This is a genomic window from Pseudoxanthomonas japonensis (assembly GCF_010093445.1).
Classification (GTDB): Bacteria; Pseudomonadota; Gammaproteobacteria; order Xanthomonadales; family Xanthomonadaceae; genus Pseudoxanthomonas_A; species Pseudoxanthomonas_A japonensis.
This window is the reverse complement of the sequence record NZ_PDWW01000003.1, coordinates 169,871-225,249: the sequence shown is the minus strand read 5'-3', so window position 1 is coordinate 225,249 and position 55,379 is coordinate 169,871. Positions and strand designations below refer to the sequence as shown.

Sequence of the window (55,379 nt, the reverse complement as noted above, 5' to 3'; positions counted from 1 at the left end):
CCGCGTGCGCAGCGAGCACGCCAAGGCGGTGGCGCCTGCCGGACTGGCCTACGCGCCTTCGGCACCGCCGCCCCCGCCCGCTCCCGCCATGATGGTGGAGTACCGCGCCGCCCATGCGCTGTCGGTGCCGCAGGCCACGTCCGTGAACACCGAGAAGTACGCCGACCGAGACGACAATCCGGTGCGCCGCACGCTGGACGAGCCGGTCTCGACGTTCTCCGTCGACGTGGACACCGGCAGCTACAGCAACGTGCGCCGCATGCTGCGCGACGGCCAGCGCCCACCCGCCGATGCGGTGCGCGCGGAGGAATTCATCAACTACTTCCGCTATGGTCATGCCGGGCCGACCGACCGCAGCCAGCCGTTCGCGGTGACCACCGAGCTCGCGCCGGCACCGTGGAACGCCAAGCGCCAGCTGCTGATGGTCGGCATCAAGGGCTACGACGTGCCGAAAGCGACACTGCCCCCGGCCAATCTCGTATTCCTGCTCGATACCTCCGGCTCGATGGAGTCTCCCGACAAGCTGCCGCTGCTGAAGCAGTCGTTCGCCCAGCTCGTCAAGCAGCTACGCGCACAGGACCGCGTCAGCATCGTCGTCTACGCCGGTTCCGCAGGCCTCGTGTTGCCGCCCACGCCGGGCGACCGGCATGATGAAATCCTCGCCGCACTGGACCGTCTGCAGGCAGGCGGCAGCACCAATGGCGGCGACGGCATCCGGCTGGCGTACGCGATGGCGAAGCAGGCCTTCGTCAAGGACGGCGTGAACCGCGTGATCCTGGCCACCGATGGCGATTTCAACGTGGGCACGGTCAGCCAGGATGCGCTTGAGACGATGGTCGCCGACAAGCGCAGATCGGGCATCGCGCTGACCACGCTCGGCTTCGGTACCGGCAACTACAACGACGCGCTGGCCGAGAAGCTGGCGGATGTCGGCGACGGCAACCATGCCTACATCGATACGCTGCAGGAAGGCCGCAAGGTGCTGGTGGATGAAATGCAGTCCACGCTGCTGACCATCGCCCGCGACGTGAAGATCCAGGTGGAGTTCAATCCCGCCGTGGTGTCGGAGTACCGCCTGATCGGCTACGAGAACCGCGTACTGGCCAACGAGGACTTTGCCAACGACAAGGTCGATGCCGGCGACATCGGCGCAGGCCACGAAGTCACCGCGCTCTACGAGATCACGCCCGTCGGCAGCGGTGTGGATCGCTTGCCCGCCCTGCGCTACGGGGGCAAGCAGGTCGCGGCCGGTGCGTCGACGACCGAAGTGGCGCACGTACGCCTGCGCTACAAGCTGCCCGACCAGGACAGCAGCCGCCTGATCGAAACGCCGATCGCGCGCACATCGCTGACCACGCAACCCAGCGATGCGTTCCGGTTCGCCAGCGCCGTGGCGGCGTATGCCGACCTGCTGCGTGGTGGCCAGCGCGTCGATGGCTGGACCTGGAACGACGTGGCGCGCACCGCACGTACAGCGAAGGGACGCGACCCGTATGGCCTGAAAGCCGAATTCGTCGGCATGGTCGACCAGGCGCACCGGTTGGTGGCAGTGAAGGACGACGCACCTGCCATCGCGGGCGAATGACCGGAACCATGGGGCGGCATGGATGCCGCCCCCATGTCGATCACGTCGTCAGGCGGCGTCGGTAATGCCGACCTTCTCGAGGTTCGCCGCAGGCCGTCCCAGCAGATAACCCTGGCCAAGATGGCAGCCCAGTTCCAGCAAGGCCTGGCGCTGCTCCTCGGTCTCCACGCCCTCGGCGATCGTCTCGATGCCCAGCGTGCTGGCCAGCGCCAGGATGGCGCGCACCAGCGCCAGGCTTTCCGGACGCGCCTCGTTGCCCAGGCCGGACACGAAACTGCGATCGATCTTCAGCACCGAGATCGGGAACCGGTGCAGGTAGGACAGCGCGGAGAAGCCGGTGCCGAAATCGTCCAGCTGCGCGAGGATGCCGTGCTGGCGCAGCGTGCGCAGGATGCGCAGCGTCCGCGGCGCGTCATCGAGCAGCGCGACCTCGGTGATCTCCAGCCGCAGGCGCGAAGGATCCGCGCCCTGCGCCTCGAACATCGCCAGCAGGCGGTCGCCGAAGTCCGGCGAACGGAAATGCCGTGGCGAGACATTGACCGAGATGTAGCCTTCGACGCCGCGCGCGATCTGCCGCACCACCTGTTCGTACAGCAGCCAATCGACCTGCTCGATCAGGCCGCTGTTCTCGCCCAGGCCGATGAACTCCGCCGGCAGCAGCAGGCCGCGCCGCTCGTGCCGCCAGCGCAGCAGCGCCTCGTGGCCGATGACGCGGCCATCGTCCATGCGGCGGATAGGCTGGTAGAACGGCAGGAAGTCGCGGTGGTTGATCGCCCGGCGCAGGTCGGCTTCGAGATCCAGGCTCTGCACCGCCGCCTCGCGCATGGCCTCGTCGAACAGGGCGCAGCGGTCGCGCCCCTGTTCCTTGGCGCGGTACATCGCCGCATCGGCGTCGCGCAGCAGCTCCTCGCCGTTGCGGTAACGCGGGTGCCACACCGCGATGCCGAGACTGGCGGAAGGAAACAGTTCGCGCCCGGCCACCCACATAGGCAGGCCGAGCACGGCGAGCAGCCGCTGGGCGAAATCGCGCACGTTCTCCACGCCATCGGCGTATTCGACCAGCAGCGCGAACTCGTCGCCGCCCAGGCGCGACACCACGTCCTCGTCGCGCACGCTCATGGTGATGCGGCGCGCCACTTCCACGAGCAGTTCGTCGCCGGCGGCATGGCCCATGCTGTCGTTGACCAGCTTGAAGCGATCCAGGTCGAGGAACAGCACGGCGAATGCCTGCCCATCGCCATGCCGCGCGCGCTCGATCGCCGCCGAGAGGCGATCCAGCAGGTGCGGACGGTTGGGAAGGCCGGTCAGCGCATCGTGCGTGGCCTGGTGGGTCAGCTGCTGCTCCACGCGCAGGCGCTCGCCGATCTGCGAGCGCAGCTGGTGGTTCGCCTCGGCCAGCTCGCGCGTGCGCTCGTCGACCCGGCGCTCGAGTTCGGCATGCGCACTGCGCAGACGTTCCTGCGCCCGCTGCCGGTCCAAGCCGTTGCCGATGTGGTGGGCGACGAAGGTCAGCAGGTTCTGGTCGTGCGAGGTGAACTTCACCTCTTCCGTATAGCTCTGCACCACCACCGCACCGACCACGTCCTCGCCGCGGAACAGCGGCACACCCAGCCAGCTGTAGGCCGGCGGGCCGTGCTGCTGGACCTTGCCGGCCTCGGCCAGCTGGCCGATCACCTCGCGGTCGGCCAGCAGCGGACGCCCCGTGGCGATGACGTACTCCGTCAGGCCATTGGTCATGCGCCGCGTCTTGCGCATCGGATCGCGTTCGTCGATGGAATACGGGAAGTTCAGGTCCCTGCCATCGTCCGAGACCAGCGCGATGTAGAAATTGCGCGCGTTGATCAGCTCGTCGACCACGGTGTGCACGTCCGCGTAGAAACGCTCCAGGCTGTCCGAGGTGATGGCCAGGTCGGTGATGCGGAACAGCGCGCGCTGCAGTTTCTCGGCGCGCTTGCGTTCCATGATCTCGGCCTGCAGTTCGCGGTTGGCGCGCTGCAGCTCGTGGGTGCGCACCGCCACGCGGTGTTCCAGCTCGACATGCGCATGCTTGCGGTCGAGCGCGGTGAGGATGTGCTGGGCCACGTAGCCCAGCAGCGCGCGGTCCTCGTCGGCATAGCTGGCGGGTGCGTCGTAGCTCTGCACGACGATGGCGCCGCAGACATGGTCGTCGCGGCGCATCGGCACGCCCAGCCAGTCCAGGCTGTCCGGGCCGTGCGAGGGATCGCGCACCACGCCCAGTTTCTGCCGGATCACCGCCGACGGTCCGCGCAGCGGCTGGCCATGGCGCAGCAGCGCGAAGGTCATGCTGTTGACCATTTCCTCTTCGCCGAACTCCCGCTCGGGCTCGGCGATGTAGGGGTCGCGCTGGTCGGCGAAGTAGAGGAACCGCACGGTGCGGCGCTGGTCGTCGTACAGGACGATGTAGCAGTTCTCCGCGTACATCAGCGAGTTCACCACCGCGTGGATGCGGCGGAGCATCTCCGGCATCTCGAGGTCGGCGCCTGCGAGGTCGGCGATCTCGTACAGCGCCTGCTGCAGGCGCTTGGACTTCTCCAGCGACACCACCCGCGCCTGCGCCCGCGAGGCATCCAGCGAGGTCACCAGCAGCGTGCGCGCCAGCAGTACCCAGGAGGCTTCTTGCGCCTCTGCCAATGGACCCGGCAGCGCCAGCGCCAGGGCGACACGGGCGTTGCCGTCGGCGTTGTCCCACGCGTATGCGCGCGAATCGGGGCCGTCGTGTTCGACAACGGTCTCGGCGAGTGCGTGCTCGGCGCGTCGCCGCAACGCAACGGATGCGCCCTGGGTCGCGCCGCTGCCGTTGCCCAGGGCCCAGTCGCGCCAGCAGACGGCCAGTTCCGCACCGGCCGGCAACAAGCCGCACAGGACCTGCGCGATCCGTTCCGCCGGGGAGGCGTCTTCGCTGGCCGGGTTGTCGGCGCTGATCGATGGCGTAGGCATGGTCGTGATCCGACCCAGTCGGAAGGCGGTATCCGGAAGTCCCCCGCGGCGAGCATACCGCCTGCCACCCCCTGAACGGAAACCGCCGGCACAACCCCGCCAAGGGGGCTCGGCCGTTTGCCATGCACGTGCCCGCTCTCCCCGCTCCCGCCGATGTCTCCACGTCCGTCCTGCCCGCGCACGGCAGGTCCAGGATGAACACGGCGGTCCCCCGACAGGCCGCCAGCTTCACGGACACGCGGGGACCGCTTACGCTGGTGGCGGTGAACGACCTTGCCGAACCCGCCGACGAGACCCTGATGCTGGCCTACGCCGCGGGCGACGCGTCGGCGTTCGAACAGCTTTACGCCCGCCACCGCGGCCCGCTGTACCGGTTCCTGCTGCGGCACCTGCGCGATGCGGCGCTGGCCGACGAGTTCTTCCAGGACACCTGGCAGCGCGTGATCAGCGCGCGCCAGGGCTGGAAACCGGAAGCGGCGTTCGGGACCTGGCTGTACCGGATCGCGCACAATCGCCTGAACGACCATTGGCGCGCATCGAAGCATCGCCCCGCGGCACCGGCGGACGCGGACGAACGCATGGCACGCGTCCCCGACCCGGAGACGCCGGAGCGGCAGCTGTCCGAGTTCGAGCAGCGGCGGCGGTTGCAGCTGGCCATGGATGAATTGCCGCCAGAGCAGCGCGAAGTGCTGCAGCTGCGGCTGGAGCAGGAACTGACCCTGGAGGAGATCGGCGAGATCACCGGCGTGGGCCGGGAAACCGTGAAATCGCGCCTGCGGTATGCGATGGACCGGTTGCGGACGAGGTTGAACGAATGAGCATGCCCCACGAGCCCCTGACCCCCGAAGAGCGCGCCCTCGCGCAGTCGTTCGCGCGCCTGGGCCCGCATGGCGGCCCCTCGCCCGAACTGGACGCCCGCATCCTGGGTGCGGCGCGGGCGGCGGTGCAGGCGGCGCCGGCGACAGGCGGACACGTGCCTCCCTCGCGTCGTCGCTGGCCGCTCGGCATGGGCGTGGCGGCCTCGGTGCTGCTCGCGGCCGGCATCGCCTGGCAGCTTCGCCCGGTTCATGAAGTCCCGGTCGCCAGCGAAGTGCCGATGGCGGCCGAGCGCTCGGTCGGCGTGGCGTCCGAAGACCCCGAAGTCGCTGCCGCGGATGCCGCCGCACCGGTCGCCGACATGCCCGCCCCTCCCGCCATCGTGGCGCAGGAGGTCGCGCCTTCGATGCCCGCCAAGGTGCTGCCGCCTTCGCCTGTCGGACGCGCCGCGACGGCATCGGGACCGGCGCGCCAGAACGCAGAAGCCGCCGCGCGCCAGGAGCCCGCGCCGAAGCGCGGCCCGTTGGCCTTGATCCCCGCCCCCATCCTGCCTGCACCACCGGCACCGGACGCGGCGCCACAGGCATTCCCTGCGGACGCCGATGGCTCTTTGCGCGCGCCGCAAGGTGTCGTTGCCACGACCGCACCGGAAGCTGACCTGCAAGAGCGCACGCTGTATCGCGCCGCCGCCCAGCAGGAACAGGAGCAACGCGCCCGCTTCGACGATCCGCGACAGGACGCCTCTGCCAAGACCGGAGAGAACACGACCCTCGACGCCATTGCCGTGACCGGCAGCCGGGTGAAGTCGCGGGACCGTCAGGCGAGAACGAAAGAAGTCGTGTCGGCGCCGGCGCCGACGCCCGCCGCCGCACCTCCTCCCCCTCCGCCTCCGGCTGCCAGCGCAGGGAGCGCCCAGCCCAGTGCAGCCCGCAACGCCCTTCGCCGTACCGATCTGCAGGTGCCGGTCGACGCCGACACGCGGCTGCCGCCGGACGAGTGGCTGGATCGCATCCGGCTGCGCCGGGACCTGGGCGACGACGCCAACGCACTGCGCAGCCTGCAGTTGTTCGTGCAGGAGCATCCGTTCCAGCGCGTGCCGGAAGACTTGCGCCCGCTCCTCGGCAATCCGTGAGCGACACCCTCGCCGCACGCGCCTCGCAACTGCTGGAGGTGAAGCACAGCCGTTTCCTCGCGCAGGCGTCGCCGGTCGACAGCGCCGACGACGCACTCGCCTTCCTGCGCGAGATCGGCGATCCGGCCGCGACCCACAACTGCTGGGCGTACCGGATCGGGCAGGAGTACCGGTCCAGCGACGACGGCGAGCCTGCCGGTACGGCCGGCCGGCCGATCCTCGCGGCGATCGATGGCCAAGGGTTCGACCGGGTGATGGTAGTGGTGACCCGCTGGTATGGCGGCATCAAGCTCGGCGCTGGCGGCCTGGTGCGGGCGTATGGCGGCGCGGCGGCGGAGTGCCTGCGGCTGGCGCCGCGGGAGCCCCTCGTCGCCTGGGCGACCGTCGAACTGACCTGCCCGTTCGACGACCTGGGCCATGTGCATGCGGCGCTGGCGGTCCACAGCGCGGCGAAGCAGGACGAGGATTTCGACGAGCATGGCGCGCGCCTGCGCGTGCAATTGCCTGCGGATCGCGTCGATGCCTTGAAATCACAGCTGCGCGACGCCACCCGTAACCGGGTGCGCTTCCTCGGACCGGCCTGATCGTCCGGTCGACGGCAGGTGTTTGTGGAAGGGACTTCGGGACGACGCGGCACGCTGGCCTGGTCAGCACTGAAGTCCCTTCCACAACCGCTTTGAAGACGGATCCTCTATGAGTACCCCTGCCGAGTCAGTGGACGACGCTGTCGCCAAACCCAAGCCCAAGCTGGGCACCCTGCGTGCGCTGTGGCCGTTCGTGCGCCAGCATGGCGGCCTGTTCACCGCGTGGCTTCTGGCGCTTGCGCTGGCATCGGCTGCGACGCTGACGTTCCCGGTGTCCTTCAAACAAATGATCGACCACGGCTTCGACAGTGGCGGCAACATCGATCGCGTGTTCCTCGGGGTGTTTGTGGTGGTTCTGGTGCTGGCGATCGCCAGCGCCGCGCGCTTCTATTTCGTGTCTCTGCTGGGAGAACGCGTCGTCGCGGACTTGCGCAAGCAGCTCTACGGCCACCTGCTCGCGCTGGATGCCGAATTCCACGACCGCACGCGCAGTGGTGAACTGGTTTCCCGCCTCTCGGCCGACAGCGAACTGCTGCGAAGCGTCGTGGGCAGCAGCATGTCGGTCGCACTGCGCAGCACAATCACCGTGATCGGCAGCATCGTGATGCTCTTCATCACCAGTCCCAAGCTCGCCGCCTATGCACTCGTCGGCATTCCGTTGGCCGTCGCGCCGATCCTGTTGGGTGCACGCAGGCTCGAGAAAGCCTCGCGCGCAAGCCAGGACCGGGTCGCCGATGCGAACACCCTAGCCAGCGAGACCCTGGGCTCGGTGCGGACCGTCCAGGCGCATGCACGCGAACCCTTCGAGTTTGGTCGCTTCAACGACGCTGTCGCGCTCTCTGTAGAAACGGCACGAAAGCGCATCCGGGCACAGTCGTTGGTCACCGCCACGGTCATCACACTGGTGTTCGGCGCGGTGGTGCTCGTCCTGTGGTCCGGTGCGCACGACGTGATCGCAGGCCGGGTCAGCAAGGGCGAACTCGGCCAGTTCGTGTTCTATGCCCTGATCGGCGGTGGCTCCGTCGGCGCCCTGGCCGAAGTCTGGAACGAACTGCAGCGCGCTGCCGGCGGCATGGGCCGCATCGCCGAACTGCTGGGCGAAACCCCGGCGATCCGCGCGCCCGCCACGCCGCGCACGCTGCCCGCGCCGGTGAAGGGCGAGATCCGCTTCGACAATGTGTCGTTCCACTACCCGTCCCGCCCCGACCTGCCCGCGCTCGACGATTTCGACCTGACCGTGCATCCAGGCGAAACCGTCGCCCTGGTCGGCCCGTCCGGCGCCGGCAAGAGCACCGTGTTCTCGATGCTGCTGCGCTTCCACGACGCGCAGACCGGCAGCGTGCAGGTGGACGGCGTGGACCTGCGCGAGCTGGCGCCGGCGGACCTGCGCGAACACATCGCGCTGGTGCCGCAGCAGCCGACCATCTTCGCTGCCAGCGCCGCCGAGAACATCCGCTACGGCAAGCTCGATGCCACGGATGCCGAACTGCAGGCCGCCGCCGAAGCCGCCGAGGCCGACGATTTCATCCGCGAACTTCCGGGCGGCTTCGACAGCCAACTCGGCGAACGCGGCGCGCGCCTGTCCGGCGGCCAGCAGCAACGCATCGCCATCGCACGCGCCCTGCTCAAGGACGCGCCGATCCTGCTGCTGGACGAAGCCACCAGCGCCCTCGACGCGCAGAGCGAGCGCGCCGTGCAGAATGCGCTGGAGCGTCTGATGGACGGCCGCACCACGCTGGTCATCGCACACCGCCTGGCGACCGTGCAGAAAGCGGATCGTATCGTCGTGATGGACCGGGGCCGCATCGTCGCCCAAGGCACGCATGCCGAACTGCTGGCGCAAGACGGCCTGTATGCGGAACTGGCGCGCCTGCAGTTCCTGGACTGACGACGGTGACGGCCACGCACCGCGTGGTCTAGGATGCGCCCGTCTCCCGGCCGGAAGCCGCGCATGATCCCCGAATCGTTGCCGCCGTTGCTGCGCGGCTTGGGCACCGCCCTGATCCTGGCGACCAGTGCGCTGGTCGTGGTCGTCGAGCGCAGGCCCGATGACGATGCCGCGTCACGGGCCGCGATGACGCAACTGGCGGTCAAAGCCGAAGAAGCCCGCCATCCTGGCGAGACCGGCGCCAATGCACTCGCCACCGAGGTACGCCTGCTGCGCCTGCAACTGCAGGGCAACGACCTGGCGGACGATGTATTCGAGAACCCCTGGTTCCAGTGGCTGGGCCTGCTCGGCACCGCGCTGATCTCGGCCTCGTTCTTCGCCGAGTGGCGCCTGAAGCACGACGTGGCGCGCGCGGCGAAGGCCGCGGCGCCGGACACTCCCTGACTGACGGCTTACGCCATCGCGTCGGACTGCACCAGCGCCGGCACGCGGCGCGGGCGGCTGGGAAAGGCATGCCGCACGATGCGCCAGCACACCTGACCGAACTGGGTCAGCAGCGTCCCGGTGTTGTAGTGCTGGCCGTAGCGCGCGCAGATGGCACGCACTTCCTTGGCCATCTCGGCGTAACGGTTGGCCGGCACGTCGGGGAAGAAATGGTGTTCGATCTGGTGGCTCAGGTTGCCCGACAGCACGTTCATCAGGAACCCGCCGCGCAGGTTGGACGAACCGCGCAACTGGCGCAGGTACCAGTGGCCGCGCGATTCGTTCTTGATGCATTCCTTCGGGAACGTCTCCGCGTTGGCGGTGAAGTGGCCGCAGAAGATGATCACGTAGGTCCACACGTTGCGCAGGCCGTTGGCGACCATGTTGCCGAGCAGCACCGGCAGGAAGAACGGGCCGGCCAGCGCGGGATAGATCACGTAGTCCTTCGCCAGTTGCCTGCCCATCTTGCGCACCACCGGCGCGGATTTGCGGCGCAGCTGCGTGTTGGTCATCTTGCCGCTCCACCAGCGGCCCAGCTTCAGGTCCTGGATGGCGATGCCCCACTGGAACAGCAGCGCGAACACCACCGCGACGAACGGCTGCACCAGGTAGAACGGGCGCCACTTCTGCTCGGGGAAGATGCGCAGCAGCCCGTAGCCGATGTCGTCGTCCAGCCCACGCACGTTGGTGTAGGTGTGGTGGCGGAAGTTGTGCGTGTGCCGCCAGTTGTCGCTGGTGGCGACGATGTCCCAGTCGTAGGTCTTGCCGTTGAGCTGCGGGTCGCCCAAGAAGTCGTACTGGCCGTGGATGACGTTGTGGCCCAGCTCCATGTTGTCCAGGATCTTGCCCAGGCCCAGCGAGAAGGCGCCCAGCGCCCACAGCACCCAGAACAGCCAGCCCACCGCGCTGTCGGCCAGCCACAGACCCCCGGCGACGGCGGCGGCGAACAGCAGCGCGCGACCGATCAGGTTGGTGTAGCGCACGGCCTTCACCACATTGCGGATGTAGCGCGCGTCGCGGACGCCCAGCGTCGCCACGGTGCGCGCACGCAGCGCGTCCAGTTCCTCGCCGAACTGGTCCAGTTCGGCGACGGTGAGCTTGCGGTTGCGGGAAGAGGCCATCAGAGGTCCAGCTCGAGGTCGGTGGCGGCGCTGTGGATGCACAGCTTCAACGCCTGGGTGGGTTCGTGGATCAGTTCGCCGCTGGGCAGGTGGCGCGTGCTGCCGGCGGACTTGCCGCAGGCGCAGGTGTTGCAGATGCCCATGCGGCAGCCGGACGGCGGTTTCAGTCCGTGCTGCTCCAGGGCCACCAGCAGGGATTCGCCGCGCGGCACCCGCAGCGTGCGCCCGCTGCGTTGCAGGCGGATGTCGACTTCACCCTCGTCCACCACCGTCACTGGCGGCGCGGTGAAGGCTTCGGCCTGGAACGAGGCCACCTTCGCTGCAAGCAGGCCGCGTGCGGCTTCAACGAAACCACCCGGACCGCAGGCCATCACCTGCTGCGCGGACAGATCGCCCGCATGTGTAGCGAGCAGGGCGTCGTCGATGCGGCCTTCGGCCTCATCGGCGAACGACGCGGTATCGCGCGTCAACAGCAATCGCAGGCGGAAGCGCGGATGTTCGGCGGCCAGCGCACGCAATTCGTCGAGGAAGCACGCTTCCTCGCGGCGACGCACCCAGTACATCAGCGTCACGTCGGACGGCATGCCCTGCCCGGCCAGCTCGCGTACCAGCGCCATCAGTGGAGTGATGCCACTGCCCGCCGCAAGCAACAGAAAGGCGCCCGGGGACGACGCAGGCAGCGTCATCCCGCCGAAGGCCTGGCCCAGTTCGACGATGTCGCCGATGCGGGCGCCCTGGCACAGGTGCCGGCTGACCCGGCCACCTTCGATCGCCTTGACGGTGACCGGCAGCAGCCCGTCCGCGCGCGGCGGTGCGGTCAGGCTGTAACTGCGGGTCACGCGGACACCGTCGATGTCGACGCCCAGGTTCACGTGCTGGCCGGCGCGATGGCCGCCCCAGTGGCGGTTGGGCTTGAACAGCAGGGTCACGGCGTCGGCCGAGGCGACCTCGCGCGCGACCAGACGGGCCAGCGGGCGCTCCCAGGTCCAGGTGCGATGGAAACGGGTGGCCCAGAAATCGAAGACATCCGGCTTCACCAACGGCCGGATCAGGCGTTTCAGGGGACCGGGCCGGCGGGGGATCGGACGGATCTGAGCGTTCATGGCCGCACTATACCGTCGTGAAGACGCTTGTGTATACACTTGTATATTAATTTACGGGGCTATGATGCCCCCTACCACCCCGTATGCCCGGCCCCTTCGCGTGATTCCCAACCCGCAACCGCAGCTCCAGGACGACCACGGCCCCGGCCGCAAGGCGTCCATTTCGCGCGAAGACCTGATGGCGGCCGCCCTGAAGCTGGTCGGCCCCCACCGCAGCGTCTCCACCCTGAGCCTGCGCGAAGTGGCGCGGGAAGCTGGCATTGCACCGAACAGCTTCTACCGCCAGTTCCGCGACATGGACGAACTGGCGGTGGCGCTGATCGACCTGGCCGGCCGCTCGCTGCGCAAGATCATCGGCGAGGCGCGGCACCGCGCCACCAGCAGCGACCGCAGCGTCGTGCGCGGCTCGGTGGAAGCGTTCATGGAGCAGCTGCGCGCCGACGACAAGCTGCTGCACGTGCTGCTGCGCGAGGGCAATGTCGGCTCGGACGCCTTCAAGCACGCGGTGGAGCGCGAACTGCAGTTCTTCGAGGAAGAGCTGTGCATCGACCTGATCCGCCTGGCCGCGCGCGACAACGCGCCGCTGTACGAACCCGCGCTGGTCTCCAAGGCGATCACCCGCCTGGTCTTCGCCATGGGCGCCACCGCGATGGACCTGCCGCCGGAGAAAGACCCGGAACTGATCGAGCAGCTGTCGGAAATGGTCCGCCTGATCATCACCGGCTCGCGCGCTCTCTCGCGAGGCGGCGCCCGCTGACCGGCGACGCCCTCAGGGCGTGATGCGGATCGGCGTGCCGACCGGCACGCGCTGCCAGATGGCGTCCATCTCCGCATTCGTCACCGCAATGCAGCCTTCCGTCCAGTCCGCCTGCGAACCGGGCGGCGTCGCGCCATGGATCATGATGTCGCCGCCCGGATCGACGCCGCGCGCGGCCGCCTGACGCCGGTCCGCCTCATTCGGATAGGAGATGCGCAGCGACAGGTGGAACCTGCTGCGATCGTTGCGGTAGGTGATGCGGTAGTTCCCTTCCGGCGTGCGCTGGTCTCCTTGCTGCCGCTTGTGCCCGATCGGCGCGCCGCCCAGCACGATGCGGTAGGTCGCGATGACCCGGTCATCGCGCAACAGGTCCATGCGCCGCTGCGCCTTGTAGACGTGGATCGCATCGGCCTGTTGCGCCACGGGCAGCAAGGCGGGCGGCGGCGTACCGGCTTCATGCGCCTGCGACGTCATGCCCAGCGACGCCAGCAGGATGAGCAGCCAGCGACTCATGCCGGCAATGCCCGTGCGAGCAGCACAGCCACGTCCGCATCGGCGGGCAGCGTGCCGAACACCAGACCATGCTCGTCGCCGAGCCGACTGCGGACGAACAGCCGCGCCGCCGGGCTGCCGGTGCGCAACAGTACGGCGGCCTGCAGCGCGAGCGCCAGCCGCTCGACCAGCTTCCGTGCGCCGGCCTCCTGCGTGGATGACAGATCGGCACGCAGTCGTTCGACGAAGGCGTCGTAGACATGGTCGCCACCGGACGCCGACGCGAGTTCGCGCGTGATCGCATCGAGCACGCCCGCATCGCGCGCCAACGCGCGCAGCACGTCGAGGCACTGGATGTTGCCGCTCCCCTCCCAGATCGAATTCAGCGGCGCCTGCCGGTACAGCCGCGGCAGGATCGATTCCTCCACGTACCCTGCCCCACCCAGGCATTCCTGTGCTTCGTTGACGAACGCGGGGACGCGCTTGCAGATCCAGAACTTGCCCGCCGCCGTGGCGACGCGCGCGAATGCCGCCTCATATGGATCCCGAGGCGCTGCATCGACCGCACGAGCCACGCGCAGCGCGAAGGCGGTAGCGGCTTCGGATTCCAGCGCGAGATCGGCCAGTACATTGCGCATCAGCGCCTGCTCGACCAGCGGCTTGCCGAACGCGACGCGATGGCGCGTGTGATGCAGCGCCTGCGCCAGCGCCATGCGCATCTCGGCGGCGGAACCGAGCATGCAGTCCAGCCGCGTCAGCATCACCATCTCGATGATGGTCGCCACGCCACGTCCTTCTTCGCCCACGCGCCACGCGCGCGCGCCGGTGAACTCGACTTCGCTGGAGGCATTCGCCCAGTCGCCCAGCTTGTCCTTCAGACGCATGAGCCGGAACGCGTTCTGACCACCGTCGTCCAGCCGACGCGGCATCAGGAAGCAGGTCAGGCCACCTTCGGCTTGCGCCAGCACCAGGAAGCCATCGCTCATCGGCGCGGAGAAGAACCACTTGTGGCCGACCAGCGCATACACGCCATCGTCCGCCAGCATCGCCGTCGTCGCATTCGCGCGCACATCGGAGCCGCCCTGCTTCTCGGTCATGCCCATGCCCAGCGTGATGCCGGCCTTGTTGGCGATAGGGACGTCGCGCGGATCGTAATGGGGTGTAGCCGCTTTCGCCGCCCATTCGCGCAGGCCGGGCTCGCGCAGCAGCACCGGCACGGCGGCATGCGTCATCGTCAGCGGACAGCTGGTGCCCGCTTCGGCCTGGTGGTGCAGGTAGCTGAGCGCCGCACGCGCGACGTGCGCACCGGCGACTGGCTCGTGCCACGACAGGCCGGCGACGCCGTGCGTCTTCGCCGCCTCCATCAACCGGTGATAGGCGGGATGGAACTCGACCGTGTCGATGCGCTGCCCGGTGCGGTCATGCGTGCGCAGTCGTGGCCGGTCGCGGTTGGCGTCGAAGCCCAGGCGATACAGCTCGTCGCCAGCCAACGCGCCATAGTCGGCAAGCCGTGGGGCGAATGCCTCGCCTCCCTCGCGCGCCACGGACTCGCGCAGGACCACGTCGTCCACCCACAGGTCGCGTGGCTCGAACGGCGGCGGCTGGTTGTCCACGCGATGCGTTTCGAACGGAGGAAGGTCGTCCATCACCGGCTCCCGCGGCAGGTTTGTCGTGGTCGATTGTGCCCGATGATGCATCGAGAACCAGAAACTGGGATTGCCCTGAACAATGCGCCGTCGTTCGTCATTCCCGCGACAGCGGGCAGTGCGTTTTCAACAGCCGAATGGCTGGTCACCCAGTGCCTCGGTGTTTCAACGACGTGAAGTCGCTGGGTCCCCGCCTTCGCGGGGATGACGGCCGTTGATCAGATCGTTCTGCAACGCTGCCAGGAAGTCGGGCTTCAGCTTCAACGTGCCGAAGAACCCGTGCTGCGTGCCGCTCAGCACCCGCAGCATGTGCCCGCGTCCGCCGGGCAGACGGCCGGCGGGCAGGAATCCGATGTCACGCGCACGCGCGACCCAGTCCAGGTCGGACTGGAAGATCGGCGTCAGCCAGCGACTCCAGAACTGGTAAACGCCGACATGCGCCTGGCGTTCGCGCTGGTAGGCACCGAGTGCGGCCGGTACACCGTCCTGCCCGCGCAACGCATCACGCAGCGCCAGCGCATCCATCAAGGCCATGTTGACGCCCTGCCCCAGCTGCGGGCTCATGCCGTGCGCGGCATCGCCGAGTACGACCAGGCGATCACGATGCCAATGGCGCAGGGTGACATCGCGGTAGCTGGCGCGCGCCAGCTGGTCGGGATCGACGGTGTCGGCGAGGCAGGCATCCACCTCTGGCCACAACTGTGCGATCTCGTCGCGCCATGCCGGCAGGCCGCGCGCCCGCCAGGCATCGAAATCGGCGATAGGCAGGCTCCAGAAGAAACTGAGGCGCGGCGTGTCGTCACCCGGACGCGTGCCCACCGGCAGCAGGCCGATCATCTTGCGGGCGGCCACGTAGCGCTGACGCAGCTCGTCGCCCCAGGGCCAGTCGCCTTGCGGCACCAGACGCCACAGCGCACCCCAGGGATAGACGGCTTCGCGCTTCACCGCGCCGGTGGCACCGCGCAGCTTCGACGCCGATCCATCCGCTGCGATCACCAGGTCGAACAGGCCATGCCAGCGGCCGTGCTGGTCGCGGATGCGGCGGGTGTCATCGCTGACGTCCTCGATGGCGTGGCCTCGATGTACCTCCCCATGTTCTGCCCATGCCTCCGACAGCAGCGAGAACAGCGCACCACGCTGCATGCCCAGGCCGAACAGCCGTGCATCCAGTCCTGCGTAGCGCATGTCCATCACCGCGCGTCCACAGGGCGTTTCGCCATACAGCCGGTTCACGCGTCGACCATGCGCCATCACGTCGGGCAGCAGGCCCAGTTCCCACAACACCTGCAAACCGGTGGGTTGCAACAGGAACCCGGCGCCGACCGGACCGAGCTCCGCTGCGCGCTCGAACACCTCCACCCGATGCCCATCGCGCGCCAGCAGCAACGCTGCCGCCTGGCCGGCGGTGCCGTAGCCGATGATCGCGATGTGCTGGGCATCCATGGCGTGTGGCCATCCTTCGTCGTGCGGTAAACCGGTGCTGCGGAAACAGCAGGCGTTAAAAAACCCCGCCGGAGCGGGGTTCAAGAAAATCGTCTTGGATCAGGCTGCCGGCGTGATGTTGGACGCCTGTGCACCCTTCGGGCCCTGGGTCAGCTCGTAACTGACGCGCTGGCCTTCCTGCAGGCTGCGGAAGCCCTTGCTGTTGATGGCGGTGTGGTGCGCAAAGACGTCGGCGCTGCCATCTTCTGGCGCGATGAATCCGAAGCCCTTGGCATCGTTGAACCATTTCACGGTACCGTACGGCATAGCGCTTGTATTTCCTTTTCTGGATGCGGGTGGAATGTGTGGCGTGACGTCACACCCGCCGAGTATGCAAAGCTCCGCGCGCGTTGACAATCACCCTCGCGCCAGCGCGGCCACCAGGGCCGGGATGCCGGATGAGGCAGCGGCCACATTGGCCAGCACTTCCTCCATGGTGATCTCCTCGTCGGTACCGCAGCCCGCGGCCCAGTTCGCGACGATGGCGAGGCAGGCGTATTCCAGGCCCAATTCCCGCGCCAGCCCCGCCTCCGGCATGCCGGTCATGCCCACCAGATCGCAGCCGTCGCGGCGCATCCGGCGGATCTCCGCGCGGGTCTCCAGGCGCGGACCCTGGGTGGCGCCATAGCACCCACCATCGACCAGATCGACACCGGCTTCTCGAGCCGCCGCGAGGATCTGCTGGCGAAGTAAATGCGTGTATGGGTCGCCGAAGTCGACATGCAGCACCTCGCTGTCCGGCTCCTCGCAGAGGGTGGAGATGCGACCCCAGGTGTAGTCGATCAGCTGGTCCGGGCAGGCCAGCACGCGCGGACCACAGGCATCGGTGATGCCGCCGACGGTGTTGAGCGCCAGCACGCGCGTGGCGCCGAGGTCCTTCAACGCCTGCAGGTTGGCGCGGTAGTTCACCTGGTGCGGCGGGACCGAATGCCCTTCGCCATGGCGCGCCAGGAAAGCCACGCGCCGTCCGCCAAGCGTGCCGATGCGGACCGGGCCGGACGGTGCGCCGAAGCGCGTCTCCAGCTCACGGGTCTCCACATCCTGCAGATCGGCGAGCTTGTAGACGCCGGTGCCGCCGATCACAGCGAGCGCGAGGTCGGCCATGGTCATTCCTTCAGCGCGTAGATGCCCGGCAGGTTGCGACCCTGCTCGTGGTAGTCCATTCCGAAGCCGAAGACGTAGCGGTCTGCGACTTCCAGGCCCACGTAGTCGGCGCAGATGCCCTCCACACAGCGGTCGTGCTGCTTGGTGGTCAGCGCGGCGATACGCACATCGGTGGCGCCCTGCTCCAGGCACCACTGCTTGACCGCGAGCAACGTGTGGCCCTCGTCGAGGATGTCGTCCACCAGCAGCACACGGCGGCCGTACAGCGCCGTCGCCGGCCGATGCTTCCATACCAGTTCGCCGCCGGTGGTCTCGCCGCGGTAGCGGGTGGCGTGCAGGTAGTCGAACTCCAGGTCCAGGCCCAGCGCACCCAGCTCCAGCGACAACTGGCCGGCGAACGGCAGCGCGCCGTGCATGATGGTCAGGTAGACCGGCACTTCGCCGGCATAGTCGCGCGCGATCGGCGCGGCCATCCGCGTGATGGCGGCATCCAGTGTCGCGCGGTCGACCAGCAGGTCGGCGTTGGCCAGTGCGTCGGCCAGTTTCGGTCGCGGATTGCCCAACGGTTCCATCACGCCACTCCCTTCAAGTTGTCGATCACGCGCGTCTGCGCGTCGCCATAGCGCGCGTCGGCGATCAGTCCATCCCAGCCGAGGGCACCACGGCCCAGCACGCCGAGCACGGCGGCCGTGTTCAATGCGCGGCCTTCGACCGCCTTCAGCGATTCGTCGACCAGCTTCGGCGAGCACACCAGCACCACGTCGCAGCCAGCGTCCAGGTGGTCGTGGATGCGCTGCTTCACGCCGCCGGCCGAGAACGCCGCGGCCATGCCGATGTCGTCGGAGAACACCACGCCTCGGAAACCCATTTCGTCGCGCAGGATCTTCTGGATCCAGAACGGCGAATAGCCCGCCGGCTCCGGCGCGACCGCCGGATACTTCACGTGCCCCATCATCACCGCGTCGGCCTTGGCCTCGATGCCGGCGACGAATGGAATCAGGTCCTCCGCACGCAGCACGTCCAGAGGACGCGGGTCGACGGCGTCGTCGAAGTGCGTGTCTTCCAGCACCGTGCCGTGCCCCGGGAAGTGCTTCAGCGTGGCGGCCATGCCGGCGCTATGCATGCCGCGCACGTAGGCGCGGGTGAACTCGGCGACGATCTGCGGATCGGCGTCGAAGGCGCGGTTGCCGATGGCGCGGTTGCCGCGCGCCAGGTCGACGACCGGGGCGAAGCTCAGGTCCACGCCGCTGGCGATGATCTCACTGGCCATCAGCCAGGCGTGTTCTTCGGCGCGCTGCAACGCAGCCTGCGGGTCCTGTGCGTAAAGCTTGCCGAACACCTCCAGCGCCGGCAGGTCGCTGTAGCCGTCGCGGAAGCGCTGCACGCGGCCGCCTTCCTGATCCACGCAGACCAGCTGCGGACGCGGTGCGGCGGCGCGGATCGCCTGCGACAGTTCCGCCACCTGGGTGCGCGAAGCGAAGTTGCGGGTGAACAGGATGACGCCGGCGACGGCGTCGTGCTGCAGCCAGTCGCGCTCCTGCGCGGTGAGTTCGGTGCCGGCGATGCCGATGACGAGCATTTCGTAAAGTCCTCAGGGAATGTCGGTGGCGGCGCGTTCGTCGTCCGACCACTGCGTGTACGGCCGCGATGCCAAGGCCAGATTGTAATAGCGGGCGGCGTCGGTGACCTGTTTGCCCGCCCAGGCCGGTTTCACGAAGGCTTCATCGGCACGGTCCAGTTCGATCTCCGCCACCACCAGCCCGGCGTTGTCGCCGAGGAACTCGTCGACTTCCCACAGATGGCCTTCGTGCCGCACGTAGTGACGGCGCTTGTCGATCACGCCACCCACACACAATGCCAGCAACGCGCGCGCATCGACGACGGGGACGGTGTAATCGAATTCCTGCCGGGTGGCGCCCAGCTCGCGCGACTTCAGGTTGAGGAACGCCGTATCGCCCTGGATGCGCACGCGCACCGAGGCCTTCTGCTCGCCCCGGTCCATCGCGCCCATGTCGTTGATGTAGCCCTGCGCCATCGGTACGACCTCGTACGCAGACTCGCGCCAAGCGTCGCTGACGACCAGGAACTTGCGTTCGATTTCGATGCCCATCAACGCCTCTCGAACAGTGCGATCGATTCGACGTGCGCCGTGTGCGGGAACATGTCCGCGCCCCGATCCCGACGGTGCGCCGCGATGCCGAGCGCGTCGCAACGCGCCCGGTTTTCACCGCATCGTTCTGCTTTCAGCATGATCATGCTCGCTCAAACAAGGCAATCGATTCGACGTGCGCCGTATGGGGAAACATGTCCATGGCCCCTGCCGACACCAGCGTATAGCCCTGCTCGTTGACCAGGTAGCCGGCATCGCGCGCCAGCGAACCCGGATGGCAGCTGACGTAGACGATACGGTCGAACTGTTTCAGCGGCAGCTGCTGCAGCACCTCTATGGCGCCGGAGCGCGGCGGATCCAGCAGCAGCTTGTCGAACCCCTGCCGCATCCACGGCGCACTGCGCTGGTCCTGGGTCAGGTCGGCCGCGTGGAACTGCGCGTTCGCCAGCGCATTGCGCGCCGCGTTCTCGCGGGCACGTGCCACCAGTCCGGCATCACCCTCCACGCCGACCACCTCGCCCACCAGGCGCGCCATCGGCAGGGTGAAATTGCCGAGGCCGCAGAACAGGTCGAGCACGCGGTCCTGCGCCTGCAGATCGAGCAGACCGAAGGTGTGCGCGATCATCTTCTCGTTGAGCGCGGCGTTGACCTGGATGAAGTCCAGCGGACGGAACGCCAGCGACACGTTCCACGGCGCCAGCGCGAACGCCAGCTGCGGCACCTCGGGCCAGATCGGATGCACGCTTTCGAGCCCGCCAGGCTGCAGGAAGATGGCGAAGCGGCTGGCCTCCCCAAACGCCACCAGCGTCGCGCGGTCGCTCTCGCTCAAGGGCTGCAGGTGGCGGAACACCAGCGCGATACCACTGAAGTCGGCGCTTTCGTCGCCGGCGATGAATTCGATCTGCGGGATGTGCTCGCGCGCGTCCAGACTTTCGACCAGCGCGGCGAGCTCGGAAACCCTGTTGCCGATCTCGGGAATGACGGTGTGGCATTCGGACAGATCGGCGACGAAGCGCGGATCCTGTTCGCGGAAGCCGACCAAGGTCTTGTCCTTCTTGTTGACCCGGCGCACCGAGAAGCGGCCCTTGCGGCGGTATCCCCAGTTGGCGCCGGTCAGCGACGGCAGCACCGTGCCGGGCATGACGTGGCCGATACGCTCCAGATTCTCGAGCAACACGCGCTGCTTGGCCTCGATCTGGCGATGCTCGTCCAGGTGCTGCAGCACGCAGCCGCCGCAGGTGCCGAAATGCGGACAGCGCGGCGCGACGCGGTCGGGCGAGGCCTCCAGCACGTCCAAGGTTTTCGCCTCGTCGAAATGTCGGTTCTTGGCGGTCTGTTCGGCCATCACGCGCTCGCCCGGCAGGGCGCCCGACACGAACACGGCCTTCCCGTCGCGGCGGGCGACGCCGCGTCCGTCGTGGGTCAGGTCGGTGATGGAAGCTTCAAACGGGGTCTTGTCGATGCGGGGGGAGCGGGTACGGGCCACGTGGCGTCAGGCTGCGTGTCTTTGGCGGGGCGGCATTGTCGCATGGCCGCCGGCCGCGCCTGCCGGGGCTAAGATGGGGCGAGTCCGCAGGAAGCCCGACCATGCCCCCCGCCCACGGCGCGACACCCTCGATCCTGCTGGTGGAAGACGATCCCGTCAGCGCCCTGTTCCTGTCGACCACGCTGGAAGCCCTGCCTGCCCGCGTGCGGATCGCGGAGGACTGCGCGCAGGCGCTGGCCGCGGCCGGCCCGTTCGATCTCTGGCTGATCGACGCCAACCTGCCCGACGGCAGTGGGACGGCGTTGCTGCAGCACCTGCGCATGGCCGATGCGTCGGCGGGCGCGCTGGCGCACACCGCCGACGCCACGTCCACCACGCGCGAGCGCCTGCTGTCGGCGGGCTTCGCCAGCGTGCTGGTCAAGCCGCTGTCGGCACAGGCGCTGCTGGACGCCGTACGCAACGCGCTGGGAGATAAGGGGAGCGACGTTCCGGCGCCACGCCCGGACTGGGACGAGACTGCCGCACTCGCCGCCCTTGCCGGCAACCGCGAACACGTCGCGACGCTGCGGCAATTGTTCCTGTCCGAACTCCCCGCCACGAGAACGGCCTGTCTCGACGCCTTCGCGCGCGCCGACGACGCGGCGCTGCGCGCCCTGCTTCATCGATTGCAGGCCAGCTGCGGTTTCGCGGGGGCCGCAGCATTGGCAGAAGTCGCCTCGCGCTGGCATGTCGCGCCCGGCGATGCGACCTTGCGCGATGCGTTCGTTGCGGCGAGCGGGCGCCTGCTGCCGGCCCAAGGCTGACGGCGTCACTCGGCGGCGCGTTTCAGTCGACCCAGTTCGCCGATCATTTCCCAGGACTTCAGGCCGCGTGGACCCAGATGGTGGGCCAGCACGGATCGCATCGGCAGGCGCAGGCTGGCCAGATCATCGGGGAGCGGCAGCACGTCCTCGGCCAGGGCCAACAGCGCACGACCGGTCGCGGCCTGGCTGCGTTCTCCATGACCGCGGTCGCTGAGCAGGCGGCGTGGCCCATGCTCCGGATCGAGCCGATAGCGCGCCGCCGGATCGATGGCCTCGCCGTCGCCATCGCAATCCAGTGCGAAGCCAAAGCCCAGCGCTTCGATCAGATCGCGTTCGAAGCGGCGCAGCGACCACGCCAGCCCCTCACGCCCGCGGAGTTGCTCGCGCGTGCGCTCATACGCGTCGAACAGGTCCGGGAGCGGATCGTGGCGTGGCGACAGTCGCAGCACCAGTTCATTGAGGTAGAACGCCGCCAGCATCGCGTCGCCGGTCGGCTGCGGGGCGGCATCCAGCGCTTCCGCACTGACCAGCCGCGCCAACTCGCCACGCAGGTCGCCGTCCAGACGAATCAGCTGCAAGGGCTGCAGCGCGGCGCGCAGCACATGCTTCTTCGGCCCCTGCACGCCGCGCGCGATCAGGCCCAGCCTGCCCTGTTCGCGACCCAGCACTTCTACCAGCAGGCTGGTCTCGCGCCAGGGACGCGTGTGCAGGACGAAGGCGGTGTCGCTCAGGCGCATGGGACCTGCGTCGCCGTGGACTTATTCGTAGCCGAACGCCTTCAGCGCGGTCTCGTCGTCGGACCAGCCTTCGCGCACGCGCACCCAGGTTTCCAGGAACACCTTGCGGCCGAACAGGTGCTCCATCTGCTGGCGCGCCTTGCTGCCGATGTCCTTCAGCCGCGCACCGCCCTTGCCGATCACGATGGCCTTCTGGCTTTCGCGTTCCACCCAGATCACCGCGCCGATACGCGCCAGTTCGCCCTTCGGCGATGCCTCGGTGGTGAAGTTCTCGATCTCGACGGTGGTCGCATACGGCAGTTCGGCGCCGAGCTGTCGCATCAGCTGCTCGCGCACCAGTTCGGCGGCCAGGAAACGCTCGCTGCGATCGGTGATCTCGTCCTCGCCGAACATCGGCGGCTGTTCCGGCAGCAGCGCCAGGACGTCCTTCACCAGCGCGTCCAGGCCGTTGCGTTTCAGCGCGGACACCGGATGCACGGCCGCGAACTCACGGTCCTGCGCAACCTCGGACAGAAACGGCAGCATCGCCGCCTTTTCCTTGATCCGGTCGACCTTGTTGACCACCAGCACCACCGGGATGCCGGCATCGCGCAGCACGTTGTAGGCCAGCGTATCTTCTTCGTCCCAGCGCCCGGCCTCGACCACCATCAGTGCGGCGTCGACCTCCTCCAGCGCGCCGCGTGCCGCGCGGTTCATCACCCGGCTCATCGCCGAAGCCGAGAACTTGCCCTGCTGCTTGTGCAGGCCGGGCGTGTCGACCAGCACGATCTGCCCGGCCGGCCGGTCCTTGCCCGCCGCGAACGTCGCGATGCCGAGCAGGCGGTGGCGCGTAGTCTGCGGGCGGTTGGAGGTGATGCTGACCTTGGCGCCGACCAGGGCGTTGGTCAGGGTGGACTTGCCCACGTTGGGGCGGCCGATGACGGCAACGCTGCCGCTGCGGTGGGAGGGGGTTTTACTCACCGGGAGTACTCACTTCGAAATATCGAGCTTGTCGAGCAGCGCCGCGGCAGCGACCTGTTCGGCATTGCGGCGCGAGGTGCCCTCGCCGTCCGCCGTCAACGGCGGATCCAGCGTGGTGCAGCGCGCGAGGAAGAGTTTGGCGTGGTCGTCTCCGCTTTCGGACACGAGTTCATAGACAGGCAGCGGACGCTGGCGGCCCTGCAACCACTCCTGCAACCGCGTCTTGGCGTCCTTCTCGGGGCGACCGACCGGCAGCGCGGCCAACGAAGCCTCGAACCAGGGCATCACCACAGTGCGACATGCCTCGAAACCGGCATCGATGTAGATGGCGGCCACGACGGCCTCCAGCGCATCGGCGAGGATCGAGTCGCGGCGATGGCCACCGGACTTCATTTCGCCCGGCCCCATCGTCAGGCGTTCGCCCAACTGCAACTCGCGGGCGATGGCCGCCAGCGAGGCTTCGCGCACCAGTTCGGCGCGCGCGCGCGTGAGTGCGCCTTCATCGGCCTTGGGCCAGCGCTGGAACAGCGTATCCGCGACCAGCAGGTTGACCACCCCGTCGCCCAGGAACTCGAGGCGCTCGTTGTGCGGCGCCCCCGCACTGCGATGCGTCAGGGCCTGTGCGAGCAAGCCCTGGTCGGCGAACGCATGGCCGATGCGGTCAACCGCCAAACCGTCAGTCCGCGCCGCGGCGTGTCATCGCCTGTTCGGCATCGAAGTTCCCCACCACATCGAGGTTGCCGACCAACGGGCGACGGACCTCATAGACGACGGTCATGTTCCAGCCGCCCTCCATGCGCTCGATCTTCACGTCAGCGGGCTTGATGTTGGTGGAGTAGTTCATGTTGAGCCGCCGGAAGAACAGTTCCTTGATCCGGGCCGGGTCCATGTCGGCTACGCCCTGCTCGTTGGCAAGACCCTTCAGCGACGATTTGACCGCGTAGTACTCCTGGTACATCGGGAACAGGCGCATGGCGACGTAGGCAGCAAAGCCCACCAGGCCCAGCACCACGACAAAGCTCAACAACGTCATGCCTTTCTGATTGCGCTTCATTGCCATTCCCCCGTCCGTCCCCGTTAGCGTTGGTTGATCACTCGATGCCGTTGCCGATGCGCGAGGCATCGAAGCCATTCTTGCAGAACCAGCCTTCGCAATTCAGCCATACCAGGAAGGCCTTGCCCCGCAGGTTCTGCTCCGGCAGGAAATGGTAGTCCCAGAACCGGCCGTCCAGGCTGTTGTCGCGGTTGTCGCCCATCACGAAATAGTGCCCCGGCGGCACCACCCAGTCGCCCTCGCCGCCGCCCGGTGGCGGCAGGCCCACGCTCTCCAGGATGGTATGCGGGCGTCCGGGCAGCTCTTCACGCAGCAGGGTGGAGCCGAACGCCTCGGCACGTTCCCCGGCACCCGGGTATTCGCCCAAGGTCTGGTACTTCAGGGGCTGGCCGTTCAGGTAGACGGTATCGCCATGGAAGCCGACCTTGTCGCCCGGCAGGCCGATCACCCGCTTGATCCAGTTGTTCTCGGGATCGTGTGGCGGCTTGAACACCACCACGTCGCCGCGCTTGGGCTCGCCGATGGCCAGGAACTTCTGGTTGGTGATCGGCAGGCGCAGGCCGTAGGAGAACTTGTTGACCAGAATGAAGTCGCCGATCAACAGGTTCGGCATCATCGAACTGGACGGGATCTTGTAAGGCTCGGCGATGAAGCTGCGCAGCACCAGCACCACGGCCAGCACCGGGAAGAAGGCGCGCGAGTAGTCGACCAGCACCGGCTCCTCGTCGAGCAGGCCGCCCCTGGCCTTGCGCCGCTTGGCGAAGAACAGCGCGTCCAGCAGCCACACCGCACCACTGACGAGCGTCGCGCCCACCAACAGCGATTCGAACCAGGTCATCAAACTCATGGAGCTTCCTTTGGATTGCACCCGGCGACGCGCATCGGAACGCGCGCCACCCACACCGGAACGGACTTACTTGCTGTCCACCTGCAGCACCGCGAGGAAGGCTTCCTGCGGAATCTCCACGCGGCCCACCTGCTTCATCCGCTTCTTGCCCTCTTTCTGCTTCTCGAGGAGCTTCTTCTTGCGGGTGATGTCGCCACCATAGCACTTGGCCAGCACGTTCTTGCGCATCGCCTTGACCGTGCTGCGCGCGATGATCTGCGAGCCGACGGCGGCCTGGATGGCCACGTCGAACATCTGCCGCGGGATCAATTCGCGCATCTTCTCGGTAAGCTCGCGGCCGCGCCGGTCGGCATGGCTGCGGTGCACGATCAGGCTGAGCGCATCGACCTTGTCGCCGTTGATCAGCGTGTCCAGCCGCACGAACGGCCCCGGCTGGAAGCGCAGGAACGAGTAGTCCAGCGACGCGTAGCCGCGACTGACCGACTTCAGCTTGTCGAAGAAGTCGAGTACCACTTCGGCCATCGGCAGCTCGTAGCTGATCTGCACCTGGCTGGCCAGGTACTGGATGCCGATCTGCACGCCGCGCTTCTCTTCGCACAGCTTGATGATGGACCCGATGTAGGTTTCCGGCGTGAGGATGTTGGCCCGGATGATGGGCTCGCGCACCTCGTCGATCAGGTTGGACTGCGGCAGTTTGGCCGGGTTGTCCAGCGAAATGACCGTGCCATCGGTCTTGAGGACTTCATACACGACGGTCGGCGCCGTGGTGATCAGATCCAGGTCGTACTCGCGCTCCAGGCGCTCCTGCACGATCTCCATGTGCAGCATGCCGAGGAAGCCGCAGCGGAAGCCGAAGCCCATGGCCTCCGAGCTTTCCGGTTCGAAACGCAGCGCGGCGTCGTTGAGGCGCAGCTTCTCCAGCGCCTCGCGCAGCGCCGGGTAGTCCTCGGCATTGACCGGGAACAGGCCGGCGAACACGCGCGGCTGCATTTCCTGGAAGCCGGGCAGCGGACCCGGCGCGGGGTCGCCGGCCAGCGTCAGCGTGTCGCCCACCGGGGCACCGTGGACGTCCTTGATCGACGCGGTGATCCAGCCCACCTCGCCGGCGCCGAGCTTCTTCAGCTCCTTGCGCTTGGGGGTGAACACGCCGACCTTGTCCACTTCGTGGGTGCGGCCGGTGGACATCACCAGGATCTTGCTCTTCGGGCCGATCTCGCCCTGCATCACGCGCACCAGCGAGACCACGCCCAGGTAGTTGTCGAACCAGGAGTCGATGATCAGCGCCTGCAGCTTGTCGGTATCGCGCGGCTGCGGCGGCGGGATGCGCTGGACGATGGCCTCCAGCACCAGGTCGACGTTGAGACCGGTCTTGGCGCTGACGGCCACGGCGTCGTCGGCGTCGATACCGATGACGGCCTCGATCTCGGCCTTGGCGCGCTCGGTGTCGGCGGTCGGCAGGTCGATCTTGTTGAGGACCGGCACCACTTCCAGACCCTGCTCCACCGCGGTGTAGCAGTTGGCGACGGACTGGGCTTCCACGCCCTGGGCGGCGTCCACTACCAGCAGCGCGCCCTCACAGGCGGCCAGCGAGCGGCTGACTTCGTAGGAGAAGTCGACGTGGCCGGGGGTATCGATGAAATTGAGCTGGTAGACCTGCCCGTCCTTGGCCTTGTACGGCAGGGACACGGACTGGGCCTTGATGGTGATACCGCGCTCGCGCTCGATGGGGTTCGAGTCGAGCACCTGCGCTTCCATCTCGCGGGCCTCGAGGCCACCACAGAGCTGGATGATGCGATCGGCCAGGGTCGACTTGCCGTGATCGACGTGCGCGATGATGGAGAAATTGCGGATATTCCGCATGGAATCGGAGGACATGGAGGGCGGCGGCCTGTGCCGTCGTCAGGAATAACGGGCGATTATCGCACGGCCGGGGGCCTGGCTCGTCCGCCCGGATTGCCGAAAGGCGTGGAAACGACATCGCCCCGGCATGGCGGGGCGATGTCGGGCGGCAAACGGGGTCGATCAGCCCTTTTCGACAGTCACTGCGAGGAAGCGCGTCACGCCCCGGCTGCGGACCAGCAGCATGACCGTGTCGCCAGGCTTGGCACCCGCAAGTTCCCGGTCCAGCGCCGCCGGGCTGTTCACCTTGTTGCGGCCGACCTGCAGGATGACCATGCCGGGCGACAGGCCGGCCTCGCGGGCAGCAGCGCTCTCCACCCGACTGACCAGTACGCCGTCGCCCGACTCCAGGCCGAGTTGCTTGCGGCTGTCGGCGTCCAGCGCCTGGCTCTGGATGCCCAGCGCATTGCGGCCGACCGGGGCCGCAGGGGTGTCGGGCGCCAGCGGCGCGCTGCGCGCCATGGTCTCGCCTTCGTCCAGCTCACTGAGGGTCACCGAGATGTCGCGGGGCTTGCCGTCGCGCAATACGCTCAACGTCACCTTGGTACCGGGCGCCATGGCGCCGATGATCGGGGGCAAATCGCTGGAATCGTTGATGGCGCGGCCATTCACCGATCGGACCACGTCGCCAGGACCAATGCCGGCCTTGGCCGCCGGGCTGCCGGCGACCACATCATTGACCAGGGCGCCGCGATTGTCGGGGAGACCGAAGCCCTTCACCGCATCGGACGTCACCGCCCCGACCTGCACACCCAGCTGCCCACGACTGACGCGGCCTGTCGCCTTCAACTGTTCGACGGCGCCCATCGCCAGGTCGATCGGGATGGCGAAACTGATGCCCATGTATCCGCCGGACACCGAGAAGATCTGCGAATTGATGCCGACCACTTCGCCGCGCGTGTTGAGCAGCGGGCCACCGGAATTGCCCTGGTTGATCGCCACATCGGTCTGGATGAAGGGCACATAGCGCTGCTCGGCCGATGCACTGCGGCCGACCGCGCTGACGATGCCGGCGGTGACCGAATGATCCAGGCCCAGCGGCGAACCGATCGCCACGACCCACTGACCGGGCTTCAACGAAGCCGAATTGCCGATGCGCACCGTCGGCAGGCCCTTGGCCTCGACCTTGAGCAAGGCCACGTCGTACTGCTGGTCGCTGCCGACCACCTTGGCGGTCAGCTCGCGGCGGTCAGGCAGGGTTACCTTGACCTCGTCCGCACCGTCGACGACATGGTGGTTGGTCAGCACGTAACCGTCGGCCGAAATGATGAAGCCCGACCCCATCGACGTGCCACGACGCTGCGGTCCCTGCTGGCCGGGACCCGGCATCTGGAAGCCCGGCGGCAGCATGCGACGGAAGATCTCGGGGATGTCGGCCTCTTCGCTCGCCTGTGTGCTGCGGCGCGAGCCGACGGTGGCTTCGACGTTCACCACGCCCGGACCGACCTGCTCCACCAACTGGGTGAAATCAGGCAGGCCGGTGACCAGTTGCGGTGCAGCCGACTGCGCCACGGCGGGCGCCACAGTCGCAACGGGCGCCGGCGCTTCGGCCTGCTGCGCGCAGGCGGCGAGCGGCGTGGTGAGGATCAGCAGGGCCAACAGGCTGTGACGGGCGTGTGGAGTCATCGAATGCATGCCTCGATAGGAAGTGAAGCGGAATGTCGCGTGCGTCCGGCACCGGGCCGGACGCGCGGAATGTCAGTCGCGCGGCGCGTCGACCGGGGCCGGGATCGGCGCACTGGATGGCAGACGGGGCTCGAACGGGTAGAACGTCCGGGCCGCCGACTCCGAGCTGTAGCCCGTGGTCAGGCTGCCGCTGGCCGACGGATACGCCGACAGTGCCGACCGCGGCCACGGACGGGATGCCACGGCATCCTGTGCCCCGTGCGAAAACGGGTTGGAAGCATGCGCGGGCGTGGACGCCGCGACGGTGGCGACCGCCTCCAGCGGAGCCGCCTGCGTCGTACCGTTCGCACGGACCGGGACGTCCGCCCTCGCCACGCGCTGTGCGCTACGAGCCGCCTGCTGGCTGCGCGTCGCGCTGCGGCGCGCGTTGTCCTGACGCCGCGGCACGCTCGCTGCCACGGCGACGGCCGCCGCGGCGTAGGCTTCTGCATCGGGGGCCGGTGCGGACGGGGATTCCGGTGCCGCGACAGGAGCGGTCGCCTGGGCCGAGGCCACCTGCGTGCCCTCGCCCACCGGCACGTCCTGCGGCGACTGCTGGCGCGCCATGAACAACGCCACCAGCGCAACAGAGGCCGCCAGCGCACCACCACCCCAGCGTGCGAGCAGGTTGCGCGGGCGCGCGCCCTGCGCCTGCGGCGCCGCCTGGACGCTCGATGTGGATTCGGCGGCGATCGCCTGCGCCACGCGCTCCGCGAAGCCTGTCGGCGCCGGCGCGCGACCCTGGCCACGCAGCACGTCGCCGCACAGCTGCCAACGTTCCCAGCAGCCGGCCAGTTCGTGGTCGTGCTGCAGGCGCCGCAGCAGGAAACGGGCCTCGTCGGCCGGCAGGTCGCCGTCCATCAGGGCGGACAACTGCTGGCGATGGTGGATGTCGAGCTTGTCGATGATCGGTGTCTCGTTGGCGGTCATGAGCGGGCGCGCTCCCGGGTTGTACTATCCACGTCCAGCAAGGGACGCAGCTGTTGATCGATCGCCTCGCGCGCCCGGAAGATGCGGGAACGCACGGTGCCGATCGGGCAGTCCATCTTCTGCGCAATCTCCTCGTAGCTGAGGCCTTCGACCTCGCGCAGGGTGATCGCGGTCCGCAGCTCCTCTGGCAGCCCGTCCACCGCCTTCATCACCGTCGCCTCCATCTCCTGGCGCATCAGTTCGCGCTCGGGGGTGTCGGTGTCGCGCAGCCGTGCGCCGATGTCGTACTGCTCGGCGTCGGCGGCATCCACGTCCGCGGTGGGCGGGCGACGGTTGTGCGCGACCAGGTGGTTCTTGGCGGTGTTCACGGCGATGCGGTGCAGCCACGTATAGAACTGGGAATCGCCCCGGAAATTGCCCAGCGCGCGGTATGCGCGAAGGAACGTCTCCTGGGCCACGTCCTGGCACTCGCTCCAGTCATGGATGTAACGCCCGATCAGCGCCACCACGCGATGCTGGTACTTGCGCACCAGCAGATCGAAGGCCGCGCTGTCGCCGCGTTGCACGCGCCTGACCAGCTCGAGGTCCAGCTCCTGGGTTGGATCAACTTCGGCCATGCCGGGCCGCACTCCTGTCGGCTCGGCGTTGGCCGGGCCCTGTGACCGCGCTAGCGGGGGAAAGTTCAACGCCTTGTCCAAACCGTTGCCCTATCAAGAATTTAACCGGCGCAACGGGAACATCCCCGGTGCCGTGGTCGCGCCCGTGACGGCGTTCCCTTTCCATATGTGGATTTGACGGGGACGAAACAACCTCGGGATGATAGCGGCCTTATCCATACGTGAACGGATGGTCCCCTGCATGGCCACGAACTTCGATGGGCTGCGATTCAGTCACTGGCAGACAGAGCTGCGTGACGACGGGATCGTCGTGCTCGCCTTCGACCGTCAAGGCGCCAGCGTCAATGCGTTCTCGCAGGATGTGCTGATCGAACTGGCCGACATCATCGAGCGCCTGGCCATCGATCCGCCGAAAGGCGTCGTGCTGCGCTCGGCGAAGGCATCGGGCTTCATCGCCGGTGCGGACCTGAAGGAATTCCAGGAGTTCGACCGCAGGGGCACCGTCAACGACGCCATCCGTCGTGGCCAGGCCGTGTTCCAGAAACTGGCGGAACTGCCCTGCCCCACGGTCTCCGCGATCCACGGCTTCTGCATGGGCGGCGGCACCGAGATTTCGCTGGCCTGCGATTACCGCGTGGCCAGCAGCGATCCTTCCACCCGCATCGGCCTGCCCGAAGTGAAGCTGGGCATCTTCCCCGGCTGGGGCGGCAGCGCGCGGCTGCCGCGTCTGGTGGGTTCGCCGAAGGCGATGGACATGATGCTGACCGGCCGTACGCTGTCGGCGAGTGCGGCAAAAGCGATGGGGCTGGTCGACAAGGTCGTCGAACCCGCCGTGCTGGTCGACGCGGCCGTCGCCCTGATCGGTTCGCGCCCGACGCGCCCGTTCAAGCAGCGCTTCACCGGCTGGATCAGCAACACCTGGATCGCTCGGCAGATCCTCGCGCCGCAGATGACCAAACAGGTCGCCCGCAAGGCGCCGAAGGCGCACTACCCGGCGCCATACGCACTGATCAACGTATGGAAAACTGCCGGCGGCAAGGGAGTCCAAGGCCGCCTGGATGCCGAGCGCAAGGCGGTGGTGAAGCTGGCCGGCACGCCGACCGCGCGCAACCTGATCCGCATCTTCTTCCTGACCGAGCGCCTGAAGGGCCTCGGCGGCAGGGACCATGGCATCGCCAACTTGCATGTCGTCGGCGCCGGCGTGATGGGCGGCGACATTGCCGCGTGGTCGGCCTACAAGGGCTTCACCGTCACCCTGCAGGACCGCGAGCAGCGTTTCATCGACGGTGCGCTGTCGCGGGCGCAGGAGTTGTTCGCCAAGAAGGTGAAGGACGAGAGCAAGCGTCCCGCCGTGGCCGCGCGCCTGAAGGGCGACCTGGCCGGCGATGGCGTGCCGCAGGCCGACCTGGTGATCGAGGCGATCATCGAGAACCCCGAGGCCAAGCGCGAGCTGTACCAGACTGTCGAGCCACGCCTGAAGGCCGACGCGCTGCTGACCACCAATACCTCGTCGATCCCGCTGACCGAACTGCGCGAGCACATCCAGCGCCCGGCGCAGTTCGCCGGCCTGCACTACTTCAACCCGGTGGCGCTGATGCCGCTGGTGGAGATCGTGCAGCACGATGCGCTTGACGAGGCGAACGTGAAGCGGCTGGCGGCGTTCTGCAAGGCGCTGGACAAGTTCCCGGTGCCGGTGGCCGGCACGCCGGGCTTCCTGGTCAACCGCGTGCTGTTCCCGTACATGCTTGAAGCCGCGACGGCCTACGCCGAAGGCATTCCCGGCCCGGTGATCGACAAGGCCGCTGTGAAGTTCGGCATGCCGATGGGTCCGATCGAACTGATCGACACGGTCGGACTGGACGTCGCGCAGGGTGTGGGTGCGGAGCTCTCACCCTTCCTCGGCCTGACCCTGCCCGCGGCACTGGCGACGGTCGAGCCCGGCAAGCGCGGCAAGAAGGATGGCCAGGGCCTGTACAAGTGGGAGAACGGTAAACCGGTGAAACCTCAGGTGCCGTCCGACTACAAGGCACCCGACGATCTGGAAGACCGCCTGATCCTGCCGCTGCTCAACGAGGCGGTCGCCTGCCTGCACGACGGCGTGGTCGCCGACAGCGACCTGTTGGATGCGGGCGTGATCTTCGGTACCGGCTTCGCCCCGTTCCGTGGCGGCCCGATCGAACACGTCAAGGCCGTCGGTCCCGACGTGCTGCTGGAGAAGCTCAAGGCGCTGCAGGCCCGCCATGGCGACCGCTTCGCGCCGCGCCCGGGCTGGGACAATCCGGTGCTGCGCCAGCCGACGGTGTAAGCCGGCATGGCGCTGCTGCCGGTCGCGCTGCTGTTCGCCGCCCTCGCCACGACCGGCGAGCCGGCGGCGCCGTTGCCGACGCTGACCGGCTGGCTGGAAGCGCACGAGCGCGGCGGCTGCGGCGGCGGCGATGTCGACGAAACCCTGCGCACCCGCTTCGAGGGATCGCAGGCGATATTCGAGCAGGATGTGTGGCTGTCCTCGCGCGAATCGCTGGAACCGATGAACGCGGTCGACGTGGTGCGCGACGGCGACCTGCTCAGTGCCGAGGTCGACGTGCAGGTGCAGCCCATCGAGGAAGATCGTCCGGTGCCAGCGTGCATCCGCGCTGTGCACATCGTCCTGCGTGTCGACGGACTACCGGCGGGCGACTACCGGTTGCAACTGCGCAAAGCGCAGCCGTGATATCGCGCCGCTTCGCGGGTCACGCCGACGGCAAGGCCTGCGTCATCACCCAGTCTTCCTTGGGATCGTCGCCCACGTAGAAGATCGAGCGGCCGACACTCTGGAAGCCGTGCTTGCGCCAGAAGCGGATCGCCTGCGGCGCCTCCTGCCAGACCGTGAGCCATGCCGAGCGCGAGCCGCGCAGCTTGGCCGCGGCCAGCAGGTGCGAGACCAGCACGGCGGCGATGCCCTTGCCATGAAAAGCCTCGTCCAGGTAGATGCGCGCCAGCTCCACCGTGGGCCGCAGCACCACTTCGGTCGGCGGCACCGTGCCCCAGCGCAACTGCGCATAGCCGGCCCACACGCCGTCCTGCTCGACGATCAGGGTCAATGTGTCGGGGTCGCGGATCTCCTGAGCCTGGCGCTCGGGCGAATAGACTTCGTCCAGGAAGGCCGCCACGTTCTCCGGCGTACTGCAGTGCCCATTGGCTGCCAGGAAGGTACGGCGCATCAGGTCGGACAGGGCGGCCGCCTCGGACGGGCGGGCGGGACGGATCGTGGTGCCGGAATTCATGCGGAAGTCGAGGAGCCTGGTCTGCTTGTCTTACACAACGCAACGCGCGCCGTGCGCAGGTCAGTCCTCAGGCCAGCGTGAGATGAGCCGGCCCGCTCAGCGGCGCACGAACACCTCCGGTGGCGCGCGCACCGGACTGCGATCGGCGGTCACGTCACCGCGCACCCCGAGCTGCGCGGAGAAATCGGAGAGCCTCGCCCATACATAGGGCTGCAGGTCGTCGGGCGCACGGTCGTACACCTGTCGCCACAGTTCGTCCATGAACACGCGCGGATCTTCGCGCAGCGCACCGCGTTCGATGCGCTGTCCCGCAGCGGCCAGGACGGCCCGGATGTCGGCCAAGGAGTCCATGCAGCGAGCCTAAGCCGCGTTCGTGCCGCGCGTGTGACAAGGCGCACCGGTTTCCGACGGCCGGTCCGTTTCCGTGAACCCGGTTACGTATCGCGCGCCTGCGCGCAGCTACCGCCTCCGATACCTGCATGAATGCCGCACTGCGCCAGGACGCGCCGGCCTGTCAGCGCCTCACGTAGCCCGGCGTGCCATCGGCATACAGCACGATCTGTTCCCAGACATCACCGCCACGCTCGACCACACCGCGTCGCTGATAGCGTTCGCCCGGTCCCAGGGTTTCCAGCACGGGGGCTTCGGCGTCGGGGAACTCGCGCACCTGTACCGTGTCCCGCGCCTGCCATTGGCCGCCCTGCGGCCGGACGCGGAACTCGAGCGTCGCCATGCGCGCCATGACGGGATCGTGCACATAGGCCTTGCGCTTGCCCGGCCCCCAGGGCGCCACTTCGATCCAGCCCGTCGTGCCCACGATGCCGCTGACCGGCACGAGCAGGTCCTTGTCCAGGTCGTCGATCGGCGGCGCCTGCGGCGACGGCGCGGCGTGGAAGACCACGGGGCGCGCCTGGCGATGGCTCCATTTGGGCAGGTTGCGGCTGTTCACCAGGGACAGGGGGTGCGACGAAAGCGCGACGCCCGACGGCGTCGGCATCGTCGCGGGCTGCGGCAGCACCTCCCCGGGCAACGCAGCGAGATTGCGCGGGTTGCCGGCGACCAGCTTCACTCCCTTGCTGGTGCGGTAGACCAGCGTCGGGAAGGCGAACGTCGAGGAACGGTCGTAGGGCCGCATCTGGTAGTTGATGCTGTCCATGACGCCCTGGTTGTAGGCGAGGCCGCGCTGCGCGGCAGCCACGTCAACCACGCGGGGGCCGCGGCCACCGAAGGCCCCTGCGATGCTGGCCGCATCGCGCGCCGCCACGACGCTGCCCGCCGTACCGCCCGCGACCGGTATCCATCGCAGCTGGACCTTGCCGGCGAGGCCGCGCGTGTCGTCGTAGAGCCGTTTGCTCCAGGCGCACTCGGTGCTGTACAGCACATAGACCGGCTTGTCCGCCGCCTGGCCATCCGCGGCCCAGATCGCGTTCTCCACCGTATCCAGCAGTCGGGCAGCAGGTTCCGATTGGGAGACCATCACCTGCTTGCCGCGGTCCACGGCGCCGCTGCGCAGCGGCAGCAAGGCGGCCACCGTCATCATCATCGCCATAAGGATGCCGAGCACCGCGCCCGGCCCGCCGGCATGTTCAACCCTGTCTCCAGGTACGGAAGGATGTGTCGCCATGTCTGATCCCCTGTCGTGGAATGGCGCGCACGGCCGCCGACGCCCCCAGGGCGACGGCGATGCGTGCGACGGAAGGTGCGCTGGCATCGCGTGGCCTATTTCCTGCGGATGTCCTGCAGCGCTTCGTTGATCTTGAACAGCACGATCATGATTTCGCAGTAGATGCGTGCCAGCAGCGCGGACAGCGTGGCCAGGATCGGCGCCGCCACCACCATGCCGAAGCCGGCGAAGCCCGAATAGCGCATCATCCCGAAGCCCTTCACCATCAGGACCAGGCCAGACAGGGCCGCGCCTGCCAGCAGGATCCAGTAGATGAAGGTGATGATCTTCGGCGTCACCATCGCATCGAAATACAGCCAGTCCCTCATTGCGGTTTCTCCTGTTGAAGTCGTGATCGGTCGTGTGGCGCTCAGTCCGCCACCCGCCGGTAGGTGACCCCCATGGGGCCGGAGAGCGTGTTCTCGTCCACACGCGTGAGCACCAGCGCCGCGCCGTCGATGTCGGGATGCGACAGCCGCACGCGGTCGTCTTCCACCTCGTAGCGCAATCGCACTTCGACGCCGCCCAGCGCCGCGGTCTGGACCACCGACCCATCGCGATCGAACCGCAACCGGCTCAGGCCCATCGCATCTTCGTAGGTGCCCTGCATGCCGCTGCCACAGGCAGCCAACAGCAGTACCAGGCACGCCAGCCCTCCTGTCCGCAGGATCGTCATGTCATGGGCCTCCCGCCGGCGAGAACCGCCGCTCGCCCAGCGACACGGGACGTCCGTAGCGGTCGTTGCCGATCGCGTAACCTTCCAGGCGCGCGGTAATCACCGGCCCCTCGCTGCGGCGGTTGATCCCGGTGATGCGCAGGCGGCTGTCCAGCACGACGTCGCGCAGCCCGCCGTTCCGGGTCAGCACGTCCTGTGCGGCGGCGGCGTCGAGCGGCCAGAAATTGAGTTCTTCCGGATTGTCGACCTGCAGGCTGATCCGCTGCGCGCGTTCGGACGGCGACGGCTGCGCAGTGAAATGGAACACGCTGCCCGGCATGAAGGCGTCCAGGTAATAGCCGCCACGTGCGCTGTCGTACTCGCCGAAGTGGGCCCGGACGTTCATGCGCAGACGTCCCACCTCGGCGGTGCCGTCGTAGATCGCCTGGAGACGTCCCTGTTCGTCCTGCAACAGCGCGGGGCGCTGGAACTCGTCGGCATAGGCCACGCGCGACTGCTGGCCCGCCCAGGTGGCGATCGGCGGCTCGCGCCCTTCCAGGCGATAGGCTAGCATCAGCATCTGCAGATCGTCCGGATGATCGAGTTGGCGCTCGCCGAACGTGGAAGGTGGCGTTGCGGAGGGCGAAGCGGATGGCGTGGCCGAGCCTGCGGCCGTCGCCAGTGCAGCGGAAGGCGCCTCTGGCGCGGGCGATCCGCCTGCCTCGCCCGGTGCGGCAGACGACGCCTCCTGGCGATCGCCGCAGGCGGAAAGCAGCGTGGCGAGCGCCAAGGCGAAGTATGCGGCGCCGCGCGCGCGGCGATCAGAGGCTGACGTCGTTGGCATCGCCGGCCTCCTTGACCTCCGCGTCGCGACGCGCCTGGCCGATCCGCTGCAGTTCCGCGCCCATCCCCTCCACCAGCGCGTAGGTGTCGCTCTGCTGGATCATCGCGGTATGGAACTCCATCACCAGGCCGGGGTTCTTGCCGCTGAGCACGACCCGCGCACTGATGTTCAGGCCGCACCCCTGGGTCCAGCGCGCACTGGTGTTGTCGCTGGCCGCATAGACCCCGTTGCGGCACTGGTTGAACAGCGGATTGGCTTCGGACAGCGGATTGCCGGCGCGGTCGTAGATCCACTGCAGATCGCGCGTGCCGGCCGAGTAGCCGCGCGGCGAATCGTCGCTCTCCCGTACCTGTGGCTGGCCGTACTTGCCGGTCAACGCGTCCAGCGTGGCGTCCACCGACGGCATCTGGCCGTCGCGGAACTTCTGCGTGCGCCAGATGGCCACCGCCGTCTCCTTGCCGGGCACGCCCGGCGTGGCGACGCTGACGATCTCGTCGGTGTGTTCCCACTTGAACTTGCCACGGCACTCCTGCCACTCGCGCGCGAAGTTGCAGGGCCGGTAACTGCCCCTTTCGACGGTGAAGAACTGCGTGCCGAGTTCCACGCCATAGGTGTCCAGGCGATCCAGCCAGCGCTTCTCCTCGGTCACGACGGCGTCCTCACCCAGATTGCATCGCACGGTGGACAGCGCTTCTTCCCGCGTCATGCCCGGCCGCAGGCCGGTGATGTCCGGGCCCACCAGGCTCTTGCGGACTTTCGGCGGACAACGCAGTGGCGCGGTGCCGTCGGGCGCGGCGGCGGCCGCTTCCTCCAGTTCGTCGACCGGCACGCCCATCTCCTCCTGGCCGTCCGCCAGGTCGGTGTCGCTGCCGCCGCACGCGGACAGCAGCAGGACGGACAGGGCCAGCAAGGGCAAGGTCTTCGTCATCGGGGTTTCCTTCTCTGGGATGGGTGGCGGGGGTTGCGTGGACCGAACGGTTCACTCCAGCAGCACGATCTCGACCCGGCGGTTGGCTTCCGCCCCGGGATTGCCTGGCTGCTTGAGGCGTGTCTTGCCGAAGCCCTGTACATCGAGGCGTTGCGATGCGATGCCGAATGCACGCTGCAGGTAGGCGGCGACGGCGGCCGCGCGCTGGCGCGACAGCTGCAGGTTGGCGTCCGCATTGCCGACGGCGTCGGTATGGCCGTGGATGCCGATGCGGCGCGCGGACAGTGCGGGCGTCAGCAGGGTTCGACCCAGTTCGTCGAGCTGCGGCACGCTGTCGGGGCGGATCGTCGCCTGCGCGAAGTCGAACAGGATGTTCAGGTCGACACGGCCCGCGTTCGCCAGCGCGTCGCCGAGGCGACCGGCATCCTGCAGGTCGGCCTGCGCCACCGGCATGGCGATCGCGCAGGTGGCCGGCGGCATTGCCGGCGAGGGACCACGGGCCAGGTCGAACTGCTTGCACGCGGGCGCACCGCTGACCTTGCCGGTGAACCGCCGGCCTTCGGCATCGACGTGGCCATCGAAGTGCACCACCCGGTACCCGCCGGGCTTGAGCAGCCAGTCACCGCCCTTGAGTTGAAGCCGGCCGGATGCCGGGTCGTACTGGCCGGTCATGGTGAAGCAGCCGGTCGGCACCCGCGGGTTGCGCGGGTCCGCATAGAAATGGAACAGCGCGCGTGCCTGCGTGGGCGTGGCCTCGGCGATGCTGAGGGTCAGGCCGGTCAGGCCCTGCGCACAGACATAGGTGCCCACCCAGGGCCCCACCACGCTGCGCGGGTCGGACGTGGACTGGGCCGCGGCCGGCGCCATTGCGACGGCCCCCAGCCACGCCAGCGACAGGGCAAGCCGGCTCCACCCCCCTCGACTGCTGTTTCCTGTCCGCATTACCCGGCCTCGCTGGATGCCCCGACCGGCGCGTGGCCGGGGCTTGGGAACGAGACTGCCGGGAGGTCGCCGCAGGCGTCCTCATGCGGACTTCAAGAAACCTTCAAGCGCGCCGCGACGGGGTTTCCCGCCCCGCAATGGGCGCCGTAACCGGCGTTATCATCGGTCGCATGCCCCCCTCCCCGCCCCCCGATGCCCGGCTCTACCGATGGCGCTTCGGCACCGTCGAGTTCGACGAGGCCCGTCATGAACTGCGCGTCGCCGGCCTGGCGGTCGACATCGAGCACAAGCCGCTGCAGGTGCTGTCGGTGCTGCTGCGCCATGTCGGCGAGGTGGTGACCAAGGAGGAACTGTTCGACCAGGTCTGGACCGGCCGCATCACCGTCGACCACGTACTGGCGACCGCCATCGGCAAACTGCGCAAGGCGCTCGACGCGGCCGGCGAGGACCGCATCGCTACCGTCCCGCGCGTGGGCTACCGCCTGGACGGTCCCGTCGAGCGCGTCGCGCAGGGCCAGCGGCTGGGCACTGCACTGAGCTTCGCTGCCGGCCAGCCGGTGCCCGGTCGCGAACACTTCCTGCTCGAGCGCCCGCTCGGCCGCACCCTGGGCAGCGAAGTCTGGCTGGCGCGCCAACCGCGCAGCCGCGATGCGCGCGTGTTCAAGTTCAGCGTGGGCGGCGAGCGCCTGGCCGCCATCAAGCGCGAAGCCACGCTGATGCGCGTGCTGCGCGACACGCTGGGCGAGCGCGACGATTTCGTTCGCGTGCTGGACTGGAACTTCGAGACCGAGCCGTACTTCCTGGAGTGCGAGTACGGCGGACAGGCACTGCCCGACTGGGCCGCGGGGCATGGCGCGCTCGGTTGGGACCGCGCGCGCAAGCTGGCGTTCTTCCTGCAGGTCGCCGCGGCAGTCGATGCCGCGCACGGCGTGGGCGTGCTGCACAAGGACATCAAGCCGGACAACGTGCTGGTGCGCGCCCGCCAGGACGAACGCTGGCAGCCCTGCCTCACCGACTTCGGCAACAGCCGCCTGCTGCAACCGGAGCGGCTGGCCGAACTCGGCATCACCGGCATGGGCATGACGGTCACCACCGCCGGCAGCGATAGTTCGGGCACGCCGCTTTATCTGGCACCGGAGCTGGTCGCTGGCCAGCCGGCCACCGTGCGCAGCGACGTCTATGCGCTCGGCGTGCTGCTGTACCAGTGGCTGGTGGGCGACCTGCGTCGTCCGATGGCGCCGGGCTGGGAGCGCGATATCGACGACCCGCTGCTGGTCGAGGATATCGGCCGCGCCACCGACGGCGATCCCGCGCGACGCCTCGGCAGCGTGGCGGACCTGATCGACCGCCTGTCCTCGTTGCCGCAGCGACGCGCACGCGACGACGAACAGCAGGCGGCGGCACGCCATGCCCAGCATGCGCAGCGCGCCCTGGAACGCACGCGTGCGCGTCGCCCGTGGATCATCGCCAGCTTCGCGCTGCTCAGCGCAGGCCTGCTGGCAAGCTCACTGTTCTGGTACCGCAGTGAACAGCAGCGCCAGAGCGCCGCGATGCAGGCCGCGCGCGCGGAAGCGGTGACGCGCTTCCTCAGCGACGATCTGATCGGCGCGCTGAGCCCGGGCGGCGCCGGCTTCGAGCGCGACCCGACCGTGCGGCAGATGCTCGAACAGGCAGGTGCGCCGCTGGCCGCCCGCTTCAGCCAGGACCCGGCGGTACGCGGCGGCATCCATGCGGCACTGGGCGATGCCTGGCGCACGCTCGGCGATCGCGAGCGCGCCGCCAGCCACCTGCGGCAGGCGGTGCAGGACTACGGCCGCGCCTTCGGTGTGGATGACGAACAGACCCTGGTCACCCGCTACGGACTGGTGCGCACGCTGGCCTATGCCGGCACGCGCGAATCGTTCACCGAGGCCGAGCGCCAGCTCCGCGAAGCCGACCGCCTTGCCGGCCGCACGCGACTGGAAGGCCGGAACGTCGTCGCGCTGTACGCTGCCATCGCACGCGGCCAGTTCCACTTCCAGCAACTGGAGATCGAACCTTCGCTCGTCGCGCACCGCCGCGCGGATGCGTTGCAGCGCGCCCTGCGTCCCGACGACGCCTCGATGGCCGCACTGATCCGTTCCAACATCGCCGACGCCCTGCTCCGTTCCGGCAAGGCCGAGGAAGCGGTGCCGCTGTTGCAGCAGGTACTGGCCGATCCCTTGCTGGACGCAAAGCGCATCGGCGAGTCCACCGTCGCCGGCTACCGCGTGATGCTGGCGCGAGCGCTTCGCAACATGGGCCGCTACGCCGAAGCGCTGCCCATCGCGCAGACCGCGGCCGCCACCACCGAGCGTATCCTGGGGCCTGACGACTACACCACGCTGGTGCAGCTGTCGCTGGTGGCCAGCATCCACGACTACGCCGATGATTGCCCGAAGGCGCTGCCGATCGCGCGCACGGTGCGCGAACGCATGGCGAAGCGTTACGGCGAAGAACGCCAGGCGACACTGATCGAAACCGGCAACCTGGGGTTCAAGGAGTACGCCTGCGGCGACCGCCAGGCCGGCCTGGATTACCTGCGCCAGGCGGAAGGCGGCCTGCGCCGGCATTTCGGCCAGGACAACGTCGCCGCACACAGCTTCCGCTATGCGCTCGCCGGCCACCTCGCCACCGAAGGCCGGTATGACGATGCGCTCGAGATGGTCGATGGCCTCAGCGTCCCGGCGCTGACCGCGGGCGACTCCACGCCCGGCTGGGAACACCGGCTGCAGGCGCTGCGGGGCCAGATCCTGATGCAGTCCGGGCGCACCCAGGAAGGTCGTCCGCTGCTGATCGCGGCGGTGGCGGCGCTGGGCGAGTTGGGTACGTCCGAAGAAGACGAGATGGTCGCGTGGCGGCGTCTGTTGGGCGGCACGGGAGCCGCCGGGAACTGAACCGGTATTCGGCGGCCTTTCATCCGTGAATGTATGGCCGCCTCGGTCGGAAAACAGGTTGGGGCGCCCGCCTTGAATCCACTGCCCGGCGATGCGGACTCGCAGAAGCCGGACATTTCCGGAATGGCATCACTCACCAGGGGAACGTATGAAGATCGGCGCGGTGTTGATGTTCGCCATGCTGGGCGGACAGGCAGGACTGGCATGGGCGAATGACGAAGATGCTGCTGCCCTGGCGCACTATCCTTCCGCAGCGCAGGTCCAGTCGGACCTTCTGGCAACCGCCGGGGACGCCGAACCCGACGACATAGCCGGGCGTCAGGCGGGGCGGCTGATGATGCTGCACAGTGCCCTGGCGCACACCGCGAGCAGCAGCGGCAACGTGTCCCAGGCATCCGGGCCTGCGCGAGAGCTGCTCGATGCGTACAGCCGGGCGTATCGTTCCATCGACGAAAAAATGCAGGCCTATCCCGACTGGCGCAAGAAGTGCGGCTACCTGGACAACCTGTTCGATACGTGCCGCCGCCAGCGCTTCGCAAGGGAAAAGAACTACTTCAAGGCGAGTCCGCAAGCGGCGCGGGAGACGGCCCAACTGTATTTTCCGCCGGGGTATCAGGATCGTTTCGTGGACCTGACCGGCGTGGGCGGCAGCCGTCAGCGGTTCGCCGACTACCAGAGTGAACGTCATGAGGCCGGACGCGCCGGGCGCGGGCGCGAATTCCGGAAAAAGCTGCCCATCGTTCTCGGAGGCTTCTCATTGATTCCGCTGGGCATCGGCATCGCCCTGTTCGCATTGGCACGCAAGACGGGCAACTCCCTTGCACGCTACGAGTTCCACAACACCTCGGCGGGCGGCGTTGTCGAGTTTGCGAGCTTCGAAGCATCGCAAGCGCATGAAAGGAAACGCTTGCTGCAGCGGCTTCTCGGCAATGCCGGCTACCTGGCCTTGGCCATCGGCGTGCTGGGATTGGGCCTGGCCGTCGGGGTGCTGATCGCCAATTCCCAGTGAAAGCGGTTCGACCCGATCGGGTCATGCCCACCTGAGCGGCGGCCATGGCACCCTTCCGCCTGCGTCGTAGCGTCACAGGGTGGGCATTGAGCGACTGCGCCTTCACGCCGGTGGTGTCGGATCGGGTTCCAACCCGCGGGTGAAGCTGCGTTTGGCGGCGCGGCGCGAGGCGTGACCTACTTCTTCGATCGCTTGAACGTCAGCGCGTGCTGCCACAGCGCATCGAACAACTGCCCGTACACCTTGCCGTCACGATCGTCCACCGAGGTGTTGACGAACAGGACGATTGCGACGTCGCCGGCCGGGTTGGCCAGCATCGCGGTGTGCACGCCCGGGTCTGAACCGCCATGGCCGACGTAGGCCGTGTCGAACTTGGTGGCCCAGAACAGGCCGGAGTTCTTTTCCTCAGGCACGACGTTGTCCGGTGTGTGGCCGGGCGTGTACTGGAAACGTCTAAGTTCGGCGATCGATGCCGGTGACAGGATGCGTGCGCCGTCGAGGCTGCCGTCGCCAAGCACCGCGATGAAGAACCGCGACAGGTCCGCCACGGAGGTACGCAGGCCACCGTCCGGATACGTCGCCAGCCCATAGTTCCGTATCGGCACCGCGAATCCGCCCTGTGCGACGTACAGCGTGGCGCGCTCGTCCGCCGGCCGCTGCGACAGGAACCAGTGGCTGCGCGTCATCTTCAGCGGCGACAGGATCGTGCGCTGCGTGTAGGCATCGAAGCGTTCGCCCATCGCGCGCTCGACGATGTAACCGACCAGTCCCGCGCCGATGTTGGAATAGGCGCGGTGCGTCCCCGGCCTATGCGGCACGAAGTTGTCCGTCGCGTAGTCCTTGCCACCCTGCACCAGATAGCCGCGCAGGAAGTCGCCCAGCGCCTCGGGCGCGTCGCCTCCCCAGTGGTACAGACGCTCGTACACGGCCCACCGATCATTGATGCCCGAGGTATGCGTGGCGAGCTGGCGCAGGGTGATGCGCGCGTCGGGGAACTGCGGGTGGACCACCTTGAACGGGAGGTAGGCGTTTATATCTTCGTCCAGCGACAGCTTGCCGGCCTGCACCGCCTGCATCATCGCCACGCCGGTCACTGTCTTGGTGATGGAGGCGATGTTCATCGCCGTGTCGGGCGTGAATGCAACGCCGCGCTGGCGGTCGGCGAATCCATAGCCCTTCGACCACACCATGCGCCTGTCGACGATCACCGCGGCGCCCACGCCGACCAGGCCAGCCTCGGTCATTGACGTCTCGATCCGCGCATCGATAACCTCGCCCGCCCCAGCAACCTCCGCTGCCCCAGCATGACCGGCCACCAGCATCGCGGCCACGACCGTCACCCCCTGCAATACAGCCCCGATCCGCATTCCTTCCCTCCGCCATCCGGCCTGCTGTGCGACGCCCGCCTGGCGCCCCTTTCGCCGCCGAGCATGGACATTGGCCAGCCCGACGGCCAGTGGTGGGCGATGAAACCCGACCCACGCCGACGGAACCCGGGTTGCCGCCGATCAAAGCGTCGAGCGTGAAGCAGCGCGCAGCACGTCCTCGGTTTCCAGGATGCGCAGGATCCGCGGCATGGCCAAGCCGATGGCGTCCTGTCCTCAACCGGCCTGGTACAGGGCGGCGATCAGCAGGATTTCAATGTCCATGGGGTTCGACGGTTGGGGGGCTGCATAGCGGCTTACCTGCCGCATGGACGCGCCCCAGTCCGCGCAGCCAGTCGGCAGGATGCAATGAACACTGGTCGAGCGCCTCTGGGCAACCTTCGCACCCTGCGTGCCCGAGTGGCGCCGACTGCTCCAGCGCGACCGAACGCGGGCATACAGCCGCATCACTGCGCTGGCGCCAACGCGATGTCCCCGCGGAAAAACCACAGCATCGCGCGCCGGTAACCCTCACCGATCGAGGCGGCATGCGTGCCGTCCGGCAGCGCCACCAACGTGACGTCCCATGGCGCACCTGCCGACGGGGCAGACCAGTGCGTGGTCCAGTCGTGCGCGATGCGCTGGCGTTCGGCGGTATCGCGCGCGCCGCTGACCACGGCCACGCGCAGGTCCGCGCCGGTGTACGGTCGCGGCGCGGCGAACAACGCGTCGCGTGCCGGCCCGGGCGACGGATTGCTGGCGATGCGCCCCCAGAACAGGTCGGGATCCTGCACCGCCGACCACAGCACGAAATAGCCCGCGCGCGACTGCCCGAGCAGCACACGGCGCGCGGGATCCGCCGCATACCGTCGCTCCACCTCGGGCAGCACCTGCGCGCGCAGGAAAGCGAGGAATCCGGGCGCCCCGCCCTGCTCCGCGCTGGTGTCGTCGCCGGGCGCCGTGAAATCGACATGCCGCTTGTTGATGGCCGGGTCGAAACCGCCATAGGCGATGCCGACGATGATCGCCTCCGGCAACGTCTCGTCGTAGTGCAGGAACAGGTGCGTCGGCGCGAGCAACGGAAACAGGCTGTCGCCGTCCAGCACGTACACCACCGGATAGCGCGTGGCCGTCGCCGCGTCATAGCCCTCGGGATAGCGCACGTAGAGGTGATGCACGCGACCGGATCCACGATCGGTCAGGGCGAAGTAGTCGCCCTTCAGGGCCGGCAGGTGCTCGAGCGTGGCGGTGCCCTGGCCGGACGGAACGGCGGGCGGTTCCGCCCTCGCCGGTGGTGTCGTCGCCATGGCCAGCAGCCATGCAAGCACGAGGGTCATTCGGCGCATCATGTGGAATCTCCCTGACTGAACGTTGCCCTGCGGTCGGGCGACGGCTTCACGACGGCGTGATCAGGGCCATCTTAAGGTCGAATGCATCACGCAATCGCACGGCGAAGAGGAAGAGCATGACGACGATCAGACTCCGGGCCACCGGCCCGCAGACCGCGTTCGACGCGCTGATGGCCGCACTGGAAGGCATCGACGGGGTGGAGCGCCTCGAGGAATTAGCGGACCTGATGCCGCACATGGACGACGACGATTCCAGTTCGGCGGGATTGCCCGACGACATCGGCGCCAGCGACGTGCACGCCGTCGAGATCGAAGTCGCTTCTCCCTATGCCGATACCGTGACCGCCACCGCCGACGACGTCGCCACGCGCTACGGCCTGGTGCTCGAGTACGTCGACGACTTCTGAGGCGCCTTTGGCCGGCCTTCACTACACCTCCGACGCGATGCCCGGCCTGCGGCGTCGGCGGCGTGGGCGCGGCTTCACCTATCTGGATGCGCGCGGGCGTGCGGTCCGCGATGCGGCGACGATCGCCCGCATCCGCCAGCTCGCCATTCCGCCGGCCTACACCGATGTCTGGATCTGTGCCGATGCGCGCGGCCACCTGCAGGCCACCGGGCGCGACGCGCGCGGACGCAAGCAGTACCGCTACCACGCGGCGTGGCAGGCCGAACGCGGTGCGCGCAAGTACGACCGCCTGATCGCTTTCGCCGAAGCGTTGCCCCGACTGCGCCGCCGGGTGCGCGCCGATCTCGCCCTGCCCGGCTTCCCGCGCGACAAGGTGGTCGCGCTGGTCGTCGCCCTGCTCGGGCACACGCTGCTGCGTGTCGGCAACGAGAGTTACCAGAAGGAAAACGGTTCGTACGGACTCACCACACTGCGCAACGTGCATGCGCGCTTCATCGCCGGCAGCGAGGTGCGCTTCGCCTTCCGCGGCAAGGGTGGCAAGGCACTGGAGTCCCGCGTCAGCGACGCGCGGCTGGTGAAGCTGGTTCGCCAATGCCGGCAATTGCCCGGGCAGGCGCTGTTCCAGTACCGCGAGCAGGGCAAGGTGCAGCGCATCACCTCCGGCGACGTCAACGACTACCTGCAGGCGCAGCTGCAGGGCCCCTACACCGCCAAGGATTTCCGCACGCTGGGGGCCACGCTCTTCGCGTTCCGCACGCTCGCCGCCCTCCCGCCGCCGGCCCATGGCGACCCGTCATCGGCGCAGGTGCGGCAGGCCGTCCTGCGCGGTGCCGCGGACCTGCTCGGCAACACGCCGCGCATCTGCGAGAAGAACTACGTGGATCCGCGCATCTTCTCGGGCTGGGAAGACGGCCGGCTCCAGCGCATCACGCGCCATGCCAACGGTCCGCGCCAGTGGGAAACCGCCGCGATCCGCTTCCTGCGACGCGCGCAGCGCGGGTGAGCGGACCGTCGCGGAGCGCGGACGGCAATGTCGCAACCGCGGCCGGTCCGTGGGCACGTCCCTGACGCGCCCGCCGGTCCCTCACTGCGCCAGATAGAAGTCCATCGGGATCAGTTCGACGGCCCATCCCCCTTCCTCGCCCAGCGTCGCCGCGGGATGCAGGGACGCGATGCGCAAGGCCTCCTCCGGATCCTCCGCCTCGATGATGAACAGGCCGCCCACTACTTCCTTCGACTCGGTGTAGGGCCCGTCGCTGATCTGCGTCCTGCCAGCGCGCGGCCGCAGCGTCCTCCAGCCTTCCAGGTCGCCCAGCGACGCGGCCACCAGCACCTTGCCGGTCGCACGCATTTTTTCGTCGAGCGCGGGACACTGGCTGACCAGGGCTTCGACATCGTCCGGGCTCATCCCGGCGAACTTCTCAGGCGTGAAGTAGGCAAGACCGAGATACTTCATGGGCGTTCCTTGGGTTGGGAGTGCATGAGCGACGAAGCGGGTGGCGGGAAATCGACAGGCATGGAAGCCGACCGCGAGCGAATTTCGCCTCCATCGAAAGACCAGGACCAGTCCAGCGGACGTGCCATCGCGCGCTTCGATGGCTGGCGGCCAGCGTAAGCTTGCGCCATGCACGACATCCTGTCCTCGCTCGGCATCGACCTTCCGCTGATCCAGGCGCCAATGGCCGGCGTGCAGGACGAAGCGCTCGCCATCGCGGTAGCCAATGCCGGCGGGCTCGGCTCCCTGCCCTGTGCGATGCTCGAGCCTGCGCGACTCGAGACCGCGCTGCACACCTTCGCGTCGCTGCCGCACCCCATCAACCTCAACTTCTTCTGCCACGCGATGGCCGAGCCGGATGCTGCGGAGGGGCAGCGCTGGCACGATGCGTTGATGCCGTACTACGGCGAGTACGGCATCGAACCGCCCGCGCCCTCGACGGCGGGCACGCGCCGCCCGCTCGATGCGGCGACCGTCGACCTGCTGGACGCATTCCGGCCGCGGATCGTGAGCTTCCACTTCGGCCTTCCCGATGCCGCGCTGATGACGCGGATCAAGGGCTGGGGCTGCACCGTGTTGTCGTCGGCGACGACCGTCGAGGAAGGACGGTGGCTGCAACGCCATGGCGTGGACGCCGTGATCGCGCAGGGCATCGAGGCCGGCGGCCACCGCGGGCATTTCCTTTCCGATGACCTGGCGATCCAGCCCGGCACGCGTGAACTGGTGGCGTCGCTGTCGAAGGCGTTGACGGTACCGGTGATCGCGGCGGGCGGCGTCGGCGACCGCGCCGATGTGGGCGCCTTGCTCGCAGCCGGCGCGAGCGCGGTGCAGGCCGGCACCGCGTACCTGCTATGCCCGGAGGCGACCACATCGGCCGTCCATCGGACTGCCTTGCAGCAGCCTGCGCGCACGGGCGCGATCACCAATCTGTTCAGTGGGCGGCCCGCGCGCGGTCTGGTCAACCGGCTGATGCGCGATCTCGGCCCGCTGTCGGACCTGCCTCCCGCCTTCCCCTGGGCGTCGCAGGCGCTTGCGCCATTGCGTGCCGCGGCCGAAGCGCAGGGTCGCGACGATTTTTCGCCCCTGTGGTCCGGGACACGCCCCGGCACGCTGGCGGGGCGGAATGCCGCCGAGGTCACACGGCACCTGGTGGGACCGGGCTGATCCCGGCATCGCGGCCCGTACGACGGCACTGGTTGCGGCCACCGCATCCATCCGCCTCCATGACGCGTAACGTCAGTTTCAGCCCAGTCCGGCAGTCCCGCAGGAACGGAACACGCATGCCTCATGCCCGCGATCGTCGCGTCGGGGGATCGCGGGGATGGCACGGGTCTTGCTGGAATTACCTGATTGGACAGGGGATGACGATGCGGGTACGGCGGCGCGTGGGGCGGGCGTGGTCTGGAGTGCTGCTGTCGATGGCCATCGGGTCGGCTGCGCATGCGGCGGAGGTGCGCCTCGCCGTGGGCAGCAGCAGCGGCCCGGTCGCCGATGCCGTGGTCAGCCTGCACGGCGCGACGCCGTCGACCACCCGCAGCGCCACCGCGCGCATGGATCAGCAGCATTCGGCCTTCGTGCCCGGTGTGCTGCCGGTGCAGGCCGGCACGGTGGTCGCCTTCCCCAACCGCGACAACATCCAGCATCACGTCTACTCGTTCTCGCAGCCACGCCAGTTCGAGATTCCGCTGTATTCCGGCAACAAGGCCGCGCCCATCCGCTTCGACAAGCCGGGCGTGGTGGTGGTGGGCTGCAACATCCACGACTGGATGATCGGCCACATCGTGGTGCTGGACACGCCCTACTTCGGCAAGACCGCCGCCGATGGCCACCTGACCCTCGACGTGCCGCCGGGAAGCTACACGCTGCGGGTGTGGCACGTGCGCGGCGAGGGTGCACCGCTGGAACGCACGCTGGTGGTGCCGGCCGCCGGTGCCTCGTCGACGTTGCAGATCGCGCTGGTCCCGGCGAAGAACGACGTACGTGGCACTGACCGCCTGCGCGCGCTGCAGGAGAAGTTCCGCCAGACCAAGGGCGGCACCCCTTGAAGCCACGCAGTTTCCAGACGCGCGTCATCGCCGTGATGATCGCCGTGGTGGTGGCCGCGCAGCTGGCCACGTTCGCGGTGGTGACGGTGGCCACGCAGCGCGCGGTGTCGTCGCGGCTGGAACAGGAGCTGCACGTGGGCCAGCGCGTGTGGGAACAGTTCCAGCAGAGCCGCTCGGAACAGCTGCTCGCGTCGGCGTCGGTGCTGTCGGACGATTTCGGTTTCCGTGCGGCGGTGGCCAGTGGCGATGTGCCGACACTGCGTTCGGCGCTGGGCAACCAGGGCACCCGTGTGGGCGCCGACCTGGCCTGGCTGCTGGATCGCGACGGCCGCTGGCAGGCCGGCGCCGAGGGCGCCGCGGCGCCGTCGGCGGAGGTGCTGGCCGGTCTCACGCGCCAGGCCGCCCGCGACGGGCTGGCCTTGCAGACGGTCGTCGTGAATGACGCCCTTTACCTGGTGGTGATGTTGCCGGTCATGGCGCCGGAGCGGGTGGGCTGGCTGGCCATAGGCCGTCGCTACGACGATGCGGTGGCGCGCGAGTACCAGCGCCTGACCGGACTGGAAGCCGCCTTCGTCACCAGCGCCGGCTCCCGGACGCGCGTGCATGCCTCCACGTTGCCCGCCGCACAGCGCGCGTCCTTTGCGAGCGCCTGGACGCCGCAGGGCGACCACACGCGCCCGATTGCCGTCGGCAGCGACCATTACCTCTCCGACTCGCATCCGCTCACCGAGGGCGACGACGCACGGCTGGTGTTGCTGGATTCGTACGACCGAGCGCTGGCGCCCTACCGCGCGTTGCGTTCGCGCATCCTGCTGCTGTCCGGGCTTGCGGCCCTGCTCGCGGTTGCCGTCGCCGTTGCCCTGGGTCGCGGCATCAGCCGACCGGTGTCGCGACTGGCCACGGCGGCGCAGCGCATCCAGGCCGGCGATTACTCGCAGGCGCCGGTCGCCGGCGGCAGTCGCGAAATCGCCGAGCTTGCCGGTGCGTTCGGCCGCATGCAGGCGGACATCGCCGCGCGCGAAGCGCGCATCCTGCACCAGGCCCATCACGACGGCCTGACCGGGCTGCCCAACCGCAGCCATGCCTACGACCTGCTGCAGGCGGCGATCGCCCGTGGCGGCGACGTGGCGGTACTGGTCATGGACGTGAACCGCTTCAAGGAGATCAACGACACGCTGGGCCACGAATTCGGCGACCAGGTCCTGCGCGAAGTCGCGCAGCGGCTGCGCAGCGCGTCGGATGACGCCCATCTGGTCGCCCGCCTGGGCGGTGACGAGTTCATGCTGATGCTGCCGGGCCTGCGATGCGAGGCGGCGCAGGCGCAGGCGCACGCGCTGTGGAATGCGTTGAAGCAGCCGCTGGACCTGCCCAGTACGCGCGTTGGCGTCGAAGGCAGCTTCGGCCTGGCCTGCCATCCCGAGCATGGCGCGGATGCCGACACACTGCTGCGACGGGCCGACATCGCGCTGTACGACGCCAAGGCCGCGCACGGCGGAGTGGCGGTGTACCAGCCCGGCCGCGACGAATCCCACCTTCGGCAGCTGCAGTTGATGACCGACCTGCGGCAGGCGATCTCCGGAGGCCAACTCGAACTGAAGTTCCAGCCCAAGCTCGATGCCGCCAGCGCGCACGTGCAGCACGTCGAGGCGCTGCTGCGCTGGCGCCACCCCACCCTGGGCGCGGTGGCGCCGGACGAGTTCATCCCGCTGGCCGAACGCTCGGGATTCATCCACGAACTGACGCGCTTCGTACTGGACCAGGCCCTGGCCTGCCATGCCGTCTGGCGCGCGGGCGGACTGGACCTGGGGCTGGCGGTGAACCTGTCCGCGATGGACCTGCTGGATGCGGACCTGCCGGACTACATCGAACAGCGGCTCGCCGCCCATGGCGTCCCGGCGGAGCGCCTGATCCTGGAGGTCACCGAAAGCGCGCTGATGCAGGACATCGAGTACGCACTGCGCATGCTGCACCGGCTCAAGGCCTGCGGCGTGCGGCTGGCGATCGACGACTTCGGTACCGGCTATTCCTCGCTGGCGCAACTCAAGCGCATGCCGGTGGACGAGCTGAAGATCGACAAGAGCTTCGTGATGCAGCTGGAAGAAGGCAGCGACGACGCGGTGATCGTGCGCTCCACCATCGAACTGGGCCACAACATGGGCCTGTCGGTGATCGCCGAGGGCGTGGAGAACGACCGCGCACTGGCCCTGCTGCGCCACTACCGCTGCGACATGGTGCAGGGCTACCTGTTCAGCGCACCGCTGGGCAGCGCCGCGCTGCTGGACTGGTGCCACCAGCGCGAGCGCACCGCGACGACCGCCGACCTCCCGCTGGAAACCGACGCATGACCCCTGCCCTTCGTTGCGTATCGATCGCCTGCGCCCTGTCCGCGCTGCTGCCGGCGCTGCCCGCCTCCGCCGGACAGGGCCGCCTGCTGGCGACCGGTGGCGCCACGCAGGTGGAAGGTGCGGCCGGCGGCGGCATCGTGCCGTGGGCCGTGCTGTCGGGGTACGGAACGGACGAACAGCACGGGGGCGCCGCGTTCTACACGCGCGTGGATACCGGCGACTACGCGCTGGACGCCTTCGGGGCGTCGTACACGTTCGCCAACCGGGTGGAAGTGTCGTTTGCGCGGCAGTCCTTCGACCTGGGCGAACTGCAACGACGGCTGGCGCTGCCCTGGGATGCGCTGGAGCAGGACATCTACGGCGCCAAGGTGCGCCTGGCCGGCGATCTGGTCTATACGCGCATGCCGCAGGTCAGCGTCGGCGTGCAGCACAAGCGCCTGCGCGACGGCGCGTTGCCGCTGGCGGTGGGCGCGCGCGACGACAACGGCACCGATGCCTATCTCAGCGCCAGCAAACTGTTCCTCGATGCCGCCGGCGGTTACCAGTTGCTGCTCAATGCGACCCTGCGTTCGAGCAACGCCAACCAGGCCGGCCTGCTGGGCTTCGGCGGCGACCGGCGTGCGGAGCGCACGTGGCTGTGGGAAGGATCGGCGGCCGTGCTGCTGGATCCCCGCCTCGCCGTAGGCGTGGAATACCGGCAGAAGCCCGACAACCTCGGCTTCGCCAGAGAAGACGACTGGCGCGACGTCTTCATCGCCTGGTTCCCGAACAAGCACGTCGCCGTCGTCGGTGCGTGGGCGGACCTGGGCAGTATCGCCACGCTGGACGACCAGCGCGGCGCATACGTGTCCTTGCAGTTGAGCTTATGAGGTGACGAGCATGCGTATCGCGACCGCCCTGCTGCTGGCCAGCCTGCTGTGGATCGCCGGCTGCGCGTCCGCGCCACCGGCGAAGGACGCGCTGTACGACGGGCTGGGCGGGCGCGCCGGCATCGAGGCGCTGGTGGAGACCTTGCTGTTCCGTGTGTCGGACGATCCCCGCATCGCGCATCACTTCAAGGACGTCGACATCATCAACCTCAATGACCGGCTGGTGGAGTTCCTGTGCGTGCAGTCGGGCGGCCCCTGCTCGTACGCCGGCAAGGACATGGCCGAGGCGCACAAGCACGTGAACATCGCCGAAGCCGATTTCAATGCGCTGGTCGAGGACCTGATGTGGGCGATGGACCAGCGCCAGCTGCCGCGCGCCACGCAGAACCGCCTGCTGCGCCGGCTGGCGGCGATGCAGCGCGACGTGGTGCGTCGTGGACCGCCGCCGCCGGAAGCGCCCTTGCTGCCTCCGCAGCCCTGACCTGCCTATCGCGGCACGGTTTCATGCGGGCGCAGGGCGGTTTCGTCGGCATCCCGCCGGATTCGTCGCAGCGCGCTGGTCCACCGCAGTGCAGGACGCGAGGATGGACGCCTGACATCCGCTGCCCGAAGGAGTTCCGGACCATGAAGACCCTCGTCGCCCTGCTTGCCTGGTGCCTGCTGTTCGTCCTGTGCTGGCCGCTCGCCGTGCTGGCGCTGCTGGCCTGGCCGTTCGTCTGGCTGCTGTCGTTGCCGTTCCGGCTGGTCGGCATCACCTTTTCGGCGCTGTTCGCCTTCCTGCACGCGCTGCTGATGCTGCCGGCGCGCCTGCTGGGCGGCGGTCGGCGCGCACCACTGGTGTCGGCATGACCGCGGTGCGTTCGCGCGTGGCGAAAGCAGCCTTCGGCGGCCTGCTGGGTACCGCGCTGCTGTGCGGAGCGGTCGAGGCGACGGCCGCCACCGAGCGGACACCGGAGCAGCTCACCGACACCATCGATGCACTGGACACGGCGGTGTTCGACGCCTTCAACACCTGCGCCGATCCGGCGCAACTGGCGAAGCACGCCGCCTACTTCGACGACGCGGTGGAGTTCTACCACGATAACGGCGGGGTCACCTGGACGCGCGACGAGATGATCGGCCGCACGCGCCAGTATGTCTGCGGCCACTACCGGCGCGAACGCGTGCCGGGCACGCTGGTGGTGTACCCGATCAAGGATTTCGGCGCGATCGCGCAGGGCAAGCATCGCTTCTGCGACCTGGGCGGCACCGACTGCGCGGGCGAAGCGGATTTCGTCATGGTCTGGCGCGAACGCGATGGCCAATGGCAGGTGACGAGGGTGCTGAGCTACGCGCACCGGCCTGCGACCCCCGCCCCCTGAGCCTGGCAGGACTTCGCACCCGCTTCACACATGCCCCGCCACAGGCGCACATCAGCCATCGATCCTGTGCCCGGCGCTTCTGCCGCAGACACGGGACCATGGCGATGACCACCGACACCTACCCCAACGCGGTCTCATGGATCCGCGTGATGCGGCCCTTGGCATGGGGCGGCGCTGGCCTGTTGCTGCTCGCGCCCTGGGTGGCCATGCGGTTCACCCACGACGTGGCCTGGACCGTCGGCGATTTCATCGTCTTCGGCGCGATGCTGCTGACCGCCTGCGTCGCCTTCGAAATGGCGATGCGCATGGCGCGCGTGCCCAGCTATCTGCTGGCCAGCCTGGTCGCGATCGGTGCAGCCTTCCTGCTGCTGTGGGCGAACCTGGCGGTCGGTATCGTCGACGAGCCGGGGCATCCCGCCAATCTGTTGTTCCTCGGCGTACTGGCCGTCGGCGCCATCGGCGGCGGGCTGGTCCGGCTGCAGGCGCGCGGCATGTCACGCGTGATGGCGGCGATGGCGATCGTCCAGGGGGGCGCGGGCGGCATCGCGATACGGATGGACACGCAGGAATCACCGGCGTTCGTGCTGGCGTTCACCGGTCTCTGTGTCGTGGCCTGGTGCGTGTCCGCCCTGCTGTTCCGGAAGGCGTCGAAAGCGACTCCAACCGGATGATCACCGCGGCTTCATGTGCCACAGCGCGTTGACGATGATCCAGCGCTCGCCATAGCGGCCCATGTGGAAATGGTCGACGAACCACGGCGTCTCCAGGCGTACGACGGCGGTCTCGGCGGTGACGTCGAGGATCCGGCAGCTGCGGTTCCACTGGTCTTTCGGCGTCTTCAGCGCGCCCTGCCGCGTCAGCGACACCAGTTCCTCCTTCGACATGCGACGCAGGCCGAGGCGCTCGTCCGGCGTGTCGCCGATGACCGAGCGCTTGGCCAGGTCCGGGTGCAGCGCGCGCGCCACGCGCGCGGGATCGCCTTCCAGCTGGCCGTCGACGTAATCGAAGCAGGTCGCCTCGATGGCAGCCAGGGTGGCGGCGTCGGCCATAGGGGCCGGTGCGGTGGCGGCGGATGCGGCCATGATCAGCGAGAGCAGGGACATCGGGAACTCCTCCGGGGACGGGCCATCCTCGGCCGTGTCTTGGCGGACGGCACGTGCCGGAAGTGCAGCGCGCACACCGGCATCGACATGCGTTCAGGGCACGCGTTAACCTGCCGGTACGGAACGGGGAGTTCGCCGCCCCCGCTGTCGCGGTTCCCACCGCAATCCTCCCACGGACGGGTCCACCCGCCTGTCGTCCGCAGGGAGCGCCGCAGGATGGGGTGGCAGGCCTGCAGGCAGAGGCGCGGTGTTACGGCAGCCAGACCTTCTCCAGGTCGCGGAAACCCCACTTCTCCGGCGACTCGACACCGACGATGCGTTCGCGGTCCCCGGCGGTGGCCAGGTCGAGGTCGGTCATCAGCACGTGCTTGCGCTGCCTGGCCGAGTAGAAGACACGCACGCGGGGAGCCAGCAGCGTGGCGGGGTTCTGCTCCACCACCACCGCCAGCCGGTCGCTGGACAGCCGCACCAGGGCGCCGACCGGATAGATGCCGATGCTCCGGACGAACGCCTTCATCAACGTCGTGTCGAAATGCCCCTCCCAACTGGCCATGCGGCGCAGC

Annotated in this window: 57 protein-coding genes (2 of these 57 running past the window's edge); 22 read left to right on the top strand and 35 right to left on the bottom strand. The window is 68.4% G+C overall.

The genetic code is table 11. From position 1 onward, the window contains the following. Positions 1-1,585, top strand: the 3' portion of a protein-coding gene (locus CSC78_RS04345) for a vWA domain-containing protein (protein WP_162336671.1). It extends 188 nt beyond the left edge of the window; the window shows 1,585 of its 1,773 coding nt (coding positions 189-1,773); its start codon lies off the left edge, out of view; it ends in the stop codon at positions 1,583-1,585. A 48-nt stretch (positions 1,586-1,633) separates the two neighbouring features. On the opposite strand, the gene CSC78_RS04340 is transcribed toward CSC78_RS04345, so the two are convergent. Continuing rightward, positions 1,634-4,543, bottom strand: a complete 2,910-nt coding sequence (locus CSC78_RS04340; RefSeq protein WP_162336670.1) for an EAL domain-containing protein — start codon at positions 4,541-4,543, stop codon at positions 1,634-1,636. A 194-nt stretch (positions 4,544-4,737) separates the two neighbouring features. Between CSC78_RS04340 and CSC78_RS04335 the strand changes: the two genes are divergently transcribed. The 5 genes from CSC78_RS04335 to CSC78_RS04315 all read left to right on the top strand — a co-directional run bounded on the left by CSC78_RS04335 (position 4,738) and on the right by CSC78_RS04315 (position 9,407). Next, entirely contained in the window at positions 4,738-5,361 is a 624-nt protein-coding gene (locus tag CSC78_RS04335) for an RNA polymerase sigma factor (RefSeq protein ID WP_379609223.1), read from the top strand. A 2-nt stretch (positions 5,362-5,363) separates the two neighbouring features. Continuing rightward, positions 5,364-6,491, top strand: coding sequence for a hypothetical protein (locus CSC78_RS04330; RefSeq protein WP_162336669.1), 1,128 nt, complete (start codon positions 5,364-5,366; stop codon positions 6,489-6,491). Further along, the gene (locus tag CSC78_RS04325; protein ID WP_162336668.1) at positions 6,488-7,075 is read left to right on the top strand and encodes an IMPACT family protein; all 588 of its coding nucleotides are present in this window, start codon (positions 6,488-6,490) and stop codon (positions 7,073-7,075) included. The genes CSC78_RS04330 and CSC78_RS04325 overlap by 4 nt, the downstream gene beginning before the upstream one ends. 109 nt (positions 7,076-7,184) lie before the next feature. Further along, positions 7,185-8,963: an ABC transporter transmembrane domain-containing protein gene (locus tag CSC78_RS04320; protein ID WP_162336667.1), complete on the top strand. Its 1,779-nt coding sequence runs from the start codon at positions 7,185-7,187 to the stop codon at positions 8,961-8,963. A 63-nt stretch (positions 8,964-9,026) separates the two neighbouring features. Beyond that, positions 9,027-9,407: a hypothetical protein gene (locus CSC78_RS04315; protein WP_162336666.1), complete on the top strand. Its 381-nt coding sequence runs from the start codon at positions 9,027-9,029 to the stop codon at positions 9,405-9,407. 8 nt (positions 9,408-9,415) lie between these two features. Here the strand turns inward: CSC78_RS04315 and CSC78_RS04310 are convergent, their stop codons facing one another. Further along, the gene (locus tag CSC78_RS04310; protein WP_162336665.1) at positions 9,416-10,567 is read right to left on the bottom strand and encodes a fatty acid desaturase family protein; all 1,152 of its coding nucleotides are present in this window, start codon (positions 10,565-10,567) and stop codon (positions 9,416-9,418) included. Next, entirely contained in the window at positions 10,567-11,670 is a 1,104-nt protein-coding gene (locus CSC78_RS04305) for a ferredoxin reductase (RefSeq protein WP_162336664.1), read from the bottom strand. The genes CSC78_RS04310 and CSC78_RS04305 overlap by 1 nt, the downstream gene beginning before the upstream one ends. A gap of 64 nt (positions 11,671-11,734) precedes the next feature. Between CSC78_RS04305 and fabR the strand changes: the two genes are divergently transcribed. Next, complete coding sequence (gene fabR, locus CSC78_RS04300) at positions 11,735-12,427, top strand: HTH-type transcriptional repressor FabR (RefSeq protein WP_162336663.1); 693 nt, start codon at positions 11,735-11,737, stop codon at positions 12,425-12,427. A 12-nt stretch (positions 12,428-12,439) separates the two neighbouring features. Here fabR and CSC78_RS04295 read toward each other — a convergent pair whose 3' ends face one another. The 10 genes from CSC78_RS04295 to rlmD form a co-directional block, all read right to left on the bottom strand. Beyond that, on the bottom strand, positions 12,440-12,940 hold the full coding sequence (locus CSC78_RS04295; protein WP_162336662.1) for a L,D-transpeptidase family protein: 501 nt from the start codon (positions 12,938-12,940) through the stop codon (positions 12,440-12,442). Beyond that, on the bottom strand, positions 12,937-14,565 hold the full coding sequence (locus CSC78_RS04290; RefSeq protein ID WP_162336661.1) for an isovaleryl-CoA dehydrogenase: 1,629 nt from the start codon (positions 14,563-14,565) through the stop codon (positions 12,937-12,939). The genes CSC78_RS04295 and CSC78_RS04290 overlap by 4 nt, the downstream gene beginning before the upstream one ends. Positions 14,566-14,730: 165 nt before the next feature. Continuing rightward, positions 14,731-16,008, bottom strand: coding sequence for an FAD-dependent oxidoreductase (locus CSC78_RS04285; protein ID WP_162336660.1), 1,278 nt, complete (start codon positions 16,006-16,008; stop codon positions 14,731-14,733). Between the two features lie 99 nt (positions 16,009-16,107). Further along, positions 16,108-16,314: a cold-shock protein gene (locus tag CSC78_RS04280; protein WP_055942196.1), complete on the bottom strand. Its 207-nt coding sequence runs from the start codon at positions 16,312-16,314 to the stop codon at positions 16,108-16,110. 90 nt (positions 16,315-16,404) lie between these two features. Next, on the bottom strand, positions 16,405-17,151 hold the full coding sequence (locus CSC78_RS04275; RefSeq protein WP_162336659.1) for an S-methyl-5'-thioinosine phosphorylase: 747 nt from the start codon (positions 17,149-17,151) through the stop codon (positions 16,405-16,407). A 2-nt stretch (positions 17,152-17,153) separates the two neighbouring features. Continuing rightward, entirely contained in the window at positions 17,154-17,723 is a 570-nt protein-coding gene (locus CSC78_RS04270) for a hypoxanthine-guanine phosphoribosyltransferase (RefSeq protein ID WP_162336658.1), read from the bottom strand. After that, a complete protein-coding gene (gene nagZ, locus CSC78_RS04265) occupies positions 17,723-18,730 on the bottom strand; it encodes a beta-N-acetylhexosaminidase (protein WP_162336657.1) in 1,008 nt (335 codons plus the stop codon). The genes CSC78_RS04270 and nagZ overlap by 1 nt, the downstream gene beginning before the upstream one ends. Before the next feature lie 12 nt (positions 18,731-18,742). Next, on the bottom strand, positions 18,743-19,261 hold the full coding sequence (locus CSC78_RS04260; protein WP_162336656.1) for a CYTH domain-containing protein: 519 nt from the start codon (positions 19,259-19,261) through the stop codon (positions 18,743-18,745). Beyond that, entirely contained in the window at positions 19,261-19,407 is a 147-nt protein-coding gene (locus CSC78_RS04255) for a hypothetical protein (RefSeq protein ID WP_162336655.1), read from the bottom strand. Before CSC78_RS04255 ends, CSC78_RS04260 begins: the two co-directional genes overlap by 1 nt. After that, positions 19,404-20,747, bottom strand: coding sequence for a 23S rRNA (uracil(1939)-C(5))-methyltransferase RlmD (gene rlmD, locus CSC78_RS04250; protein ID WP_162336654.1), 1,344 nt, complete (start codon positions 20,745-20,747; stop codon positions 19,404-19,406). The genes CSC78_RS04255 and rlmD overlap by 4 nt, the downstream gene beginning before the upstream one ends. A 101-nt stretch (positions 20,748-20,848) precedes the next feature. Here rlmD and CSC78_RS04245 point away from each other — a divergent pair, with 101 nt between their 5' ends. Next, entirely contained in the window at positions 20,849-21,550 is a 702-nt protein-coding gene (locus CSC78_RS04245; RefSeq protein WP_162336653.1) for a response regulator, read from the top strand. A gap of 5 nt (positions 21,551-21,555) precedes the next feature. Here CSC78_RS04245 and recO read toward each other — a convergent pair whose 3' ends face one another. The 9 genes from recO to rpoE all read right to left on the bottom strand — a co-directional run bounded on the left by recO (position 21,556) and on the right by rpoE (position 30,259). Then, on the bottom strand, positions 21,556-22,287 hold the full coding sequence (gene recO, locus CSC78_RS04240; protein ID WP_162336652.1) for a DNA repair protein RecO: 732 nt from the start codon (positions 22,285-22,287) through the stop codon (positions 21,556-21,558). Between the two features lie 21 nt (positions 22,288-22,308). Further along, on the bottom strand, positions 22,309-23,247 hold the full coding sequence (gene era, locus CSC78_RS04235) for a GTPase Era (protein WP_162336651.1): 939 nt from the start codon (positions 23,245-23,247) through the stop codon (positions 22,309-22,311). Between the two features lie 9 nt (positions 23,248-23,256). Beyond that, positions 23,257-23,919 (bottom strand): ribonuclease III, encoded by a 663-nt coding sequence (gene rnc, locus CSC78_RS04230; RefSeq protein ID WP_162336650.1) that lies wholly within the window; start codon positions 23,917-23,919, stop codon positions 23,257-23,259. A 4-nt stretch (positions 23,920-23,923) separates the two neighbouring features. Continuing rightward, positions 23,924-24,301, bottom strand: coding sequence for a DUF4845 domain-containing protein (locus CSC78_RS04225; protein WP_162336649.1), 378 nt, complete (start codon positions 24,299-24,301; stop codon positions 23,924-23,926). A 37-nt stretch (positions 24,302-24,338) separates the two neighbouring features. After that, positions 24,339-25,139 carry a signal peptidase I gene (lepB, locus tag CSC78_RS04220; protein WP_162336697.1) on the bottom strand — a complete coding sequence of 267 codons (801 nt, stop codon included), beginning with the start codon at positions 25,137-25,139 and terminating at the stop codon, positions 24,339-24,341. Positions 25,140-25,214: 75 nt separating this feature from the next. Then, entirely contained in the window at positions 25,215-27,023 is a 1,809-nt protein-coding gene (gene lepA / locus CSC78_RS04215; RefSeq protein ID WP_238391157.1) for a translation elongation factor 4, read from the bottom strand. 147 nt (positions 27,024-27,170) lie between these two features. Next, positions 27,171-28,673 carry a DegQ family serine endoprotease gene (locus CSC78_RS04210; RefSeq protein WP_162336648.1) on the bottom strand — a complete coding sequence of 501 codons (1,503 nt, stop codon included), beginning with the start codon at positions 28,671-28,673 and terminating at the stop codon, positions 27,171-27,173. 72 nt (positions 28,674-28,745) lie between these two features. Further along, entirely contained in the window at positions 28,746-29,642 is an 897-nt protein-coding gene (locus CSC78_RS04205) for an RseA family anti-sigma factor (protein ID WP_162336647.1), read from the bottom strand. Then, positions 29,639-30,259 (bottom strand): RNA polymerase sigma factor RpoE, encoded by a 621-nt coding sequence (gene rpoE, locus CSC78_RS04200; protein WP_162336646.1) that lies wholly within the window; start codon positions 30,257-30,259, stop codon positions 29,639-29,641. The genes CSC78_RS04205 and rpoE overlap by 4 nt, the downstream gene beginning before the upstream one ends. A gap of 241 nt (positions 30,260-30,500) precedes the next feature. Here rpoE and CSC78_RS04195 point away from each other — a divergent pair, with 241 nt between their 5' ends. Then, on the top strand, positions 30,501-32,564 hold the full coding sequence (locus CSC78_RS04195) for a 3-hydroxyacyl-CoA dehydrogenase NAD-binding domain-containing protein (protein ID WP_162336645.1): 2,064 nt from the start codon (positions 30,501-30,503) through the stop codon (positions 32,562-32,564). Between the two features lie 6 nt (positions 32,565-32,570). Then, entirely contained in the window at positions 32,571-32,969 is a 399-nt protein-coding gene (locus CSC78_RS04190) for a hypothetical protein (RefSeq protein ID WP_162336644.1), read from the top strand. A 19-nt stretch (positions 32,970-32,988) separates the two neighbouring features. On the opposite strand, the gene CSC78_RS04185 is transcribed toward CSC78_RS04190, so the two are convergent. The 8 genes from CSC78_RS04185 to CSC78_RS04150 form a co-directional block, all read right to left on the bottom strand. Continuing rightward, entirely contained in the window at positions 32,989-33,522 is a 534-nt protein-coding gene (locus CSC78_RS04185) for a GNAT family N-acetyltransferase (RefSeq protein WP_162336643.1), read from the bottom strand. A gap of 96 nt (positions 33,523-33,618) precedes the next feature. Continuing rightward, positions 33,619-33,873 (bottom strand): hypothetical protein, encoded by a 255-nt coding sequence (locus CSC78_RS04180; protein WP_162336642.1) that lies wholly within the window; start codon positions 33,871-33,873, stop codon positions 33,619-33,621. Positions 33,874-34,036: 163 nt separating this feature from the next. Further along, positions 34,037-35,059, bottom strand: coding sequence for a hypothetical protein (locus tag CSC78_RS04175; protein WP_162336641.1), 1,023 nt, complete (start codon positions 35,057-35,059; stop codon positions 34,037-34,039). 182 nt (positions 35,060-35,241) lie between these two features. Further along, positions 35,242-35,514, bottom strand: coding sequence for a DUF4282 domain-containing protein (locus CSC78_RS04170; protein WP_162336640.1), 273 nt, complete (start codon positions 35,512-35,514; stop codon positions 35,242-35,244). Between the two features lie 41 nt (positions 35,515-35,555). Beyond that, positions 35,556-35,861 carry a hypothetical protein gene (locus CSC78_RS04165; RefSeq protein ID WP_162336639.1) on the bottom strand — a complete coding sequence of 102 codons (306 nt, stop codon included), beginning with the start codon at positions 35,859-35,861 and terminating at the stop codon, positions 35,556-35,558. A gap of 1 nt (position 35,862) precedes the next feature. Beyond that, positions 35,863-36,684 carry a hypothetical protein gene (locus CSC78_RS04160; protein ID WP_162336638.1) on the bottom strand — a complete coding sequence of 274 codons (822 nt, stop codon included), beginning with the start codon at positions 36,682-36,684 and terminating at the stop codon, positions 35,863-35,865. Further along, a complete protein-coding gene (locus CSC78_RS04155; protein WP_162336637.1) occupies positions 36,662-37,612 on the bottom strand; it encodes a hypothetical protein in 951 nt (316 codons plus the stop codon). The genes CSC78_RS04160 and CSC78_RS04155 overlap by 23 nt, the downstream gene beginning before the upstream one ends. A gap of 51 nt (positions 37,613-37,663) precedes the next feature. After that, positions 37,664-38,479 carry an OmpA family protein gene (locus CSC78_RS04150; protein ID WP_162336636.1) on the bottom strand — a complete coding sequence of 272 codons (816 nt, stop codon included), beginning with the start codon at positions 38,477-38,479 and terminating at the stop codon, positions 37,664-37,666. A gap of 245 nt (positions 38,480-38,724) precedes the next feature. On the opposite strand from CSC78_RS04150, the gene CSC78_RS04145 reads away from it, so the two are divergent. Then, a complete protein-coding gene (locus CSC78_RS04145; RefSeq protein ID WP_162336635.1) occupies positions 38,725-41,469 on the top strand; it encodes a protein kinase domain-containing protein in 2,745 nt (914 codons plus the stop codon). 148 nt (positions 41,470-41,617) lie between these two features. Beyond that, complete coding sequence (locus CSC78_RS04140; protein ID WP_162336634.1) at positions 41,618-42,478, top strand: amino acid kinase family protein; 861 nt, start codon at positions 41,618-41,620, stop codon at positions 42,476-42,478. A 176-nt stretch (positions 42,479-42,654) separates the two neighbouring features. Here CSC78_RS04140 and CSC78_RS04135 read toward each other — a convergent pair whose 3' ends face one another. Beyond that, positions 42,655-43,800 (bottom strand): serine hydrolase domain-containing protein, encoded by a 1,146-nt coding sequence (locus CSC78_RS04135; protein ID WP_162336695.1) that lies wholly within the window; start codon positions 43,798-43,800, stop codon positions 42,655-42,657. 509 nt (positions 43,801-44,309) lie between these two features. Beyond that, positions 44,310-45,179 carry an alpha/beta hydrolase gene (locus CSC78_RS04130; RefSeq protein WP_162336633.1) on the bottom strand — a complete coding sequence of 290 codons (870 nt, stop codon included), beginning with the start codon at positions 45,177-45,179 and terminating at the stop codon, positions 44,310-44,312. 128 nt (positions 45,180-45,307) lie between these two features. Here CSC78_RS04130 and CSC78_RS04125 point away from each other — a divergent pair, with 128 nt between their 5' ends. Further along, positions 45,308-45,598 carry a hypothetical protein gene (locus CSC78_RS04125; RefSeq protein ID WP_162336632.1) on the top strand — a complete coding sequence of 97 codons (291 nt, stop codon included), beginning with the start codon at positions 45,308-45,310 and terminating at the stop codon, positions 45,596-45,598. Between the two features lie 7 nt (positions 45,599-45,605). Beyond that, positions 45,606-46,601 carry a DNA topoisomerase IB gene (locus CSC78_RS04120; protein ID WP_238391155.1) on the top strand — a complete coding sequence of 332 codons (996 nt, stop codon included), beginning with the start codon at positions 45,606-45,608 and terminating at the stop codon, positions 46,599-46,601. Between the two features lie 81 nt (positions 46,602-46,682). On the opposite strand, the gene CSC78_RS04115 is transcribed toward CSC78_RS04120, so the two are convergent. After that, the gene (locus tag CSC78_RS04115) at positions 46,683-47,054 is read right to left on the bottom strand and encodes a YciI family protein (RefSeq protein ID WP_162336631.1); all 372 of its coding nucleotides are present in this window, start codon (positions 47,052-47,054) and stop codon (positions 46,683-46,685) included. A 168-nt stretch (positions 47,055-47,222) separates the two neighbouring features. Here CSC78_RS04115 and CSC78_RS04110 point away from each other — a divergent pair, with 168 nt between their 5' ends. The 8 genes from CSC78_RS04110 (at position 47,223) to CSC78_RS04075 (ending at position 54,384) form a co-directional block, all read left to right on the top strand. Further along, a complete protein-coding gene (locus CSC78_RS04110; RefSeq protein ID WP_162336630.1) occupies positions 47,223-48,257 on the top strand; it encodes an NAD(P)H-dependent flavin oxidoreductase in 1,035 nt (344 codons plus the stop codon). A 254-nt stretch (positions 48,258-48,511) separates the two neighbouring features. Next, entirely contained in the window at positions 48,512-49,138 is a 627-nt protein-coding gene (locus CSC78_RS18965; RefSeq protein ID WP_338015125.1) for a methylamine utilization protein, read from the top strand. Continuing rightward, positions 49,135-51,483 (top strand): putative bifunctional diguanylate cyclase/phosphodiesterase, encoded by a 2,349-nt coding sequence (locus CSC78_RS04100; protein ID WP_379609239.1) that lies wholly within the window; start codon positions 49,135-49,137, stop codon positions 51,481-51,483. The genes CSC78_RS18965 and CSC78_RS04100 overlap by 4 nt, the downstream gene beginning before the upstream one ends. Next, entirely contained in the window at positions 51,480-52,352 is an 873-nt protein-coding gene (locus CSC78_RS04095; RefSeq protein ID WP_162336628.1) for a DUF3034 family protein, read from the top strand. The genes CSC78_RS04100 and CSC78_RS04095 overlap by 4 nt, the downstream gene beginning before the upstream one ends. Positions 52,353-52,362: 10 nt before the next feature. Then, positions 52,363-52,833, top strand: a complete 471-nt coding sequence (locus CSC78_RS04090; RefSeq protein WP_162336627.1) for a group I truncated hemoglobin — start codon at positions 52,363-52,365, stop codon at positions 52,831-52,833. Positions 52,834-52,976: 143 nt separating this feature from the next. Further along, complete coding sequence (locus CSC78_RS04085; protein WP_162336626.1) at positions 52,977-53,201, top strand: hypothetical protein; 225 nt, start codon at positions 52,977-52,979, stop codon at positions 53,199-53,201. Next, positions 53,198-53,713, top strand: a complete 516-nt coding sequence (locus CSC78_RS04080) for a nuclear transport factor 2 family protein (RefSeq protein ID WP_162336625.1) — start codon at positions 53,198-53,200, stop codon at positions 53,711-53,713. Before CSC78_RS04085 ends, CSC78_RS04080 begins: the two co-directional genes overlap by 4 nt. A gap of 98 nt (positions 53,714-53,811) precedes the next feature. Continuing rightward, complete coding sequence (locus tag CSC78_RS04075; protein ID WP_162336624.1) at positions 53,812-54,384, top strand: hypothetical protein; 573 nt, start codon at positions 53,812-53,814, stop codon at positions 54,382-54,384. On the opposite strand, the gene CSC78_RS04070 is transcribed toward CSC78_RS04075, so the two are convergent. Continuing rightward, positions 54,385-54,816 (bottom strand): nuclear transport factor 2 family protein, encoded by a 432-nt coding sequence (locus CSC78_RS04070; protein ID WP_162336623.1) that lies wholly within the window; start codon positions 54,814-54,816, stop codon positions 54,385-54,387. It abuts the gene before it with no gap. A gap of 250 nt (positions 54,817-55,066) precedes the next feature. Continuing rightward, positions 55,067-55,379, bottom strand: the final stretch of a protein-coding gene (locus tag CSC78_RS04065; RefSeq protein ID WP_162336622.1) for an HD-GYP domain-containing protein. The gene runs 950 nt beyond the window's last position; the window shows 313 of its 1,263 coding nt (coding positions 951-1,263); the start codon falls outside the window, past its right edge — the gene reads right to left on this strand; its stop codon occupies positions 55,067-55,069.

What these genes read in the sequence shown, in the direction of transcription:
- CSC78_RS04130 (WP_162336633.1), bottom strand. Translation starts at nt 45,179, where the DNA reads ATGACCCTCGTGCTTGCATGGCTGCTGGCCATGGCGACGACACCACCG.
- CSC78_RS04195 (WP_162336645.1), top strand. Translation starts at nt 30,501, where the DNA reads ATGGCCACGAACTTCGATGGGCTGCGATTCAGTCACTGGCAGACAGAG.
- CSC78_RS04290 (WP_162336661.1), bottom strand. Translation starts at nt 14,565, where the DNA reads ATGGACGACCTTCCTCCGTTCGAAACGCATCGCGTGGACAACCAGCCG.
- CSC78_RS04280 (WP_055942196.1), bottom strand. Translation starts at nt 16,314, where the DNA reads ATGCCGTACGGTACCGTGAAATGGTTCAACGATGCCAAGGGCTTCGGA.
- CSC78_RS04170 (WP_162336640.1), bottom strand. Translation starts at nt 35,514, where the DNA reads ATGAGGGACTGGCTGTATTTCGATGCGATGGTGACGCCGAAGATCATC.
- CSC78_RS04310 (WP_162336665.1), bottom strand. Translation starts at nt 10,567, where the DNA reads ATGGCCTCTTCCCGCAACCGCAAGCTCACCGTCGCCGAACTGGACCAG.
- recO (WP_162336652.1), bottom strand. Translation starts at nt 22,287, where the DNA reads ATGCGCCTGAGCGACACCGCCTTCGTCCTGCACACGCGTCCCTGGCGC.
- lepB (WP_162336697.1), bottom strand. Translation starts at nt 25,139, where the DNA reads ATGACCTGGTTCGAATCGCTGTTGGTGGGCGCGACGCTCGTCAGTGGT.
- CSC78_RS04315 (WP_162336666.1), top strand. Translation starts at nt 9,027, where the DNA reads ATGATCCCCGAATCGTTGCCGCCGTTGCTGCGCGGCTTGGGCACCGCC.
- CSC78_RS04285 (WP_162336660.1), bottom strand. Translation starts at nt 16,008, where the DNA reads ATGGATGCCCAGCACATCGCGATCATCGGCTACGGCACCGCCGGCCAG.
- CSC78_RS04245 (WP_162336653.1), top strand. Translation starts at nt 20,849, where the DNA reads ATGCCCCCCGCCCACGGCGCGACACCCTCGATCCTGCTGGTGGAAGAC.
- rpoE (WP_162336646.1), bottom strand. Translation starts at nt 30,259, where the DNA reads ATGGCCGAAGTTGATCCAACCCAGGAGCTGGACCTCGAGCTGGTCAGG.
- CSC78_RS04080 (WP_162336625.1), top strand. Translation starts at nt 53,198, where the DNA reads ATGACCGCGGTGCGTTCGCGCGTGGCGAAAGCAGCCTTCGGCGGCCTG.
- nagZ (WP_162336657.1), bottom strand. Translation starts at nt 18,730, where the DNA reads ATGCTCGTCATCGGCATCGCCGGCACCGAACTCACCGCGCAGGAGCGC.
- CSC78_RS04175 (WP_162336641.1), bottom strand. Translation starts at nt 35,059, where the DNA reads ATGACGGTGGCCGCCTTGCTGCCGCTGCGCAGCGGCGCCGTGGACCGC.
- CSC78_RS04305 (WP_162336664.1), bottom strand. Translation starts at nt 11,670, where the DNA reads ATGAACGCTCAGATCCGTCCGATCCCCCGCCGGCCCGGTCCCCTGAAA.
- lepA (WP_238391157.1), bottom strand. Translation starts at nt 27,023, where the DNA reads ATGTCCTCCGATTCCATGCGGAATATCCGCAATTTCTCCATCATCGCG.
- CSC78_RS04340 (WP_162336670.1), bottom strand. Translation starts at nt 4,543, where the DNA reads ATGCCTACGCCATCGATCAGCGCCGACAACCCGGCCAGCGAAGACGCC.
- CSC78_RS04115 (WP_162336631.1), bottom strand. Translation starts at nt 47,054, where the DNA reads ATGAAGTATCTCGGTCTTGCCTACTTCACGCCTGAGAAGTTCGCCGGG.
- CSC78_RS04205 (WP_162336647.1), bottom strand. Translation starts at nt 29,642, where the DNA reads ATGACCGCCAACGAGACACCGATCATCGACAAGCTCGACATCCACCAT.
- CSC78_RS04260 (WP_162336656.1), bottom strand. Translation starts at nt 19,261, where the DNA reads ATGGGCATCGAAATCGAACGCAAGTTCCTGGTCGTCAGCGACGCTTGG.
- CSC78_RS04225 (WP_162336649.1), bottom strand. Translation starts at nt 24,301, where the DNA reads ATGAAGCGCAATCAGAAAGGCATGACGTTGTTGAGCTTTGTCGTGGTG.
- CSC78_RS04180 (WP_162336642.1), bottom strand. Translation starts at nt 33,873, where the DNA reads ATGGACTCCTTGGCCGACATCCGGGCCGTCCTGGCCGCTGCGGGACAG.
- CSC78_RS04150 (WP_162336636.1), bottom strand. Translation starts at nt 38,479, where the DNA reads ATGGCGCCGGCCGCGGCCCAGTCCACGTCCGACCCGCGCAGCGTGGTG.
- CSC78_RS04275 (WP_162336659.1), bottom strand. Translation starts at nt 17,151, where the DNA reads ATGGCCGACCTCGCGCTCGCTGTGATCGGCGGCACCGGCGTCTACAAG.
- CSC78_RS04075 (WP_162336624.1), top strand. Translation starts at nt 53,812, where the DNA reads ATGGCGATGACCACCGACACCTACCCCAACGCGGTCTCATGGATCCGC.
- CSC78_RS04140 (WP_162336634.1), top strand. Translation starts at nt 41,618, where the DNA reads ATGAAGATCGGCGCGGTGTTGATGTTCGCCATGCTGGGCGGACAGGCA.
- CSC78_RS04320 (WP_162336667.1), top strand. Translation starts at nt 7,185, where the DNA reads ATGAGTACCCCTGCCGAGTCAGTGGACGACGCTGTCGCCAAACCCAAG.
- CSC78_RS04255 (WP_162336655.1), bottom strand. Translation starts at nt 19,407, where the DNA reads ATGATCATGCTGAAAGCAGAACGATGCGGTGAAAACCGGGCGCGTTGC.
- CSC78_RS04210 (WP_162336648.1), bottom strand. Translation starts at nt 28,673, where the DNA reads ATGACTCCACACGCCCGTCACAGCCTGTTGGCCCTGCTGATCCTCACC.
- CSC78_RS04185 (WP_162336643.1), bottom strand. Translation starts at nt 33,522, where the DNA reads ATGAATTCCGGCACCACGATCCGTCCCGCCCGCCCGTCCGAGGCGGCC.
- CSC78_RS04110 (WP_162336630.1), top strand. Translation starts at nt 47,223, where the DNA reads ATGCACGACATCCTGTCCTCGCTCGGCATCGACCTTCCGCTGATCCAG.
- CSC78_RS04135 (WP_162336695.1), bottom strand. Translation starts at nt 43,800, where the DNA reads ATGCTGGTGGCCGGTCATGCTGGGGCAGCGGAGGTTGCTGGGGCGGGC.
- CSC78_RS04085 (WP_162336626.1), top strand. Translation starts at nt 52,977, where the DNA reads ATGAAGACCCTCGTCGCCCTGCTTGCCTGGTGCCTGCTGTTCGTCCTG.
- CSC78_RS04145 (WP_162336635.1), top strand. Translation starts at nt 38,725, where the DNA reads ATGCCCCCCTCCCCGCCCCCCGATGCCCGGCTCTACCGATGGCGCTTC.
- fabR (WP_162336663.1), top strand. Translation starts at nt 11,735, where the DNA reads ATGCCCCCTACCACCCCGTATGCCCGGCCCCTTCGCGTGATTCCCAAC.
- CSC78_RS04090 (WP_162336627.1), top strand. Translation starts at nt 52,363, where the DNA reads ATGCGTATCGCGACCGCCCTGCTGCTGGCCAGCCTGCTGTGGATCGCC.
- CSC78_RS04155 (WP_162336637.1), bottom strand. Translation starts at nt 37,612, where the DNA reads ATGACGAAGACCTTGCCCTTGCTGGCCCTGTCCGTCCTGCTGCTGTCC.
- CSC78_RS04190 (WP_162336644.1), top strand. Translation starts at nt 32,571, where the DNA reads ATGGCGCTGCTGCCGGTCGCGCTGCTGTTCGCCGCCCTCGCCACGACC.
- CSC78_RS04295 (WP_162336662.1), bottom strand. Translation starts at nt 12,940, where the DNA reads ATGAGTCGCTGGCTGCTCATCCTGCTGGCGTCGCTGGGCATGACGTCG.
- CSC78_RS04160 (WP_162336638.1), bottom strand. Translation starts at nt 36,684, where the DNA reads ATGCCAACGACGTCAGCCTCTGATCGCCGCGCGCGCGGCGCCGCATAC.
- CSC78_RS04270 (WP_162336658.1), bottom strand. Translation starts at nt 17,723, where the DNA reads ATGGAACCGTTGGGCAATCCGCGACCGAAACTGGCCGACGCACTGGCC.
- CSC78_RS04330 (WP_162336669.1), top strand. Translation starts at nt 5,364, where the DNA reads ATGCCCCACGAGCCCCTGACCCCCGAAGAGCGCGCCCTCGCGCAGTCG.
- CSC78_RS04165 (WP_162336639.1), bottom strand. Translation starts at nt 35,861, where the DNA reads ATGACGATCCTGCGGACAGGAGGGCTGGCGTGCCTGGTACTGCTGTTG.
- CSC78_RS04125 (WP_162336632.1), top strand. Translation starts at nt 45,308, where the DNA reads ATGACGACGATCAGACTCCGGGCCACCGGCCCGCAGACCGCGTTCGAC.
- CSC78_RS04070 (WP_162336623.1), bottom strand. Translation starts at nt 54,816, where the DNA reads ATGTCCCTGCTCTCGCTGATCATGGCCGCATCCGCCGCCACCGCACCG.
- CSC78_RS18965 (WP_338015125.1), top strand. Translation starts at nt 48,512, where the DNA reads ATGGCCATCGGGTCGGCTGCGCATGCGGCGGAGGTGCGCCTCGCCGTG.
- CSC78_RS04335 (WP_379609223.1), top strand. Translation starts at nt 4,738, where the DNA reads ATGAACACGGCGGTCCCCCGACAGGCCGCCAGCTTCACGGACACGCGG.
- CSC78_RS04095 (WP_162336628.1), top strand. Translation starts at nt 51,480, where the DNA reads ATGACCCCTGCCCTTCGTTGCGTATCGATCGCCTGCGCCCTGTCCGCG.